At 58.8% G+C, this 57671-nt stretch carries 53 protein-coding genes and 1 tRNA gene (2 of these 54 only partly in view); 31 read left to right on the top strand and 23 right to left on the bottom strand.

Going from position 1 to position 57671, the window contains the following annotated elements:
- Positions 1-1661, top strand: the 3' portion of a protein-coding gene (gene glyS, locus VHB22_RS15615; RefSeq protein ID WP_325457910.1) for a glycine--tRNA ligase subunit beta. Its footprint begins 424 nt before the window's first position; only the last 1661 of its 2085 coding nucleotides appear in the window; the start codon falls outside the window, past its left edge; the stop codon is at positions 1659-1661.
- Between the two features lies 1 nt (position 1662).
- Here glyS and VHB22_RS15610 read toward each other — a convergent pair whose 3' ends face one another.
- The 4 genes from VHB22_RS15610 to VHB22_RS15595 form a co-directional block, all read right to left on the bottom strand.
- Complete coding sequence (locus tag VHB22_RS15610) at positions 1663-1959, bottom strand: hypothetical protein (protein ID WP_325457909.1); 297 nt, start codon at positions 1957-1959, stop codon at positions 1663-1665.
- Between the two features lie 174 nt (positions 1960-2133).
- Entirely contained in the window at positions 2134-4038 is a 1905-nt protein-coding gene (gene abc-f / locus VHB22_RS15605; RefSeq protein WP_325457908.1) for a ribosomal protection-like ABC-F family protein, read from the bottom strand.
- 52 nt (positions 4039-4090) lie between these two features.
- Positions 4091-4429, bottom strand: a complete 339-nt coding sequence (locus tag VHB22_RS15600; RefSeq protein ID WP_325457907.1) for a DUF3147 family protein — start codon at positions 4427-4429, stop codon at positions 4091-4093.
- 5 nt (positions 4430-4434) lie between these two features.
- Entirely contained in the window at positions 4435-5898 is a 1464-nt protein-coding gene (locus VHB22_RS15595; RefSeq protein ID WP_325457906.1) for a DUF4339 domain-containing protein, read from the bottom strand.
- Positions 5899-6140: 242 nt separating this feature from the next.
- On the opposite strand from VHB22_RS15595, the gene ndk reads away from it, so the two are divergent.
- Positions 6141-6563 (top strand): nucleoside-diphosphate kinase, encoded by a 423-nt coding sequence (ndk, locus tag VHB22_RS15590; RefSeq protein WP_325457905.1) that lies wholly within the window; start codon positions 6141-6143, stop codon positions 6561-6563.
- A 74-nt stretch (positions 6564-6637) separates the two neighbouring features.
- Positions 6638-7153: a DinB family protein gene (locus VHB22_RS15585; RefSeq protein WP_325457904.1), complete on the top strand. Its 516-nt coding sequence runs from the start codon at positions 6638-6640 to the stop codon at positions 7151-7153.
- Positions 7154-7226: 73 nt separating this feature from the next.
- Here the strand turns inward: VHB22_RS15585 and VHB22_RS15580 are convergent, their stop codons facing one another.
- The 5 genes from VHB22_RS15580 to VHB22_RS15560 all read right to left on the bottom strand — a co-directional run bounded on the left by VHB22_RS15580 (position 7227) and on the right by VHB22_RS15560 (position 11532).
- The gene (locus tag VHB22_RS15580) at positions 7227-7421 is read right to left on the bottom strand and encodes a hypothetical protein (RefSeq protein ID WP_325457903.1); all 195 of its coding nucleotides are present in this window, start codon (positions 7419-7421) and stop codon (positions 7227-7229) included.
- Positions 7422-7734: 313 nt separating this feature from the next.
- Positions 7735-9096 (bottom strand): cytochrome P450, encoded by a 1362-nt coding sequence (locus tag VHB22_RS15575; RefSeq protein WP_325457902.1) that lies wholly within the window; start codon positions 9094-9096, stop codon positions 7735-7737.
- 196 nt (positions 9097-9292) lie between these two features.
- Positions 9293-9949, bottom strand: coding sequence for a phosphoribosylglycinamide formyltransferase (purN, locus tag VHB22_RS15570; RefSeq protein ID WP_325457901.1), 657 nt, complete (start codon positions 9947-9949; stop codon positions 9293-9295).
- Positions 9950-10012: 63 nt separating this feature from the next.
- Positions 10013-11092, bottom strand: a complete 1080-nt coding sequence (locus VHB22_RS15565) for a glycosyltransferase family 1 protein (RefSeq protein WP_325457900.1) — start codon at positions 11090-11092, stop codon at positions 10013-10015.
- 191 nt (positions 11093-11283) lie between these two features.
- A complete protein-coding gene (locus VHB22_RS15560) occupies positions 11284-11532 on the bottom strand; it encodes a hypothetical protein (RefSeq protein ID WP_325457899.1) in 249 nt (82 codons plus the stop codon).
- Between the two features lie 283 nt (positions 11533-11815).
- On the opposite strand from VHB22_RS15560, the gene VHB22_RS15555 reads away from it, so the two are divergent.
- The gene (locus VHB22_RS15555; RefSeq protein ID WP_325457898.1) at positions 11816-13633 is read left to right on the top strand and encodes a methanol/ethanol family PQQ-dependent dehydrogenase; all 1818 of its coding nucleotides are present in this window, start codon (positions 11816-11818) and stop codon (positions 13631-13633) included.
- 24 nt (positions 13634-13657) lie between these two features.
- Here the strand turns inward: VHB22_RS15555 and purM are convergent, their stop codons facing one another.
- Positions 13658-14785: a phosphoribosylformylglycinamidine cyclo-ligase gene (gene purM / locus VHB22_RS15550; protein WP_325457897.1), complete on the bottom strand. Its 1128-nt coding sequence runs from the start codon at positions 14783-14785 to the stop codon at positions 13658-13660.
- Positions 14786-14964: 179 nt separating this feature from the next.
- Between purM and VHB22_RS15545 the strand changes: the two genes are divergently transcribed.
- The 7 genes from VHB22_RS15545 (at position 14965) to VHB22_RS15515 (ending at position 23448) form a co-directional block, all read left to right on the top strand.
- Positions 14965-16107: a DUF2066 domain-containing protein gene (locus tag VHB22_RS15545; protein ID WP_325457896.1), complete on the top strand. Its 1143-nt coding sequence runs from the start codon at positions 14965-14967 to the stop codon at positions 16105-16107.
- 120 nt (positions 16108-16227) lie between these two features.
- Positions 16228-16833 (top strand): CDP-alcohol phosphatidyltransferase family protein, encoded by a 606-nt coding sequence (locus VHB22_RS15540; protein ID WP_325457895.1) that lies wholly within the window; start codon positions 16228-16230, stop codon positions 16831-16833.
- A 49-nt stretch (positions 16834-16882) separates the two neighbouring features.
- Positions 16883-17953, top strand: coding sequence for an AI-2E family transporter (locus tag VHB22_RS15535; RefSeq protein WP_325457894.1), 1071 nt, complete (start codon positions 16883-16885; stop codon positions 17951-17953).
- A 13-nt stretch (positions 17954-17966) separates the two neighbouring features.
- On the top strand, positions 17967-18641 hold the full coding sequence (locus VHB22_RS15530) for a DnaA ATPase domain-containing protein (RefSeq protein ID WP_325457893.1): 675 nt from the start codon (positions 17967-17969) through the stop codon (positions 18639-18641).
- 90 nt (positions 18642-18731) lie between these two features.
- Positions 18732-20903 carry an RNA degradosome polyphosphate kinase gene (locus VHB22_RS15525; RefSeq protein ID WP_325457892.1) on the top strand — a complete coding sequence of 724 codons (2172 nt, stop codon included), beginning with the start codon at positions 18732-18734 and terminating at the stop codon, positions 20901-20903.
- Between the two features lie 15 nt (positions 20904-20918).
- The gene (locus tag VHB22_RS15520) at positions 20919-22454 is read left to right on the top strand and encodes a Ppx/GppA family phosphatase (RefSeq protein WP_325457891.1); all 1536 of its coding nucleotides are present in this window, start codon (positions 20919-20921) and stop codon (positions 22452-22454) included.
- 79 nt (positions 22455-22533) lie between these two features.
- Positions 22534-23448, top strand: a complete 915-nt coding sequence (locus VHB22_RS15515; protein WP_325457890.1) for a J domain-containing protein — start codon at positions 22534-22536, stop codon at positions 23446-23448.
- Between the two features lie 59 nt (positions 23449-23507).
- Here the strand turns inward: VHB22_RS15515 and rnd are convergent, their stop codons facing one another.
- On the bottom strand, positions 23508-24662 hold the full coding sequence (rnd, locus tag VHB22_RS15510) for a ribonuclease D (RefSeq protein ID WP_325457889.1): 1155 nt from the start codon (positions 24660-24662) through the stop codon (positions 23508-23510).
- Positions 24663-24928: 266 nt separating this feature from the next.
- On the opposite strand from rnd, the gene aspS reads away from it, so the two are divergent.
- Positions 24929-26725 (top strand): aspartate--tRNA ligase, encoded by a 1797-nt coding sequence (aspS, locus tag VHB22_RS15505; protein ID WP_325458003.1) that lies wholly within the window; start codon positions 24929-24931, stop codon positions 26723-26725.
- Between the two features lie 134 nt (positions 26726-26859).
- On the opposite strand, the gene VHB22_RS15500 is transcribed toward aspS, so the two are convergent.
- Entirely contained in the window at positions 26860-27147 is a 288-nt protein-coding gene (locus VHB22_RS15500) for a hypothetical protein (RefSeq protein WP_325457888.1), read from the bottom strand.
- Positions 27148-27396: 249 nt separating this feature from the next.
- Here VHB22_RS15500 and panE point away from each other — a divergent pair, with 249 nt between their 5' ends.
- From panE to VHB22_RS15480, 4 genes are all read left to right on the top strand, one after another.
- Positions 27397-28311: a 2-dehydropantoate 2-reductase gene (panE, locus tag VHB22_RS15495; protein WP_325457887.1), complete on the top strand. Its 915-nt coding sequence runs from the start codon at positions 27397-27399 to the stop codon at positions 28309-28311.
- Between the two features lie 130 nt (positions 28312-28441).
- Entirely contained in the window at positions 28442-28957 is a 516-nt protein-coding gene (locus tag VHB22_RS15490; RefSeq protein WP_325457886.1) for a thioredoxin family protein, read from the top strand.
- A 94-nt stretch (positions 28958-29051) separates the two neighbouring features.
- Positions 29052-29138: transfer RNA gene (locus VHB22_RS15485), tRNA-Leu, on the top strand.
- Between the two features lie 276 nt (positions 29139-29414).
- Positions 29415-29717: a hypothetical protein gene (locus tag VHB22_RS15480; protein WP_325457885.1), complete on the top strand. Its 303-nt coding sequence runs from the start codon at positions 29415-29417 to the stop codon at positions 29715-29717.
- A 224-nt stretch (positions 29718-29941) separates the two neighbouring features.
- Here the strand turns inward: VHB22_RS15480 and VHB22_RS15475 are convergent, their stop codons facing one another.
- The 3 genes from VHB22_RS15475 to VHB22_RS15465 all read right to left on the bottom strand — a co-directional run bounded on the left by VHB22_RS15475 (position 29942) and on the right by VHB22_RS15465 (position 31394).
- Positions 29942-30133, bottom strand: coding sequence for a hypothetical protein (locus tag VHB22_RS15475; protein ID WP_325457884.1), 192 nt, complete (start codon positions 30131-30133; stop codon positions 29942-29944).
- 32 nt (positions 30134-30165) lie between these two features.
- Complete coding sequence (locus tag VHB22_RS15470) at positions 30166-31056, bottom strand: dienelactone hydrolase family protein (RefSeq protein ID WP_325457883.1); 891 nt, start codon at positions 31054-31056, stop codon at positions 30166-30168.
- A gap of 173 nt (positions 31057-31229) precedes the next feature.
- Entirely contained in the window at positions 31230-31394 is a 165-nt protein-coding gene (locus VHB22_RS15465) for a hypothetical protein (RefSeq protein WP_325457882.1), read from the bottom strand.
- 371 nt (positions 31395-31765) lie between these two features.
- On the opposite strand from VHB22_RS15465, the gene VHB22_RS15460 reads away from it, so the two are divergent.
- Positions 31766-32614, top strand: a complete 849-nt coding sequence (locus tag VHB22_RS15460; protein WP_325457881.1) for a fumarylacetoacetate hydrolase family protein — start codon at positions 31766-31768, stop codon at positions 32612-32614.
- Between the two features lie 50 nt (positions 32615-32664).
- Here VHB22_RS15460 and VHB22_RS15455 read toward each other — a convergent pair whose 3' ends face one another.
- The gene (locus VHB22_RS15455) at positions 32665-35979 is read right to left on the bottom strand and encodes a hypothetical protein (RefSeq protein WP_325457880.1); all 3315 of its coding nucleotides are present in this window, start codon (positions 35977-35979) and stop codon (positions 32665-32667) included.
- A gap of 325 nt (positions 35980-36304) precedes the next feature.
- Between VHB22_RS15455 and VHB22_RS15450 the strand changes: the two genes are divergently transcribed.
- From VHB22_RS15450 to VHB22_RS15425, 6 genes are all read left to right on the top strand, one after another.
- A complete protein-coding gene (locus VHB22_RS15450) occupies positions 36305-36796 on the top strand; it encodes a Fur family transcriptional regulator (protein WP_325457879.1) in 492 nt (163 codons plus the stop codon).
- 98 nt (positions 36797-36894) lie between these two features.
- Entirely contained in the window at positions 36895-37704 is an 810-nt protein-coding gene (locus VHB22_RS15445; RefSeq protein ID WP_325457878.1) for a metal ABC transporter ATP-binding protein, read from the top strand.
- Positions 37705-38508 carry a metal ABC transporter permease gene (locus VHB22_RS15440; RefSeq protein WP_325457877.1) on the top strand — a complete coding sequence of 268 codons (804 nt, stop codon included), beginning with the start codon at positions 37705-37707 and terminating at the stop codon, positions 38506-38508.
- A gap of 32 nt (positions 38509-38540) precedes the next feature.
- Positions 38541-39806 (top strand): flavodoxin-dependent (E)-4-hydroxy-3-methylbut-2-enyl-diphosphate synthase, encoded by a 1266-nt coding sequence (gene ispG / locus VHB22_RS15435; RefSeq protein WP_325457876.1) that lies wholly within the window; start codon positions 38541-38543, stop codon positions 39804-39806.
- Between the two features lie 216 nt (positions 39807-40022).
- Complete coding sequence (locus tag VHB22_RS15430; protein WP_325457875.1) at positions 40023-41345, top strand: NAD(P)/FAD-dependent oxidoreductase; 1323 nt, start codon at positions 40023-40025, stop codon at positions 41343-41345.
- A 182-nt stretch (positions 41346-41527) separates the two neighbouring features.
- Positions 41528-42205, top strand: coding sequence for an outer membrane protein (locus VHB22_RS15425; RefSeq protein WP_325457874.1), 678 nt, complete (start codon positions 41528-41530; stop codon positions 42203-42205).
- A gap of 30 nt (positions 42206-42235) precedes the next feature.
- Here VHB22_RS15425 and VHB22_RS15420 read toward each other — a convergent pair whose 3' ends face one another.
- Positions 42236-43141 (bottom strand): farnesyl diphosphate synthase, encoded by a 906-nt coding sequence (locus VHB22_RS15420; protein ID WP_325457873.1) that lies wholly within the window; start codon positions 43139-43141, stop codon positions 42236-42238.
- A 114-nt stretch (positions 43142-43255) separates the two neighbouring features.
- Between VHB22_RS15420 and mtgA the strand changes: the two genes are divergently transcribed.
- The 4 genes from mtgA (at position 43256) to VHB22_RS15400 (ending at position 47463) form a co-directional block, all read left to right on the top strand.
- Positions 43256-44560, top strand: a complete 1305-nt coding sequence (gene mtgA / locus VHB22_RS15415; RefSeq protein WP_325457872.1) for a monofunctional biosynthetic peptidoglycan transglycosylase — start codon at positions 43256-43258, stop codon at positions 44558-44560.
- 213 nt (positions 44561-44773) lie between these two features.
- Positions 44774-44959 carry a 50S ribosomal protein L32 gene (gene rpmF, locus VHB22_RS15410; RefSeq protein WP_325457871.1) on the top strand — a complete coding sequence of 62 codons (186 nt, stop codon included), beginning with the start codon at positions 44774-44776 and terminating at the stop codon, positions 44957-44959.
- Between the two features lie 152 nt (positions 44960-45111).
- Positions 45112-45516 carry a hypothetical protein gene (locus VHB22_RS15405; RefSeq protein WP_325457870.1) on the top strand — a complete coding sequence of 135 codons (405 nt, stop codon included), beginning with the start codon at positions 45112-45114 and terminating at the stop codon, positions 45514-45516.
- A gap of 174 nt (positions 45517-45690) precedes the next feature.
- A complete protein-coding gene (locus VHB22_RS15400; RefSeq protein ID WP_325457869.1) occupies positions 45691-47463 on the top strand; it encodes a GGDEF and EAL domain-containing protein in 1773 nt (590 codons plus the stop codon).
- A 61-nt stretch (positions 47464-47524) separates the two neighbouring features.
- On the opposite strand, the gene phaR is transcribed toward VHB22_RS15400, so the two are convergent.
- The gene (gene phaR / locus VHB22_RS15395) at positions 47525-48172 is read right to left on the bottom strand and encodes a polyhydroxyalkanoate synthesis repressor PhaR (RefSeq protein WP_325457868.1); all 648 of its coding nucleotides are present in this window, start codon (positions 48170-48172) and stop codon (positions 47525-47527) included.
- Between the two features lie 269 nt (positions 48173-48441).
- Between phaR and VHB22_RS15390 the strand changes: the two genes are divergently transcribed.
- Positions 48442-49632: an acetyl-CoA C-acetyltransferase gene (locus VHB22_RS15390; protein ID WP_325457867.1), complete on the top strand. Its 1191-nt coding sequence runs from the start codon at positions 48442-48444 to the stop codon at positions 49630-49632.
- An 89-nt stretch (positions 49633-49721) separates the two neighbouring features.
- Complete coding sequence (phbB, locus tag VHB22_RS15385; protein WP_325457866.1) at positions 49722-50450, top strand: acetoacetyl-CoA reductase; 729 nt, start codon at positions 49722-49724, stop codon at positions 50448-50450.
- 112 nt (positions 50451-50562) lie between these two features.
- Here phbB and VHB22_RS15380 read toward each other — a convergent pair whose 3' ends face one another.
- From VHB22_RS15380 to gloB, 3 genes are all read right to left on the bottom strand, one after another.
- A complete protein-coding gene (locus VHB22_RS15380; protein ID WP_325457865.1) occupies positions 50563-52521 on the bottom strand; it encodes an NYN domain-containing protein in 1959 nt (652 codons plus the stop codon).
- Positions 52522-52730: 209 nt separating this feature from the next.
- Positions 52731-53165 (bottom strand): cupin domain-containing protein, encoded by a 435-nt coding sequence (locus VHB22_RS15375; RefSeq protein WP_325457864.1) that lies wholly within the window; start codon positions 53163-53165, stop codon positions 52731-52733.
- Between the two features lie 22 nt (positions 53166-53187).
- Positions 53188-53958, bottom strand: coding sequence for a hydroxyacylglutathione hydrolase (gene gloB, locus VHB22_RS15370; protein ID WP_325457863.1), 771 nt, complete (start codon positions 53956-53958; stop codon positions 53188-53190).
- Between the two features lie 155 nt (positions 53959-54113).
- On the opposite strand from gloB, the gene VHB22_RS15365 reads away from it, so the two are divergent.
- Entirely contained in the window at positions 54114-54851 is a 738-nt protein-coding gene (locus VHB22_RS15365) for a class I SAM-dependent methyltransferase (RefSeq protein WP_325457862.1), read from the top strand.
- Positions 54852-54855: 4 nt separating this feature from the next.
- Here VHB22_RS15365 and metW read toward each other — a convergent pair whose 3' ends face one another.
- Complete coding sequence (gene metW, locus VHB22_RS15360) at positions 54856-55509, bottom strand: methionine biosynthesis protein MetW (RefSeq protein WP_325457861.1); 654 nt, start codon at positions 55507-55509, stop codon at positions 54856-54858.
- Complete coding sequence (gene metX / locus VHB22_RS15355) at positions 55506-56711, bottom strand: homoserine O-acetyltransferase MetX (RefSeq protein ID WP_325457860.1); 1206 nt, start codon at positions 56709-56711, stop codon at positions 55506-55508. Before metX ends, metW begins: the two co-directional genes overlap by 4 nt.
- A 148-nt stretch (positions 56712-56859) precedes the next feature.
- On the opposite strand from metX, the gene hisC reads away from it, so the two are divergent.
- Positions 56860-57671 carry the 5' portion of a histidinol-phosphate transaminase gene (hisC, locus tag VHB22_RS15350; protein ID WP_325457859.1) on the top strand. 292 nt of this gene lie beyond the right edge of the window, so 812 of the gene's 1104 nt are visible here — the first part of the coding sequence; the start codon lies at positions 56860-56862; its stop codon lies off the right edge, out of view.

Genomic DNA, 57671 nt, shown 5'->3' with positions numbered 1-57671 from the left:
ACTGGGGCTCGTCGCCCTTTCAATGGGTGCGCCCGTTGCAATCGATCTTGTGTTTGCTCGACGGCAAGATCGTGCCCTTCGAGATCGCCGGAATTGACGCAGGCAATGAAACTCGGGGCCATCGGTTCCTCGGGCCCGGCCCCTTCAAGGTCAAGAATTTCGCCGATTACGAAGCAAAGCTTGCCGCGCATCATGTGATGCTCGATCCCGAAAAGCGCAAAGCCGCCATTTCCGAGCAGGCCCATGCGCTCGCCAAGGAAGCAAAGCTGGAACTGATCGAGGACGACGCGCTGCTGGCCGAGAACGCGGGCCTTACCGAATGGCCCGTCGTTCTGATGGGATCGTTCGACAAGGCATTTCTAAACGTCCCCGCCGAAGTTCTAACCACCTCGATGAAGACGCATCAGAAGTGCTTCTCGTTGCGTGAGCCGAGATCGAAAAAACTCGCCAACAAATTCCTGATGGTTTCGAACCTCGTCGCCAAGGATGGCGGCGCCGAGATCGTCGCGGGCAACGAAAAAGTCATTCGCGCACGGCTATCCGACGCCAAGTTCTTCTGGGAACAGGATCTGAAACATCCGCTCGGGGAGATGGCGGGTAAGCTCGCTGGCATCACCTTCCACGAGAAGCTTGGCTCGCAAAAAGATCGCGTCGAACGCATCGAACAATTGGCGTTCGAATTGGCGGGCGCGTGCGACGCTGTGCCGGAGGACGCACGCCGCGCCGCCGGATTGGCAAAAGCCGATCTGGTTTCCGAGATGGTCGGCGAGTTCCCGGAGCTTCAAGGCTTGATGGGGCGCTACTATGCCGAGTACGTTGGGACGAAGCCTGAAATCGCTCGTGCCATCGAGCTGCACTATAAGCCCAAAGGTCCGACCGATACCGTTCCGCGCGAAGACCAGGGCGACGCCGTCGCTGTCGCCGTCGCCCTCGCAGACAAGCTCGACACATTAGTCGGCTTCTGGGCCATTGGAGAAAAGCCGACAGGTTCCGGCGATCCCTACCAGCTCCGCCGCGCCGCTCTCGGTGTGATCCGCATCGTTCTGGAGAACGATCTGCGCGTTCCCTTGGGCAAGCACATAAGAGAAGCTCTTGCTCTCCAAAACGGGAAAGTAAAATCGCCGGAAGACATAGTGGGGGACCTCCTCTCCTTCTTCGCCGACCGCCTGAAAGTCTTCCTTCGTGATCAAGGCAAGCGCCATGATCTGATCGACGCCGTGTTCGCGCTCGGCGGACAGGACGATCTCGCACTCATCGTCAAGCGCGTTGAAGCACTCGATACATTCCTCAAAACCGACGATGGCGCCAACCTGCTCGCAGGCGTCAAACGCGCCGCAAACATTCTTTCCATCGAGGAAAAGAAGGACAAGAAGTCCTACGCCGGTCCTTACGATCTCAAGCTCATCGTAGAAAAAGAAGAAACCGCGCTCGCAGCCGCGATCGAAGCGACCAAGCAAGATACCATCGCGGCAATCGCCGTCGAAAATTTCGCAGGTGCAATGCGCGCGCTGTCAGAGCTGCGCGCGCCGGTCGATCAATTCTTTGAAAAGATTCTCGTCAACGCCGACGATGCAAAAATCCGCGAGAACCGCCTGCGCTTACTCTCCGAAATTCGCGCCGCGACCCAAACCGTCGCAGACTTCTCGAAAATCAGCGGCTAGCTCAATCGGCCTTTTTGAAATGAACAGGAGCGGAGAGCATCGCCAGCGTCGCAGGCTGCGACGCGACCGACTGCGACTGAGCTAAGAAGCTCGGCTTGACCACGGCGTCGAGCCACTTCACCGTCATGTTTGCCGTATAGGCAAACGTGATAAGCGCCACGACGACTGCGAGCGACAACATCGCAACGTAGGCAACGTATTCCTTCACGGCGACCGTGGGGTCGGCAGCGACAGCGCGTGCCTGGCGGGAGCGGGGAGTGCCGCCCGCCAATGCGTGATAGACGAATTCCTGTTTCATGGCTGATACCCGTTGCGCAGGTAAGCGGGGGTGCACTGATCCTGCGCCTCAATAACGTCACGCAATTGAAATGGGTTCCGGAAACCATTTCGTCCAGATGTGGATATTGCGGCGATTTTACGTGCTACGGACAGCCCGGGTCCGATCTAAAAATTCCCTATCAAAATCAATAGCTTATGCGTCAACTCCTGCCGCCGCAACTTCATAAGTTTCGGTCGCCGCCAGCCAGTTTTCCTCTGCATCGGCAAGCGCTTTTGCGAGTTGGCCGCGTTGCTGCGCTGCCGACTGCGCCCGCCGGGCGTCTTTCACGTAGAGTTCGGGATCCGCCAGCAGGGCATCGAGAGCCGCAATCTCTTTTGAAAGCTTTTCAATATGCTTCTCTGCCGAGAGCATCGCTTTTTTGAGTGGCGCAAGTTCCGCACGGCGCTCCGCTGCCGCGCGGCGTTGATCCGTTCGCGTTGTTTTCGCATCGCCGCTGTTGCGCCCATTGCGCATATCCGAGCCCCGAGAACCGCGCTCTTCAAGTAGCAACTGACGATAGCTCTCCATATCGCCATCGTAGGGCTTTACCGTGCCACCGCGAACGAGCCAAAGCCTGTCGGCCGTGGCTTCGATCAAATGCCGGTCGTGGCTAATGAGAATGACGGCACCATTGTATTCCATCAGCGCATGCACGAGTGCCTCGCGGCTATCGACGTCGAGATGGTTCGTCGGCTCATCTAGAATCAGGACGTGCGGCCCGTGGAACGCCGTCAACGCCAGTAGCAACCGCGCCTTCTCGCCGCCTGACAGCTTGCCGCACTGAGTGTCCGCTTTATCGGCGCTGAAGCCGAATGTGCCAAGCTTCGTCCGCCGCTGAGCCTCCGTCGCGTCCGGCATCAGCTTCAACATGTAGTCGTATGGCGTCGCATTTGGATTAAGATCATCGAGCTGGTGTTGCGCGAAATAGCCAACCTCGATTTTCTGAGCGCCGAAAACAGTGCCCGAAAGAGGCGATAATTTTCCGGCGATCAGTTTGGCGAGCGTAGATTTCCCGTTACCGTTCTGCCCGAGCAAGGCAATGCGGTCGTCGTTGTCGATCCTGAGATCGATCCCCGACAGCACGGGTTGTGCCGGATCATATCCGGCGCTTGCCTTTTCGATCCGCAGCAGCGGACTTGCGATCACCTTCTGCGGATCAGGAAAACGGAAAGGTACGACCCGGTCATCGACCTGTGCCGCAATCGGCTGCATCTTCGCGAGCGCCTTGACCCGGCTTTGCGCCTGCGCTGCCTTGCTTGCCTTGGCTTTGAAGCGGTCGACGAACGCTTGCAGATGTCGGCGCTGCTCGTCCTGCTTTTTCTTCAGTTTCATTTCGAGGCGTTGCTTTTCCCGCCGCGTTTCCTCGAAATCGTCGTAACCGCCCGCGTAAAGCGTGAGCTTCCCCCTATCGAGATGCAGGATAGATCCGACGGCGCGATTGAGCAGGTCGCGATCGTGGCTCACGATCAGCACGGTATGCGGATAAGTCTTGAGGTGATTTTCAAGCCAGAGCGTACCTTCGAGGTCGAGATAATTCGTCGGTTCGTCGAGGAGCAGGATGTCAGGCTTTAAAAATAAAATCGCGCCGAGTGCGACGCGCATGCGCCAGCCGCCGGAAAACTCGCGGCACGCGCGCCGTTGGGCTTCGTCGTCAAAGCCAAGTCCCGATAGAATGCGCGCGGCCCGTGCGGGGGCTGAATGAGCGTCGATATCCGTTAACCGCATCTGAATTTCGGCGATGCGCTGCGGCTCGGTCGCATGCTCCGCCTCGGCAAGCAGATGGGCGCGTTCGGTATCGGCAGATAAAACCCAATCGATCAGGCTGTCGTCGCCGCCCGGTGCTTCCTGCGCGACGTGTCCGAGCCGGGCGTTTCGTGGAATCGAAATCGATCCGTCGTCCGGCGCGATCTCGCCTTTCAGCAGGCGCAGCAACGTCGTTTTGCCCGCGCCGTTGCGCCCGACAAGGCCGACTTTGTGGCCGGACGGAATTGCAATCGTCGCCTGTTCGAGGATCGGGCGGCCCTCGATCCGATAAGTCAGATCATTGATATGCAGCATGGAAACAGCGGATAGCGCGGACTGTCCCGGCTGTCACGTATCGGAGCGCGCTTCAAGAGCGGGAAAGTATGGCAGTCATCACGCAATAGGCGCCGAACGTTGCGGTGGAAGCGCCTAACAAACTCGGCCAGAATCCTATGCCGCGCCCAAGCAAAATCGGTAAAACAACGAAGAGAACGAGAGACGGTAGCGTAAACCAGAGGATGCTCGAAGAAAGGGCGGCCACCTTGCTCACATCACCCGTCTCCCCGTAAAGCCAGACGAACGCCAGCAGTGACGTTAAGGGAAGAGATGCGATGACGCCTCCAACGGCGCTCGATCGCTTAGCCACTTCTGAAATGGCGATCACTAATACCGCCGTCAGCAAAACCTTGATGGCGGTATGAAGCACAGGCGTCAGCCCGAGACGACGGGCTTGAGGGTTTCGTAGAGCAGCCGGTCGCGAACGGCCTTATCCTGGACGGCAAGGTGGGCGACGAACCATTCCTGCACCATCTTGCAAACCTGTTCGGGCTCGCGTTTCGCGAGCAGCTTCGGGTTAGAGAACACCTGTAGGTCTTCTTCCTTCCAGCCAAGTTTGCCGAGTTCCTTGATCAGCACATCGTAATCGCTCTTGACCGCCGAGTCGTGCTTGACCGGATGTTTCCCGCCCTCCGAGATCGCTTCGAAAATAGCGTCGGCTTGCGCATTAAGCGCTGTCGCTGTCTCGGGGTGCTCCATCATCTGCACCACCGCCGGGCTTGTCTCGCCCTTCGAAATGAAACCGAAGCAGGCGCTGACGCTCTGTGCTCGAAGCGCTTTCAGATGTTGAAGGAACGCCTCCGCTATGGCTTGAAGTTTTTCTGAACTTGCGGCGAGAGCTTTATCGGCGTTTTGCCGTCTGAGATTGACAAGGCCCTGCGCCAGCAGCATCGCGACCTCGTTGTCCGGCTTTTTCTCGGCGACCATTTTATCGGCCTCCGAGATTTGCGACGTGTACCAGTCGGGATACTCTTTCTTGATGAGTTCCCAGACGGGAATTTTTTGCAGTTTGGCATCGAGCGGAGAGCCATCGATTGACGGCGGTTGAGGCGGCGCAGGTGGTTGCGGCTCGACGGCTGCGACTTGCGTATCTTTGGACGCCTCAGGAGCGGTCTGAGGCGCGGCAGCCGGAGAAACCGAAGCAGTTGTCGTTAGCTGCGATTCGGCCGTCGGCGTCTGAGCTTCGGGCTGTGCCTGCGGTGGCGGAGATGGCGGGATGACGTCTGTCCCAGCCGGCGCGGGAGAAGCATCGCTCGTGCTCGAAGCCGAAGCCGTTGCGGGAGCTTGTGCGGCATCCGGCTGTGCCGGAGCAGGGTCCGTTTGGGTAACAGGGTCGGCGTCAGCGACCTTGGTATCGGCTGGCGCTGTAACGACCGGCGCATGATCGGACGCGACGTCTGTCAGCGAACCACGGTACGTGGCGAGAGCGAATGCTCCGCCGCCGATCACTGTCAGCGCCAGGCTTGCAATCGCAAGCCGCTTGATGAGATTGCGCTCGGGGTGTTCTGGGGCATCGAAATCCGAACTTTGGACGGCCCGTTGCGCCACAGCGTTCGAATGTTGGGCAGCATACGGCGTGGGCGCAGGTCGGGCAGCGAAGCCGGTTTGCGCGCCAGGCCCGGCGGAAGCAGCGGGCTGAGCGTCACCCTGGCCCTGGAAAGCTGCCGGAAACACTGTGGGGGCCGCTTGCCACTCGGCCATGCCGGGGCGCCAAATGAGATCGGTTTGACGGAGATAGCTGTGAGCGACGAACGTCCGCAGTTCGATATCGGTCAGCGGACCGTGCTGTTTGCCATCCCGTGCAATATACCACTGAATGTCGTTGGCTTGTCCGGTCATGCTCTTTGTCTTCGCACCCCGCGGGTCCCGCAACCCGCTCCCCACACCGAGCGCCTTCGCGTCGGCCACACTGTTCATATGCAATTGCACGCGTCAATCGGGCGATTATACGGTGAACACGTGGAATTTCGTGCGACGTGCAACCGACTGCTTCAACTCGACCATCGTGCCGCGCTTGCCGGTATAGACCCTCGCAGCTATAAGCCCGCCAACTCTCAGGAAACGCAAAGCGAGGCAGACTTATGGCCGTCGAACGCACGTTCTCAATCATTAAGCCCGACGCAACCCGCCGCAATCTCACCGGCAAGATCAACGCCGTCATCGAAGATGCAGGCTTGCGCATTGTGGCCCAAAAGCGCGTGCGCTGGACCCGCGCTCAAGCCGAGAAGTTCTATGAAGAACACAAGGCACGGCCTTTTTACGGCGAACTCGTGGATTTCATGACATCCGGCCCGATCGTGCTCCAAGTTTTGGAGGGCGAGAATGCCATTGCGAAGTATCGCGAGGTCATGGGTGCAACAGACCCGAAGGAGGCAGCGGACGGTACGATTCGCAAGCTATTCGCGGAATCCAAGGGCGCGAACTCGACCCATGGTTCCGACAGCCCAGCGGCCGCAGATCGCGAGATCGCCTTGAACTTCCGGCTAGACGAGATCGTTGGCTGACGAACATCTCGTCTGGACAGGAGCGGCGCCTCGCGCGCCCTCTCTCTTCAGAGCTTCATTGCCAAGAGCGTACAATGATTTCTGTCTCCTATGTTCAGACAATGTCGCGCTACAATTCCTGGCAGAACCGCAACATTTATGATGCGTCGGCGCGCCTCAGCGATGCCCAGCGTAAGGAAGATCGCGGCGCCTTCTTCAGGTCGATCCATGCCACGCTGAACCATCTTCTCTGGGCGGATCAGATGTGGCTGATGCGATTTGGCGCGGCGCCGCAACCCGCCGCACGATCCATCACCGAAGGTTTAGCTCAGTTCGAAGATTGGAGTGCGCTCACAGCCGAGCGGACGCGCTTTGATGCTCACATAGAAAGCTGGGCCGATAAGCTTGAACCCGAGAAGCTTCAAGGCGATTTGGTGTGGTTCTCGGGCGCGATGGGACGTGAAATGAGCACGCCCAAGGCTTTAGTGATTACACATATCTTCAATCACCAGACCCACCACCGCGGACAAGTTCACGCGCTGCTGACAGGTTTCGGGGTCAAGCCAGACATAACGGATCTCCCATTCGGTCCGCCGCTTTTTGCAGGCTGATTAGCGAATTGGAATTCAACCGGTTATGCCGTGCGTGCGCCGCCTGCGCTCGTAGCGATTAAAGAGCCGTCGCTTAAGCGGAGGCGACCCAACTTCCGGCCACGAACCCGAAAGCCACGGCATCGGGGTTACGGCGAGCAGTCTCAATGAGCTTTTCAGGAGCTTCGACTTCGGGAGGTCTCTCTTGCGAGCCCTTCTTTTTGCGCGGTTTCGTGCCCGTTAAAAGAAAGACGGACTTTCCGAGGACTACGGTTTTCACGGACTCCATGGTCGGGGGGTCTCCTGGAGTGGGAACGCACGCAGGTATTTACAATCCGAATGACGCTCTAGATTTCCTATTAAATCCCTAACGTACGGCCACTATGACAGGATTAACTATCCATGGGTACCCGACCTGTTCGCAGGTGCGAGCCCTCTACAACCTAGATTGCATTTAGCTGAGCATTTCAGCAGCCGATGAGAATGGTGCACCGCGAAATTGGCTGTGGAAAACATTCATCGGAAAGCAGCGAGCGCCAATATCCAGCCGCTCACGTTTGCGTGAGCAGCTGTCGACCCCTTCTCTCCTGATAAACGCCTCTCTAGCTGAGCTCGCGAATGCGGAACGGCAGTCCGCCTTTCGGTGTAAGCGTAACCGTTGCATTGAGCCGCGCGGGATCAGCTCCGACATACTCGGGGCGGAAGCGGCGTAGGAGCAGCGAGAGAGCCAACGTATTTTCCACTTGGCTCATCGCCCCCCCGATGCACGACCGCTTTCCAGCGCCGAACGGAAGGTAGCTGTACTTCACCTGTTTTTTGGCATTGCCGGCCATCCACCGCTCCGGCTGGAATTCTTCCGGATTTGGCCAGAACTTCGGATTGTGATGCGCACCATAGGCGAACAGCGTGACGCGATCGCCCGGATTTATTTTGACACCGCCGATCTCATCTTCAGCCGCCGCAACTCGAATCAAACCCCAGATCGGCGGATAGATCCGCATCGTTTCCTGGATGACGGCGCGCGTATAGGCGAGACCCGAATAATCGGCGGCGGTCGGCGGACGATCGCCGTAGACGGTTTCGCCTTCGCGCCGGATGCGTTCAACCGCTTCCGGACGCCGAGACGTCTCATAGAGCGCCCAGGCGAGCGTCAGCGCGGTCGTTTCCGTCCCCGCCCACAAATACTGCTTCAATTCATCGATCGCCTGCTGTGGATCGAATTCGGGAACGGCCGGATCGGCCACTGCAGCCTGGATCATTTTCAACAGCGTGCGTTCACGCGCTTCGCGCGGATCGGACGCAATGACGGCGGGTGGCACGCTGGCCCAGACCTCCATGGCCTTCGCCGCATCCTCGTCAGTCATCTCGAAAACTTCGCCAGCCTGTTTGCGCAGGCGAATATCGCGATGATTCATCACGTCGGTATAGGTCTTCACGCATTTGAACACGACGTGCGGGTTAAACGGCATGTCGCGATCGAAGAGCGCTTTGCAGATCATATCGGCGGCAAGCGTCCAGGTCTGCTCGACCATTTCGATCGTCTCGCCGGTCTTCGCGAGGTCGCCCCATCGCTCCATCTTCGCGTCGATAGCCTTGAGGAAGTAGGGGATGTATTCTGCGAACATGTCCGGATGGAAAGCCGGTTGCTGCGGCATGCGGATCTTCTGCCAGAGCGCACCGTCATTCGTGATCATAGACTTGCCGAAAATCGGTTTTAGACCATCGAAATATTTGTGGTAGGTGTCGGCTTTCGTCACCAGCACGTGCTTGAAGTATTCGGGCTCTGAAATGAGCACGACACGTTGGTTCGCCATGTTGACTGGTAAAACCGGACCATAGCGCTCCATCATCTGCATCAGGATGCGCATCGGGTTTTCGGGGTCACCACGCAGCAGCGGAGTGAGCTTGAACCAGATGCTCGACTCATCGCCGAGCCCCAGGGTGTGGCTGGGTGTTGTTTCCATTACGGTGCCTCCATTCGGAGCAACGGCCCGTGCGTGGGAGCGCAGCCTTCAGGCGCGCTCAAACAGCCGGCGATTCTCGGGTCGATACTTCACTTCACCGGATATCCCTCTCCGGAAGTCAAAGAAATACCACGCTTTGGGGGGGCGCTGTCCATGCGACGGCCAGCGCAAGGTAACTAGACCGTGGGTTTCCGATTCATTCGCGCGGCGAATAAAGAGTCGGGGATGGATTAACATCCTGGGATATAATAACTTTCTCGCCTTCGCGCCGGGTGCGATCGGACGTCACTAGTCTTAATGCGGTGGGGTAGATGGTATGCTCCGCCTCCAGAATACGCGCCGCAAGCGAAGCTTCAGTGTCACTGCTAAGCACCGGTACGGCGGCTTGGGCGATGATCGGGCCTTCATCCATCTCCGGCCGGACGAAGTGGACGGTGCAACCCGAAATCCGCACGCCGGCTGCGATTGCCCGCGCATGCGTATGCAACCCCTTGAAGCTCGGCAAGAGGGACGGATGGATATTGATCATACGATCATGCCAACGTTTTACGAAGGTCGGCGTCATGAGCCGCATGAATCCGGCAAGAGCGACGAACTCGGTCCCGACAGCGTCGAGCCCTTCCTGTAGCGAGGCTTCGAAGGCATCCCGTGTCGCGTAGCTCGTGTGATCGAGAGCCAGCGTTTTTATACCTTGGGCTTCAGCCCAGGCGAGACCCGGCGCTTCCGGCCGGTTGGAAGCAATGAGCACGATCTCTGCCGGGTAATCCGGAGCACGCGCCGCTTCGACCAGCGCCTGCATGTTCGAGCCACGGCCCGAGATTAAAATGGCGGTACGGACTTTCTTGAGCGTCATGTGGGGCACTTAGCACGACCCGGCTGCCAAACGCGAGAGCGGTGGCCTGCCGTCACCTGGGCCCTACGCGACGGGCTTCGGGTTCGGCTTGATTGGCCGAGACTGGCTCTTGTCCGCTGCGACAGATTTAAAGGATCTTACGCCGCGTCGCGCCTCGTAAATGTTTTCAAGGAACATGCTGGCCACGCGAGACCAGTCATACCGCATCGCTTGCGCGCGAATGGCCGCTGGGTCTAGCGACAGCGCTGCCAATGCCGCCGCCTGAAGATTGTCGGACAAAATCCCCGTGACGCCCGGCATGACGACATCGACCGGACCCATCACGGGATAGGCCGCGATAGGTAGTCCTGAAGCCATCGCCTCCAGCATGACCAAACCGAATGTGTCTGTGCGGCTCGGAAAAACAAAAACGTCTGCAGCTGCATATTCTGCCGCTAACGCTTCCCCGATTTTTGCGCCCCTAAAGTCAGCGTCCCGGTAGCATTTGCGCAGCGCAGGCAGCAATGGCCCATCTCCAACGACGACTTTCCGTCCTGGTAAATCGAGATCGAGGAAAGCTTCGACATTCTTTTCGCGAGAGATGCGCCCGACATAGAGAAAGATCGGCGCTTCCCCGTTTCGTTTCTTTTCGGGTCGCGGGCAAAATTGAGCGGTATCGACTCCACGCGTCCAAAGCATGAGCCGTTCAAAACCGCACCGCGCCAACTCCGTCTTGAGCGACGGGGTCGCGACGAATGTTCCGACTGCGCTCGCGTGAAATCGCCTTTGCACGGCATAGCCGATCCGGACAGGAAGGCCGATGTACGCATGAAGGTACTCCGGAAAGCGCGTGTGAAAGGACGTCGTGAAGCGCACGCCATGGCGCAGACAAATCGATCGCGTCGCCCAACCGATCGGTCCTTCGGTTGCAATGTGAACGTGGTCGATACCGCTTTGCAGAACGTGTTCCGCAATGAAAGCCATCTTCGGAAGCGCCAAGCGAATTTCGCGATAGCCAGGACAAGGCAGCGTCGCGAAGTCGGATGGCGCGAGCACCGTCACACGGTGGCCCATCACGCCAAGACCGCGTCGAAGGTTCTCGTACGTCCTGACGACGCCGTTAACCTGTGGCTTCCACGCGTCCGTCGCAATCAGGATGTGCATCGCGCAGCTCCCTGAACGGCCACGCATGCTGTTTCGCGACGACGAAAACAATGACGGCATCGGGCAATGCGCGGGCGCATGAGCAAGGGCGGTTCCGAATCTCCTGCTAACGCTACGCTTTTGACGTCCTGACTTTTCGATTGTGTGACAATGCCCGCCCAATGCCGTTTTGTTTGGGCTTAGCCCACAAATTACGAACGGCTTGAGACGCCGTTTAAGCCCGGGATCCGGCGCCACGTCATATAGGCTCGGATGTCCGTCAATTGCCCGTCCGAAAGACGAGCCATTGGCAGCGAGTCATCGTCTTGATGAATGATTTCCGCGGCGATCCAACGATCGCTGAGGCTTTGCTCCGAACCATGTGCGCCCCATGGGCGCTGCACGCGGTACTTGATCTCGATAATCTCGCCAACGACGAGATTGGATGCATCAGAAGCCATCTGGAACCTCCGGGGGAAGGTTGTTCGATCCACATCCACTACCCGAGAATTTTTTCAGTTCGGTGGCAGAGTTGGGGCACACCGCGCATTCACTTCGCGTGGATGCAGGCGTTACGCGCTGTTGCGGCAATATGGAACAATTACGCGATTTTAAGTTGATTTATGCGGATCGCCGGAGATTTCAGGCATCGCGAAAATGCTTCGCGCCAAGATATCCTGGTACAGATCCGCATGCGCGCATTAAGAACCATGACATCCTCGCGACACGACACCGGAGACCAGCATGATTGATTGGAGAAGTTGCGCGGCACTTGTCGCGTTTGCGGCGATTTCGACGCCCGCCTTTGCCAATCAGAACGTCGTCGAGCTGTCCCGCAATCCCGCGAATTGGGCGATCCAGTCGGGTGACTATTCGGGCACGAGATATTCAAAGCTCGATCAAATCACGACCGCAAACGTCGGCGACCTCAAAGTCGCATGGACGTTTTCGACGGGCGTCTTGCGCGGACACGAAGGCGGCCCGCTGGTGATCGGTAACATCATGTATGTCCACACGCCGTTTCCAAACACCGTGATGGCGCTGGATCTCGATCATGAGCAAAAGATCATTTGGAAATACGAACCTAAGCAGGACTCGTCCGTCGTTGCGGTGATGTGCTGCGATACCGTCAACCGCGGCGTTCAATATGCCGAAGGCAAGATTCTCCTCCACACTGCTGATACATCTCTCCTTGCTCTCGATGCAAAGACCGGCAAGGAGGTCTGGAAGGCCGTAGACGGCGATCCCAAGCAGGGTGCAACCGGAACTGGCGCGCCTCTCGTCGTGAAGGACAAGGTGATCGTCGGCATTTCGGGCGGGGAGTTCGGCGTGCGCTGTTATCTCACCGCCTACGATTTGAACTCCGGTAAGAAGGTCTGGCGCGCTTATTCGATGGGTCCGGATTCCGACATTCTCGTCGACCCCGAAAAGACGATGTCGCTCGGCAAGCCGGTCGGTGAAAATTCATCGCTAAAAACCTGGAACGGCGATCAATGGAAAATCGGTGGCGGCCCGACCTGGGGCTATATGGCCTACGATCCCGATCTCAATCTCATTTACTACGGCACCGGCAATCCTTCGACGTGGAACCCGGCGCAACGCGTAGGCCCGGACGGTAAACCCATCGACCAGAAATGGGCGATGACGATATTTGCACGCGACGTCGACACCGGCATGGCCAGGTGGGCCTATCAAATGACGCCATTCGATCAGTGGGATTACGACGGCATCAACGAGCCGATCCTGGCGACACTCGATATCGGCGGCGCGAAGCGAAAGACCGTCACGCATTTCGATCGCAACGGTTACGGTTACACTTGGGACCGTGCGACGGGCGAGCTTCTTGTCGCCCGGAAATTTGATCCCCTGGTCAATTGGTCGTCCGGCATCGACATGAACAAAGCGAGCCCGACTTACGGACGTCCGAAACTCGTAAAAAAGTACGAGCCTATCAAGACTGGCACGGATGAGACCACCAAGGGCATTTGTCCGTCGTCGCTCGGCGCAAAAAATGAGCAACCCGCATCGTATTCGAAGCTCACCGGCCTGTTCTACGTCCCGACGAACCACGTCTGCATGGACTACGAACCTTTCAAAGTGAGGTACACCGCTGGCCAGCCGTACGTCGGCGCCACCCTGACGATGTACCCGGCGCCTGATACGCCCAACCTCGGCAGCTTCATCGCGTGGGATGGTGCGAAGGGCAAAATCGTCTGGTCGAAGCCGGAGCGATTCTCCGTATGGTCGGGCGCGTTGACGACCGCCGGCGGCATCGCGTTCTACGGCACGCTTGAGGGCTATTTTAAAGCGGTCGACCAGAGAACCGGCGAGGAATTGTTCAAGTTCAAAACGCCATCGGGGATCGTCGGCAACGCGATGACGTATATGCATGGAGGTAAGCAGTACGTCGCAGTTTATTCAGGTGTCGGAGGCTGGGCAGGAATTGGCTTAGCGGCCGGTTTGACCGATCCGGAAGACGGATCGGGCGCGGTGGGCGGCTTCGCCAGCCTCAAATCCTATACGGCGACCGGCGGCTCGCTGACTGCCTTTGCGCTGCCGTAAAACGTCTCGCGCGAACCCAGTCCATCAACCGAAGCGGAGCCTTCCGTCGTATTTGACGGCCCAGGCTTCGCCCTTGCCTTTGGCCTCGGACTTTTCGCCCGTTGGCGGAATGACGTCGCCGATAATGACTGAATCTTCGCCTGCCGCCTGAAGCGCGGCAATCACCTCGTCCGCCCGCTTGGCCTCCGCGATGACGACCATGCCGATGCCGCAGTTGAACGTGCGCAGCATTTCCGCGTCGTCGAGATGCCCCGTTTTTGCGAGCCACCCAAATACTGCGGGAGATTCAAATCTCGAAAGATCGATACGCGCCGCCGCATCCTTGGGCATGACGCGTGGCAAATTCTCCGACAAACCGCCGCCGGTAATGTGGGACAGCGCTTTGATCGCGCCGTTAGGTCCCGAGCCGCCTGTCGCGCGGATCGCAGTGAGTATCGATTTGACGTAGATCCGCGTTGGTGTCAGCAGCGTTTCACCGAACGTTTGCCCATTCGAGAAGGGTGTGGGCGCATCCCAGCCGCTCTCTGCGCGTTCCGCCAATTTACGCACTAAACTGTAGCCGTTCGAATGGACCCCCGACGACGGGAGACCGATCAGCACGTCGCCGATCGCAATGTCCGAGCGTGGTAAAATTTCGCCTCGCTCGACCGCACCGACCGCAAAACCGGCGAGATCGTAATCGCCCGCCTTATACATGCCCGGCATTTCAGCGGTTTCCCCGCCGATCAGAGCGCAGCCTGCTTGCCTGCAGCCCTCGGCAATACCTGCAACCACATCACGCGCGACCGCGGTATCGAGCTTTCCAACCGCGAAGTAATCAAGAAAGAACAGCGGCTCGGCACCCTGCACGACCAGATCGTTGACGCACATCGCGACAAGATCGATGCCGATCGTTCCATGTTGGCCGCTGTCGATCGCGATTTTGAGCTTCGTGCCAACGCCATCGTTGGCCGCTACGAGAATCGGATCGCGAAACCCCGCCCGCTGCAGGTCGAAAAGCCCGCCAAATCCTCCGAGATCGACGTCCGCACCCGGCCGGCTCGTCGCCTTGGCGAGGGGCTTGATCGCGGCGACGAGCGCATTGCCGGCGTCGATGTCAACTCCGGCGTCAGCGTAGGTTACCGGAGGCTGCGGTCTCTCTGGTGTCGACATCGATCCTCATGGATGACAGCTCAAGCCATTACGCTCGGCATCTTTGTGGGCAGTTATATGGGAACCAGCGGTTAAACTCACTTTTGCCCCATTGCCAACCCGTGATTGGGGTCGTAGCAGCCCTGAAGAACGAGGGCAACGAAGCCTCCGGAAGATAAACTATTCGGGCCGGAACCAAGATGATGGGGAACAGGGTGCGCGTGTGTCGCGACCTGACGGTGGCCGTCGCAGTTTGGGCGGCAGCCGCAACAATCGCTGGCGGACCTGCAACCGCAGTCGGGGCCGATGCGGCGTATACGGTCGGGAACTATCCAGTCGAGGCGACCGCCGCCAATGCGGTCGCGGCGAAGCAACAGGCGCTCGCCGACGGCCAGCAAGCGGCATTTCGGTCGCTGCTGAAGCGGATCGTTCCGGTCACCGCGTACAAGCAACTCACGCGCGTCTCGGATGTGAAGGCCGCAAACATCATATCGGGCGTCACCGTGCGCTCGGAGCGCAACTCCGCAACAGCCTATATCGCGAGCCTCGATTTCTCGTTTCAGCCGGACGCGGTTCGATCCATCCTTTCGCAGCAGAATATTCCGTTTGTCGATGAGCAGGCCGCGCCGATTACGGTGGTAACGACGCTGATGCAAGGAAACCCGCCGAGCGCGGTCAATGATCTCGGCATCTGGCGCCGCGCCTGGACCGGGCTCGATCTCGACCACACAATTACGCCGGTGAAAATCGCTAACCTAAAGCAGGATATCCATACCGATACGGTCAAGTCTCTGCTCGCGGGTGATGATGCCGGGCTGCGCGCCATGAACGAAGCCTACGGCACGAAGCTCATCGTCATGGCCGTCGCGGAACCGGACATGGCTTCCAAGCGACTGACTGTGACGCTGGCAGGCCGCGACAACGTTGGCACCATTCTTTTGAAGCGGATCTATCGGATTTCCGACGGCGACCTGGACTATGCCTCTCAGCTGGCTGCGGTCGTGTCACTCGGCGTGCTGGAAGGGCGTTGGAAGGCGATCAAGTCCGGCCGCAGCCAGCAAGCCGCCGCGAACGTCCCGGTTTGGGAAGCGACGACTGGAAGCGGCGAACAAGTGACGCTCGTTGCGGAATTCGCAAGTTCCGGCCAGTGGGATCAGATTCGCGCGCAATTGCTCGATACTCCCGGAGTTGACGGGCTCAATATACAGTCCGTTTCCGATCGCGATGCCGACGTCTCGTTGACCTATCCCGGCGGGGCACGGCGTTTAGCGACGGCTCTTTCGACGAGAGGTCTGAACCTCATTAGCACGCCCGAGGGCTGGGTCCTTCGCTCCAATTACTAACATCTGTCGAACTGGACAACGAAGGCGAATGGTCCGCGCGCGCTACGTTTTTGCACCGCGACGGAGGATGTTCTCGACGAAATGATCTCCAAGAGGCTAGGAAAGTTTGCGCGCTCCTGAATGAGCCGCGCACCCGCACGCGGGGCGGCCTCGAAGACAGGACTTTTTGGCGTGAGCATTCCGAATTTCATTACGCTTGGTCGAGTGATACTGGTGCCTGTCGTTTTCTGGCTGCTGCTGACCGGAGAATTGCAAGCCGCCTTTCTCGCCTTTGTGGTGGCCGGTATCTCGGATGCTGTCGACGGCTTTCTCGCCAAGCGTTTTGGCTGGGAGACCGAGCTTGGCGCCTATCTCGACCCGATCGCCGACAAGTTGCTGATCGTTTGCATATTCATCGCACTTGGAGTCACCGCCCGCTTGCCGTCTTGGCTCGTGATCCTTGTCGTATCGCGCGATGTGCTCATCGTCATTGCTGTGGTCTTATCGTGGCTGCTTGATCATCCGACGCCGATGAAACCTCTTACAGTCAGCAAAATGAACACAGTCGTACAAATCGTCCTTGCTGGCGCAGTCCTTGCTGACGAGGCGTTCACGCTGAATCTGCGAGGGCCGGTCCAGTTGCTGATCTTGCTGACGGCCGCGACCACGGTCGCCTCACTTGCCGCTTATCTCAGAATCTGGCTCCGGCATATGACGCTTTCCGAAACGACAAGCTCCAAGACATGAAGCGGAAGCTCATGCTATTAACCCGTTCGCGAAAGGGGATGAGGGATCGATGCAAATAGAGCGGCACGCGTTTTTCTGGACGGTGGCCGCCTTTCTATTTGCCTATCTCGTGCAGTTGCTCGCTCCGGTCTTGCTGCCCTTTGTGATCGGCTTGCTTCTGGCTTATTTCTTCGATCCAGTGGTCAATACCTTGCGCCGTATCGGCTTACCGCGATGGGCGTCGTCCATTTTGCTCCTGACTCTCTTGATTTTCCTCGTCGTCCTCGGACTGATTTTCCTTGTTCCCATTCTCGTCCAGCAGGCTGCAGGGCTCGTGGAAGCGGCGCCCCGGCAAATCGACCGCCTCAAAGTGATGATCGAAGCTGGAGCCCGTGATTATCTCGGCCCACGCTACCCCCAGGCCGAAGGCATGTTGCGCAGCGCGCTCGATTCCTTCACTTCGTCTGCGCCCTCATTGCTTGGAGGCGTTGCAAAAAGCATTTGGAACCAAGGGGCCGCAGCTTTCAACTTTGTGTCGTTCCTGCTGATTACGCCGGTGGTTTTTTTCTATACCCTCCGGGATTGGCCGAAGATCGTAGCGAAGGTGGACTCCTGGCTGCCGCGCGACAGTGTCACTCAATTGCGCGCTCTCGCGATCGAAATTGACGAGCGCGTTTCGGCATTCATCCGAGGTCAAGGTGCCGTGTGCATCATCCTCGCGCTTTACTATGCAGCAACGCTCAGTTTCGCCGGCCTCGAGTATGGCCTGCTCGTTGGATTGTTCACCGGCTTGGCAGCCTTTATTCCGATCTTCGGTTGGTCCATCGGCGCGTTCACCGCCGTCAGCCTCGCAATCCTTCAGTTCTGGCCGGACTACTGGAGCATTCTCATTGTCGTCGCAATAATGCTCGTGGGCCAAGCGCTGGAATCGGCGGTACTTTCACCGAGTATCATCGGTTCAGAGGTCGGGCTCCATCCCGTGTGGCTGATCTTTGCGTTGCTGACGTTCAGCTATCTATTTGGATTCCTCGGCCTTCTTGTCGCCGTGCCCGTTTCCGCCGCAATCGGAGTGCTCGTACGCTTCGCGCTCAAGACATATCTTGAGTCATCGGTCTACAAGGGCGAACGCGCCGAAGTCTGATATCAAGTACAACATGTCGAATATGCCGGAGCAACTCGTCTTCGAACTTCCGCATCGCGCTGCGATGGGGGTCGAGGACTTTCTCGTCTCGGATTCAAACGCCGCCGCCGTCGCGCTTGTTGATTGCTGGCCGGATTGGCCTATCGGTGCCGCGATCCTCGTAGGGCCTAGCGGCAGCGGCAAAACGCATCTCGCCAACGTGTGGCAACTGCGGACCAATGCCACGCTGCATAACGCGGCCTCTCTCACGCGCGAAAACGTGCCCGCCATTGCGTCAGCCGGTGCTGTCATAATCGAGGACATTCAGACAGTGGGTGACCAGGCTGCGCTTTTCCATTTGCTTAATTTGGTGCGCGAGCAGCGGCTGCAAGTTCTCTTGACGACAGATAAGGCGCCGGGCGATCTTCCGATCAGCCTTCCGGACTTGCACTCAAGGCTCAAGGCTCTGCCGCTCGCTTCGATCGCGCCTCCCGACGACGCGCTGTTGCGCGCGGTTCTGGTAAAACTTTTTGCCGACAGGCAATTGAGTGTCGAGCCCCACATCATTGACTATGTACTGGTGAGGATGGAGCGTTCGATGTCCGCTGCGGAACGGTTCGTCACCGAGGCTGACCGCCGGGCATTAGTGCTTCAACATCGTGTGACGCGGCCCATCGCGGCGGCAGCCCTCGATGCGCTGGGTTATTGAATGGCTTAGCCGTTGTTTTTGTGACCGCTTCGTAATTGAGTTGTAAACTTCAGATTGAATAATCGGTCGATCCCCGGAGTTTTCCCGACCATGGCAACGGCCAAAAACAGAAGCGCCGCCAAAGCGGACGTTCAGGAGGTGCCGCAAGGTCCCGATCGCTTTTACAACCGCGAGCTATCCTGGCTGCAATTCAATCGCCGCGTGCTTGAGGAAGCATCAAACGAGCAGCATCCGCTGCTAGAGCGCCTGCGCTTTCTGTCGATCGCTGCCGCTAACCTCGATGAATTCTATATGGTTCGCGCCGCGGGCGTTTACGGACAGGTCCGAGCCGGAATCACGACGCTGTCGCAGGATGGCCTGACGCCGATGCAGCAGCTTGCGGCCATCAATAAGTTTGCCGCGAAACTCGTGGCTGATGAGCAAGCGCTGTGGCAGGCGATTAAGAAAGATCTTGCGGGGGCCGGATTATCGGTGCTGCAAGCTGACGAGCTGAACGAATCCGAGCGCAATTGGCTGGAACGGCTTTTTCTGACTCATATCTTTCCGATCCTGACACCGATTGCCGCCGATCCGGCGCATCCGTTCCCTTTCGTTCCGAACCGGGCGATGACGATCGTCGTTGAACTGGTGCGGCCCAGCGACGGGAAAGCCATGAACGGCCTCATCCCGATACCTGGCCAACTCGAACGCTTCATACGGCTCGAAGTCGATCCCGCGAAACCGAAGGACATTCGATTCGTCCGTCTCGAAAGCGCCATCGGCCTTTTCATCGGCGAATTGTTCTCCGGATTCGACATCAAGAGCCAGGGCGCGTTCCGCGTTTTGCGCGACAGCGACATCGAACTTCAGGAAGAAGCCGAAGATCTCGTTCGATCCTACGAAAGCCAGTTGAAGCGGCGTCGCCGCGGCAACGTCATTCGTCTCGAAATCGAGGCGCGCATGCCCGAGCGGCTGAGAAAGTTTGTCGTCGAAGAACTCGAAGTTCGAGACGAAAGCGTTTTCGTAAAAGACGGCATTTTGGCGCTTGCCGATACCTCGCAGCTCATTATTGCCGATCGTCCGGATCTGATGTTCAAGCCGTTTCCCATTCGGTTTCCGGAGCGTATTCGCGAGTTCAGCGGCGATTGCTTTGCGGCCGTGCGCAAGAAGGACATTGTCGTCCATCATCCCTACGAGAGTTTCGACGTCGTCGTACAATATTTGCGTCAGGCGGTCGCCGATCCGAATGTTATGGCGATCAAATGGACGCTTTATAGAACGTCACGCGACAGTCCGATCATCCAGGCGTTGAAAGAAGCGGTTGAAGCCGGCAAGTCCGTTACAGCTGTCGTCGAATTGAAGGCGCGCTTCGACGAAGCCGCTAACATTCGCTGGGCGCGCGATCTCGAAAGCGCGGGCGTGCATGTCGTCTATGGTTTCACAGAACTCAAAACGCATGCCAAGCTTGGATTGATCGTTCGCCGCGAAGGCAGCGAGCTGACGACCTACTGCCATATAGGGACTGGCAACTACCACCCGCAGACGGCGCGCGTTTATACCGACCTCTCCCTCTTCACAACTGATCCGATGATCGCGCGGGACATCACGCGCATTCTGAACTTTGTGACGGGATACGGTGAGCCGATCGAGCTCGAATGCATGGCGGCAAGCCCGCATGGTATTCGCAATCGCATTATGACGCACATTGCGGAAGAAATACGTAATGCCAAGGCGGGCAAGCCCTCCGGCATTTGGTGGAAAATGAATGCGCTCGTTGATGCGCAGATCATCTCGGCGCTTTACGATGCAAGCGCCGCGGGGGTTCCGATCGACCTTATCGTCAGGGGCGTTTGCTGTCTGAGACCCGGCATCCCCGGTCTTTCAAGCAACATCCGTGTAAAGAGTATCGTCGGTCGCTTTCTGGAGCATGCGCGCATCTATTGTTTCGCAAACGGGGAGGCCTTGCCTTCACCCAACGCTGCCGTCTACATCAGTTCCGCCGATATGATGCCACGCAATCTCGACCGCCGGGTCGAGGCAATGGCGCCGGTGAAGAACCCGACGGTGCACGAGCAGGTACTCAATCAGATCATGGTTGCGAACTTGAGGGATAATCAGCAGAGCTGGCGGATCAATTCCGACGGCAGCGCGACCCGCATTCAGCCGGGCGCCGGAGAGGAAGCCTTCAACGCTCATAAATACTTCATGACCAATCCCTCGCTTTCAGGCCGTGGACAATCTCTCAAGGAGAGTTTTCCTCTGCGCTTTCGCAAGCCGGGCTAAAGCTGAGGCCCGATCTTGACCCGCTGGAAGGAAATCTCGGGTGCCAACGAACGCACCACGGAAATGGAGCCCATCGGCGTCATCGATATTGGCTCCAACTCCGTGCGGCTTGTCGTCTACGAGGGGGCAGTTCGCGCGCTGACCCCCGTTTTCAACGAGAAGGTACTCTGCGGATTGGGACGATCCGTGGCGACGACAGGGAGCCTCGGACCAGAGTCCGTCGAGCGCGCCCTGGAGGCGCTCGCACGTTTTCGGGTTATCGCGCATATTCTAAGCGTCAAAAACATACAGGTCATCGCAACGGCAGCCGTCCGCGACGCAAAGGACGGCCAGGATTTCATCGATGAAGGCGAACGCATTCTCGGGCAGCCGATAGAGGTTCTGTCCGGAGAAAAGGAAGCCAGGCTAGCAGCCCAAGGCATCATGATGGGCTTCGTCGATGATGATGGCATCGCTGGCGATCTTGGCGGCGGCAGCCTGGAACTTGTCGACCTCGCCCGCGACCGGCTGAAGGAAGCGGCGACATTGCCGCTCGGCGGTCTTCGTCTCATCGACACGACCGGTAACAAAATCGAACGTGCGCCGGCCATCATAGATGGCGCTCTGGCAAGCCTGCCGTGGTTGAGCAATGGGTCCGGCCGGACATTCTATGCTGTCGGGGGCACGTGGCGTGCGCTTGCCAAACTCCACATGGATCAGATCCGCTATCCGTTGCATGTCATGCAAGGCTACAAACTCTCGGCACGCGAAGCTCTTGACCTGTGCGAGCAGTTCCGCAAGGCAAAGAAATTGTCGGATATCCCGAACGTAGGCAGCGTCGCACGCGCTCGGCGGGAAGTGCTTCCATTCGGTGCTTTGGTCCTTGAGCGGCTCATAAAGCAGATGCAGCCGCGGCAGATCGTGTTTTCGGTCTTCGGCATTCGCGAGGGCCTCATCTACGGGTTATTGCCGCCACACGAGCAGATGCGTGACCCGCTTCTGAGCTTCTGCGAGGATTATGCGACATTGCGTGCCCGTTCCGTCGAGCATGCCTGGGAGCTATGCCGCTGGACCGATCGGATCTTCGCCGACCCCGCACTTGAGGAGACACAGGAAGAGCGGCGCTTGCGTTACGCAGCCTGTCTTCTGTCCGATGTGGGCTGGCGCGCTCATCCCGATTATCGTGGCGAGCAAAGCGTCAATACTATTGCACATGCCGGTCTTGGGGGCGTCGACCACCAGGGCCGCATTTTTTTGGCGCTCTCTGTATTTCATCGTCACGAGACATCAGACGGCAACGGCGAGCAGCTCTCGGAACGCCTGCGCAGCCTTGTAAGTAAGCGGGTCCAGCGCCGAGCCCGAATCATAGGAGCCGCGCTACGCGCCGCGCACATGCTGTCCATCGGAATGGCCGGGATCATCGACCAGACACCATTGACGCACGAGGATGGAATGCTTGTCTTGTCCATACCTCCGCCCTATGCCGCTCTGGACGGGGAAAGGCTGCGCCGCCGATTTGCTGTCCTTGCGGAGCTTGTCGGCAAAAAACCCAAAATTAGAATTAGTGGGTAAAACGGACGGGACGCCTCGCTTGCGACGCAAGAATTTCTGATAAGGTGCAGGCGCAAGCTCGCAGGAAAAGACAGCCTCCATGGCGGAAGACCTCTACGAAATATTGGGCGTTTCACGACGCGCGACCGACGAGGAAATCCGCAGCGCATTTCGCAAATTAGCGAAGGCGAATCATCCGGACGTCAATCCCGGCAATACTGCGGCCGCCGAGCGGTTCAAGAAAATCACCGCGGCCAACGATATTCTGAGCGACCCGCAAAAGCGCCGTCAATACGATGCAGGCGAAATCGACGCCAAAGGCGACCCCCGCCGGACCTACTGGAGCCATGCCGGAGCCGGGGCGCGCCGTGGCCCGCAAGCCGCCCGAGGTGCAGCCGGAACCTTCGAGGATTTTAGTTTTTCGGATATTTTTTCCGACGTCTTCGGCGGTAGCGGCGGCGGCGGACGACGCGATGGCTATGGGTTCGCTGCGAGAGGACAGGATCTTCGATACTCGCTGGAAGTCGACTTCCTCGAAGCCGTCCTCGGCGCAAAAAAGCGTGTCACCCTGCCCGACGGCGGCGTGCTCGACCTGACGGTTCCCGAAGGGGTGACGGACGGGCAAGTGCTCCGCCTCAAGGGCAAGGGCACGCTCGGAACGTTCGGGTCAGACGCAGGCGACGCCCTTATCGAGATCAAGGTGCGCCCCCACGCCGAGTACAGGCGCGAGGGCGACGACATAATCCTCGAACTGCCCATCACCATTGACGAAGCGGTGCTCGGCGGACGCGTCGAAGTTCCGACGCCCACGGGGCGCGTGCAGCTTACGATTCCGAAAGGCACGAGTTCCGGCAAAACATTCCGCCTCAAGGGCAAGGGCGTCCGCACGAAATCGGGCACGGGCGATCAGCTCGTTACCGTCAAAATCGTTTTGCCCAACGATATCGACGAAAGCCTGTCTTACTTTTTTTCCGAGTGGCGTCAGAAGCATGGCTACGATCCGGGGCGCAAATAGCCGCGATTGGTGGCCGGCCCGCGGAACGCGATTCGCCAATCGCAATTATAAAAGCCCCTTTATCGTGCAGCTGGAACGGCTCTGACCTCGCCGCCGACGAGCGTCAAGGCAAGCTCGCCTCGCTTGAGCTTTAACGCCGCTTCTCCGAAAAGAGTTCGGCGCCAGCCCTGCAACGCAAGAATGTCTGCATCATCGGACGTCGCGAGCTGCTCTAAATCATCGCTGTCAGCGATGATACGCGGCGCGACGCCGTGCTCGGCCGCCGCAGCTTTCAAAAGGACCTTGAGAAGTTCGAGCGTCGCACTTGCTTCCGCAGACAATGCTTCGTTACGCTCGATTTTCGGCAGCGTCTTGGGGTCGCGCGCCAGCCCCGTCTTGACGGCTTCAAGAATTTCTTTGGCTCGCTGAGATCGCGCGAAGCCATCGGAAAGCGTCCGTAACTGGCCAAGAGCTTCCGTCGTCGCTGGGATTTGATTGGCGATATCATAAAGCGCGTCATCACGGAGAACGCGTCCGCGCGGAACGTCGAGCGTCTGCGCGAGCCGTTCGCGCCAGGCCGCAAGTTCGACAAGGACAGCCAAAGACTTCCGCCCTTTGACACGGAGTTTCAGGCGCTGCCAAGCATTCTCAGGGGACGTGTCGTAAGTTGCAGGGTTGGTGAGGACTGCCATCTCTTCCTGGAGCCACGGCGTACGACCCGTCTTCTCCAGCATCTGCCGCAGGTAGTCGTAGACATTCCTGAGGTAGGTCACGTCGGCGAGGGCGTAAGTGAGCTGCTTTGACGAGAGTGGCCGTCGGCTCCAATCAGTAAAGCGCGAACTCTTATCGAGATCCGTGCCCGTCGTCTTCTTGACGAGATTGACGTAGCTGATGCTATCACCGAAGCCGCAGACCATCGCCGCGACCTGCGTATCGACCACCGGCGTCGGCACAATCCCGGCTTTCAAAAAGATGATTTCGATGTCTTGCCGAGCGGCGTGAAAAACCTTGACAGTCGAGGTATCAGCCATCAGCCGGTAAAACGGCGCGAGGTCGATACCAGGTGCCAACGGGTCGACGATCGCTTCGGCCTCAGGACCGGCGAGCTGGATTAGGCACAGCAAGGGCCAGAACGTCTGCTCGCGCAGAAATTCGGTATCGACAGCCACATAGTCGCTTTTGCTGAGCGTTTCGCAAAGTGCGGTCAGCTCCGCCGTGGTGGTAATAGTCTGCATTAGGGCACGCCTATAGCGTATCGATTTTCTGTTGTCGCCATCAGCTTGGTCGCGGCTACCCTGCCCGTGATTCGTGGCCCGAGGCGAGATGGACTGACGGACGGGCAGCCGGTGCATAGAGTGGTTCTGGCCGCTGTCCGCTGGCCGCCACCGGTTCGAGCCTGCCAGCCGGCCCAACCTTGACTTTCGTCCGCCCCCATGCGCTTTTCCGCGGCGATTTCCACCCATATCGAGCAAAGGGTTTTCCGGCCATGGCCGAGGCTAAGCTGCATCGTTACCGGTCTCATACCTGTGGCGCGCTTCGCAAAAGCGATGTCGGCGCCCATGTGAGGCTTTCGGGCTGGGTGCACCGCGTTCGCGATCATGGCGGCGTGCTATTCATAGATTTACGTGACCACTACGGCGTGACCCAGGTCGTCGCCGATCCCGACAGCCCCGCTTTCAAGGCGGCCGAAACCGTCCGTTCCGAATGGGTTATAAGGATCGATGGCAAGGTCCGCGACCGTCCGGCGGGCACGGTTAACACCGATCTTCCGACCGGCGAGGTCGAGCTTTACGCCACGGAGATCGAAGTCCTCTCGGCGGCGAAAGAGCTCCCTGTTCCGGTTTTTGGCGAGCCGGAATATCCCGAAGATCTGCGTCTGCAATATCGCTTCCTCGATCTCCGCCGCGAGACGCTCCACGGCACCATCATGAAGCGGTTAGACATTACGCGCGCCATCCGCCGTCGCATGCATGAGGCAGGCTTCAATGAATTTCCAACCCCGATCCTGACCGCATCGAGCCCAGAAGGCGCTCGTGACTTCCTCGTGCCGAGCCGCATCCACGCGGGCAAGTTCTACGCGCTTCCCCAGGCGCCGCAGCAATACAAGCAATTGTTGATGGTCTCGGGCTTCGATCGCTATTTCCAGATCGCGCCATGCTTCCGCGACGAAGATCCGCGTGCGGATCGCTTGCCGGGCGAGTTCTATCAGCTCGACGTCGAAATGAGTTTCGTCGAGCAGGAAGACGTGTTCTCGACGATGGAGCCCGTCATCACGGGGCTCTTCGAGGAGTTCGCCGACGGCAAGCCCGTGACGAAGAATTGGCCGCGCATTCCCTACGACATCGCGATTGCCAAATATGGTTCGGATAAACCCGACCTACGCAACCCGATCGAAATGCAGGACGTCACCGAGCATTTCCGGGGTTCGGGCTTCAAAGTCTTCGCGGGGATGATCGAGAAAGACCCGAAGGTCCGCGTCTGGGCGATACCTGCCCCGACGGGAGGCTCGCGCGCATTCTGCGATCGCATGAACTCGTGGGCGCAGGGCGAAGGCCAGCCGGGCCTCGGCTATATCTTCTGGCGTGACGGCGAAAACGGCGGAGCAGGTCCAGTCGCAAAAAACATCGGACCGGAGCGTGCGGGCGCCATCAAATCGCAACTCGGTTTGAAAGACGGGGATGCCGTTTTCTTCACCGCAGGTAATCCAGCGAATTTTTACAAATTTGCGGGCGCAGCGCGAGACCGCGTCGGCCAGGAGCTGAAGCTGATCAAGGAAGATCAATTCGCGCTCGCCTGGATCGTCGATTTCCCATTCTATGAATGGAACGAGGACGAAAAGAAAATCGACTTCTCGCACAATCCGTTCTCGATGCCGCAAGGCGGCGGCGAAGCACTCGATGCAGCCGCGACGGATGAAGATCGGCTGAAGATCAAGGCCTACCAGTACGACATTGTCTGCAACGGCTATGAAATTGCTTCGGGCGGTATCCGCAATCACAAACCCGACGTGATGATCAAGGCATTCGGCATCGCAGGCTTAGGGCCGGAAGTCGTCGAGCAACGCTTCGGCGGCTTATTCCGAGCGTTCCAGTACGGCGCACCGCCGCACGGTGGCATGGCGGCTGGCATCGAGCGCATCGTAATGCTGCTGACGGGTGGAACGACAGTGCGCGAAGTTGCGCTGTTCCCGATGAATCAGCAGGCTGCCGATTTGTTGATGGGTGCACCAAGCGAAGTTTCGCCAAAACAATTACGTGAGCTATCGATCCGTGTTGTCGCACCCGATAAGAAAGCGTAAACGGCGCCGACGACAAGCATCGCAAGACCCAAGTCGCTAGCCATGAAAGAAGGCGCCCCTCAACAAGGGCGCCAAGTTCGCGACGGTGTAACCGGCAGCGTGCGCCGCCGCCAAAATTGTCTGGACGAATCCGATCAATCGATCGCAGGCTCGCCTTGTGGTAAGAGAACAGCCACAGACATTATTTTTCCGTCCTTCATGGCTGTGCCCACCCAGCGACCTTCGGGATCGCGGGCCAACGTCGAGACGTGGGTAAAGCCATTATGCATAAGCTGCATTCGGATCTGCTGGCTCATCGCCACGCTATCCAATAGGCGGTCGAGAGCGGCATCCTTTTTAGTGCTGAACGACGTGGTAGCTGCCATCGCGGGGACGGCGAAAGCAATACTGGCAAGCGCGCCAAAAGTGAATGTGCGGATCATTTCAAACTCCATCTTATTCAGACGTGGATCACCTATCTTCCCTTTAGGTAGGTAGATAGAGCGTCCCGCGCCAAACACTTCAGCGTGCGAAAATCGGTTTGAGGTGTGAGGTGGCGTGCGCGATAAGTGAAAAGCATGACGGAATGGAAAGGCGTCGCGCGACCTATCGCGCGGCCAAATGAGACTGGCGCATGACAAACGGTCGGATTACGAACCTTTGTCCTTGGTTATTCAGTGAGACAACTGCCGATGAGACTTTTGATCCTCGGTGCCGGTGCGACGGGTGGATACTTCGGCGGCCTGCTGGCAAATGCAGGCGCGGACGTAACGTTTCTCGTCAGACCCAAGCGGCGTGATCAGCTTGTCCGAGACGGCCTTACGATCGAAAGCCGGGATCTAAGCATAGCAACACCTGTTAAAGCGATCACGCGAGAGGAGATCGCGAATCCTTACGATGCCGTTATCTTGAGTTCAAAAGCCTACGATTTGGCCGATGCGATCGACACGATCCGTCCTGCCGTCGGCGAAAAGACTCTTATCCTTCCGCTGCTCAACGGCATGCGTCATCTCGACAATCTTGATGACGCATTTGGAAAGCAACGCGTTCTGGGCGGTACCTGCCATATCAGCGTCGTTCTTGAACCTGACGGAAAAATACGCCACCTTAGCCCCTTCGCCTCATTGACTGCCGGACCGAGATTTGCACCGCAAGAGAAAGATGCAAAACGCCTTCATGGCGAGCTTGCACGCGGCGGTTTTGACGCGCGCTATTCCGAGAATATTATCGGGGCGATGTGGGAGAAATGGGTCCTGCTGGCAACGCTTGCGGGATCAACGTGTCTCATGCGTGCCTCGATTGGTGAAATTGTCCGCGCCGGTGGCGCGCAACTGATATCTGACATGCTTGATGAATGTTGCGCGATTGCAAAGGCTAGCGGATATCCGCCCACCTCAGCCGCGGACTCAGGCGCACGCACGACGCTGACCGACCCCAACTCGAATATATCCGCTTCGATGCGGCGCGATATCGAGCGGGGTAACAGGATCGAAGCCGATCACATTGTCGGCGATCTGATTAGCCGTGGCCGCGAGCTGGGTGTCCCTTCCCCTATGCTCGACGTCGCTTATTTGCATTTACAGGCATATCAAAATAGATCCCTTTAAAAATCCGGACTGCAATAATTGCGCGAACGACCGAACATTACCGGGCGTTAATCCGTATCTACGTGCCCCCGTCTTGTCTTTGACCTTCAAAAGCAGGAAAACCCGAAGCTGGATAACGGAGGCTGCAAACATGCTTCGCTCGATCATATGTGCCGTTTGCCTTTTGCTTTCCGTGCCGCTCGCGGCTTCGGCGCGGACGCCGGATCATGCTGCCGAATGGAACGGCGCCGAGATCAACTGGCGCGATGTTCGTTCTGGCATCTATGAGGCATCACAAACCGGCCGCCCTGTCATAATGGTTTTTCACGCTACCTGGTGCTCGGCTTGCAAACGGTTTCGCAAAGTCTTCAATGATCCCGCCATCGTCGCAGCATCGAGAGACTTCGTGATGATTCTCGTCGATGCAGACGCCGAGAAAGGAATAAATGGCGCCTTCTCTCCGGACGGCACCTATGTGCCGCGAACGCTTTTCATCGACTCCGACGGCGACGTATCCGACAAGCTCGTCGGCTCCGATTCGCAGTATCCCCATTCGTTAAGCGTCGATAATCCCAAAGAGCTGCTGGCGCTGATGAAGAAGGCGCACGATGTCTTCAAGATGGACCGCGTCGCGTCGCCTCCGCCGCCGGGAGAAAACCGGACCTGAATTTTTTCTTGTCGCTCATGCCACGCCAGTTGGCCGCCCTCAGCGAGCCACACCGTGTTGCGCTCGCGACTCCAACCCGGCATAAGGGCATCGCGCGGACGTGGTGGAACCGGTAGACACACAGGACTTAAAATCCTGAGACGGTAACGTCGTGAGGGTTCGAGTCCCTCCGTCCGCACCAAACGATTTGCCGAGAAGAAAACCCATTTAATCTACGGATGATCGTTATGTGCGAAAGCTCGGAGTTCGCGCGCACCTTACGATCTAAGCCAACGCCGCCGCGGACATAAGCTTATATCCCGCGTGAGCAGTCCGGAGGCAATGCGCACCGATGGTGGCAAATGCGGCACGCTTTCCAATTTTTTCGCTGTTTATCCTGCCTTGCGACGGACCGGTTCTGTCGCCGGAGGCAAACCTCATTTAATTTCCCGACCTGGATTTATATTTGGAGGGGCAAATGCGGTCCTTGAAACTCAGCTTAGCCGCGGCAGCGGTAATCTGCGCACTTTCTACGGCGGCTCAGGCTGATTGCAGAAAGGTCGCTGCGGTTGGTCAAGCTGTGACTCACGATATCGCCTACCTCTTCTCGACACACGGCCTTGCGAACGTCATCTACGGGCAGGGACGCGTGGGCAAAGGCCCGGTCCATACGAAGTGCAATGACGGCTCGGGCACGACGACGTGTCACTCCACGCAAATGGCATGCAAAGTGACGACACCTAAAACCTGCTTCGGCGCTTGGCTTTGCCTCCCCATGTGAGGCGGCCGTGTCGGATATAAGATAAGCGCGCGTCTCATTGTAGCGCGGCAGGCAGGGAATGGCTCGGCATCGTCATCGACACGCACTCTAAATCGAACTGAAGTCATCCCGCCCACGGCAACAGTCGTCGCAATCGGTGGCGAGCTTCAGGCCTCTCGCTCGAGTTTGAAACGTAACTAGCCGATGACGCGCGTGGCGCCATCGAAGACGGCTCCGCCCGCGGATCAACCTGCGAGCGCGTCGCGCTCCTTGAGCAGCGCCGCCAGTTGTGCTTCCTGCTGCGCAATCCGCTCGGACGTCAGGCTATCGTCGGCCGCGCCGGAGAAGGCGGCAGCCTGTTCGACGAGTTCACGGAGGTTGTCGCGGATCAAAGCGATCCGCTTGTCGAGTTCGATGAGATCGGCAGAGTCAGCCATGGGATGTCCTGAATGTTACGTGTGGGTAGCCGTCAGCTCAGTACGTTCCACTTCTTGAGCCAAGCCGTCGCTTCTTGCCAAGCATCCTCGGCGGCATCCTTATTATAGCTAGGGCGGTAATCGGCGTGAAAGCCGTGTCCCGCACCAGGATAAATCTTGAACTCTGCGGTCTTTCCTGCAGCCGCAAGCGCAGCTTTCATTCGAGCCACCTGAGCCGGCGTAATGCCTTGATCTTCGGCGCCATAGAGCCCGAGCACCGGTGCTTTCATCTGGGAAGCCAACTCTAGCGGACTTCTCGGCCAGATCGACTTCTGTGCTGCGGGATCGATTAACGAGCCGTAAAATGATACGCCTGCTTTGACGTCGTCGCTCGTAGCGCAATATTCCCAAACCGTACGGCCGCCGCGGCAAAATCCGATAATGCCAATTCGAGTTTTGTCCCCGCCCTGGCTCTCGGCCCAGCGGACAGTGGCATCGAGATCGGACAAGAGTTCCGCATCGGGCTTGGAGTTCACGAGGGGCATCAGTTTGCTGATTTCGCCGATCTCCGCCAAGTTGCCTTGACGAAAATAATAGTCTGGAGCGACAGCGAGCGCGCCGAGCTTGGCAATTCTTCGCGCAACATCCTTGATGTATTCGTGCAGCCCGAAAATTTCCATCGCGACCAATACGATCGGTGGGTTGGGGGCGTCGGTGGGACGAGCGAAATATGCGGGCATCTCGCCGCCTGAAACCTTGATCTGCGTGCTTCCCGCGTCAAGACCTGAAGTGTCGGTTTTGATTGCCCCCGCGCGTACCGGTCCGGCAGCCAGCGTATATCCGGCAGCGGCCGCCGCGGAAGCGCTCATGAACCCGCGTCGGGAGAGGGGCGGCGTCTTGGTCAGCCCGGAGATATCGGGCGCAATCCGGGGAGAGGTGCTCATGTCTTTGCTTCCCTTCCTTCCACGCGGCGGCGGGCAAGCGCTGTTCTGGAACGCCGGGAGACGTTAGCGCAGCGAACAGGACATGTCAGTGACGGAATGAGTTCCAATCGCGAATAGAAAAAGGCGGCAGATCTTCCGATCGACCGCCTGGACAAATCGAAATTCCCACGTTCCTATTTTTTCACGCAGCTTTTCGTTTTCTTGTCCCACTTCATGTCTTTTGCTTTTTTGCAAGCGGCTTTGGTCTTGGGAGCGTCGGCAGCGTAAGCAACCATCGGAGCCGAGACGGCGAACAAGACGCCGGTGAGAATTACGCCGCGCACGATCTTCGAAATCATCTGAATTTCTCCTTCACGTATCCCCGGCATGAAATTCCCAGGGGCTCCGCTAAATACCGTGCGACCATCGTGAGTTTCTTACGGCGCCCATACTTTTCGGTAAGGTGGCTTTCGCATGGGAAGAATTTTGAAATGCCGAAATTCAGCAAATCCGTGCACGCGAAATGCTCAGCAGGCAGAGCGGTTATGGCCACAGCGGAGTGACACATTTGAATCTGAGGGATTTATGCGCGCATAAGTCCCTCGATGGGCGCGCCGTCGGGTGCGTGGGGACGATTGTTGCGTCGGGAAGCTTCGTCTAAGAGATTGATTTTGAAGCGCCGGACCGTTTCCAGCTCCGGAATCTGTAAACTAGGGGAACAATAAGCAAAATGAAGCTCGTTCGATTTGGTGCGCCCGGCACCGAGAGGCCCGGCATCCTGGACCGGGACGGAAATATTCGCGATCTTTCGGAACATATCCCGGACCTGTCGGGTGAGCATTTGGCGCCTGCGGCATTGGCTAAGCTTGCAGCAACCGATCCCGCATCGTTGCCCAAGGCGCCCGCCAACGTTCGTTTAGGCCCGCCCGTTGCCGATACGCACAACTTCATCGCCATCGGCCTCAACTATGCTGATCATGCCAAAGAAACGGGTCAGGAAATTCCGACCGAACCCATCCTCTTCAACAAAGCGACGACCTCGATTTGCGGCCCCAATGACGACGTAATGATCCCGAGAAATTCGCGACATACCGATTGGGAATGCGAGATCGCGTTCGTGATCGGCGCTCGTGCGCGTTACGTCGAAGCAAAGGATTGGGCGAAATACATCGCGGGCTACTGCATCTGTAACGATGTTTCCGAACGCAGCTTTCAAAGCAAGCGCGGCGGACAATGGGTAAAAGGCAAATCGGCGGAGACGTTCGGTCCGATAGGTCCCTGGCTCGTGACGCCGGACGAAATCGCGGACGTTGATAATCTGGCGATGTCGCTCGACGTCAACGGCGTGCGTAAGCAGACCGGATCGACCTCAACGATGATCTTCAAGATTCCCGATCTGCTCGCTTATGTAACCGAATTTATGGTTCTAGAACCGGGCGACATCATCACGACTGGAACGCCGCCTGGCGTTGGCACGGCGCGCAAGCCGAAGGAGTTTCTCAATCCTGGCGACGTGATGGAGCTCAAAATCGAAGGTCTTGGGACGCAGCGTCAAAAGGTCGTCGCATTCACTCCGTGAGAGGGCGATATCGCGCGGCTCCTCCATGCCGTGCGCAGCGCCCTCACCCATTAATCGTCATTCGGAAACCCGTCGCGAGGGCGGTTAGGAGGCGTATCCCGTCCGGTGTGCGCCATCAGCCGCAACCGGATCTCGTCCCAGGAGCGCGGATTGGAGAGGTTGAGTTCACCCAGCCCCTGGCGCACATGCTTGAGTTGATCGCGAAGCTCTTGCTCACCCATTTGCAACCCATCGTCCGCTTGCGCCGCGCTCTCTATCTCGTCGATGAGATAATCGATAAGATGCATCTCCGGGAAGAGCATCAAGAGTGCAAGATCGTTTCGGATCTCGTCTATCGCGAGATCGAGCAATTGCAATTTAGCGGTGTCGCCGCCGATTTGATCCTGAATGACCCGATGTGAACGCTCTAACTTGGCGTCTTGCTCTTCATGAAAATGACGAAGCAGCTTGTCGAGCAGTTCATTGTTTTTTCGTTGTGAAACGAGAGCGCGCCAAGCTTCGCGCACGCCATGCCGAGAATCTTCCGACGAAAGCCTCTGCTGCACGAGTTCGTTCGAGAGACTGATTGCGTACAGCAATTCATCCTTGAAGTGCGATTTCCACTTTCGTTGTTCGTCCTCTGTCATGCCCTGGTACTGCGGAAGCGCCGGCGCCGGCTTCTCCAATTCGCGGGGCCGAGGGTCGAGAGCCAATTCCGGCTGCGCGGTGCGCAGTCTTCCGCCGTCAAGCGCTGGGCGTTCTGGCACGCCTTCGACGCGAGCACGGTCATAGCCGTAAGACGAAGACTCCGGCGCAGTCGCGCGGATCGTCAAAAGAGTCTCGTAAAGTGTCGGCCGAATGTAATAGCGGTCTGTGATCTTCAGATCCGGAGTCACCGCTTTGACGGCCGAGCCCGCATTCATCACGCGACGCACGACACGCGAGTCATATTCGCTGGCGATATCGGTCAAAGTCACCATTGAGGTGAAGCCTTCCGTCTCGCGGATCGGTTCCAGTGTATTGAGCACGATTTCCGAATGCTCGCGCGGATGCGGTGCCAATGCCGCCGAAACGAGCTGATCGAGCCGCGCCCGATCCTTCGCCGACGCATCTGTCTTGAACTGTCTATCGACGACGCTTGAAAGGTATTCTCGTAGCTCGCTGCGAACGCGGTAACGCTCTGGATTGTGGCTGACCGTCTCAACCGCGCCGAGGTCGGCACCAGCCGTCAGAACCATGCGCACGCGATCGGCTTGCGAGCGCTCCATGTTGCTAAAATCCGCTAGCGCCGAGAAACCGTCCTGATTGGTTATCGGCCGGAAAGCCGTCAGCGTCAGCCACGCCGTCTCATAGGGATGCGCCCCGAGCGCCGCGTTGATCGTCGCTTCGAGTTGCGAGCCGGATCTCGACCGGTATGTCGGAATATCGGAAAGCGGCGACCGCACCGCGTTGGCGCCGAACAATCCGGACATGAAGATCAGGCCGTCAAGGCCGATCGCAATGGCTAATGCGAGATACGCGAGGCGGTTGCCGTCCTGAAACGCATTTAGCGTCACCACGAATCGATGCGCTTTGTCATCGCGCGAAAGTTCCATGCTATTGATCTTCGAGCGAAGTACAGCCGTGTCCTTGCTCGGCAATGCACTGTCCGAGAGACAACGCCGCGCAAAGGCGAACAAATCGTCTGTCGATTTGTTTTCGACGAGCTTGTCGCCGCCGACGCATGTGTCCTGGAAAATCTTCGTTCCCGATTGCAGCGCGAAAAGATTGGACGCAGCATCGGAGACGGCCTTCGGATCACAGTCGATGCCTTTAAGAAGACCCTTCGTCTCCGGAGTCGCCGAAAGCGCGCCATAGATGTCGTTGCACATTCTTTGAATGCCCGCGAGACGCGTCGCGGTGGGCGCAGCACGAAAATCCGATTTTGCGCGATCGAAAGCCGGGATGATCTTCCCCGGGTCAATCTTGGGACCGTCTTCGTCCTTCACATCGCCCGCGAGATTGATGCGCTGTTTGGCAGTCTCGGCTTCGCCTTTATACTTGGCGAGATCGCCATCGAGCGTCGCCAGCTCCGTGTCGATTGCGGTCAGTCGCGATTCGACCGTGTTTAAGCGTTTTTGCGCATCCCGCATGCGTTCGGCCGCGACTTGCGCCGCCCCCTGCAGAAGCGCCAGTTCACTCATGCGCTGGCGATAGATCGGACCGCGGCCTGCTTTCAGCGTGCCTTCGACGCCCTTGTCTTCCGCGAGCGCCTCCACGCGCTTCGCATCGACCTGTTTCATCTTATCGTCATAATCGGCTTTCTTCGTTGCATAGTCGGCGGCCAGCTCAGGCCGCTCAGCAGCAAGCCGCGACTTTTCGTCGATCAGCGACGTCTTACGTCCGGCAAGCCCTGCCTGACCGGCTTCGGCCGACGCGATGCGCTCCTGCTGCTCTTTCACGGCACGGCTGCGCGCTTCGATCTGCGCATTCACGTAGCGTTCGATCGCACCTTGCGATTGCGTCGCCACCTGAGTGATGGCGTTGAGTTGGTGCTCGTAATCTTTCCAGGCGTTGGTCGTAAAAATCTCTTCCGCGAGGCTCGCGCGGCGAGCCGCAAGTGCCTGCTCGATATCCGAAACGACACCCGAAACCTGGTTTTGAGCCCGAAGCTCTGCGGCTCGGGCGCGCTCGGACGGTGGAAAGATCGCCGTGAAGAAACTGTCGAACGAAAAGAAGACGCTTGTCGCCATGCATGCGAGAAACATCAGCCACAGCATTGAATTGCGGATGATCACACGCACGACCTGCACGTACGGCCGAACGAGGTCGTTGGCGGCATAGAGTACAAATAGCGCGACCAGCAGGAGGCCGCCGCCCAGCATCAGAAACTTATCGCCCGCTCTCGCCCAGCCGAGATCCTCGACATTGGCGTGCTTGACGTCGGTCTGGCCCGTCCACTGCAGAAACAGCACGAACCCAATGACGAACAGCAATAGCCCGATGAAGCTGCCGAGCCAGGGCTGTGCCGCGGCGCTGACAAGGGACGATTCTCCAGGGCGGGCCCGGACATTCATGCCGGTCGCGAAGCTTTCGCCGATCAGCCATGCGACGATCAGCATGATGCCCTGGATGCCGAATGTCACCATGCCGGAAAGCAGAGCTTCGCCGGTGAAATTATACATGCCCTCCCAGGTGCGCCATCCGGCGGCAGCGGAGAGGACGATGCCGGTCGTGCCAAGAAGCGCCAGCCGCCAATTCGTGAAGACCGTTTCTTCGATTGTTTCGCGAAGTCGGCGCGCGACGCGCGTTCGGAGCAGAAGGGTAAAAATGCCGATCAGAAAGATTGCGGTGCCAATCGGCCGAGCATTTTCGACGAGTTTATCGATCAGAAACTTGACGTCCATCCGGGGCGGTTTCCCAGCTATCGCTATGGCGAATCTCGCGAATCATAGCCCGTCAAACCCAAGTAGAGGACGGGCCGCATTGGCGGCAAGATTAAGATCAATTTGCTCCCCACATCAAAATACTTGGAAAATTCTTGCCGGCTGGGGAGTGCTCAGAGGCAGCATGTGGGCCAGTTTGCGATAAGATCAAGATATGGCGCATATAATAATCTGCCCCGGCGACTTGAACGGAATAGCCGTCGATCACGACATGTTATATTGTCCGCGCGCGCCCGAAACAGCCATTGTGGCCAGATTGGATGAGGCGGCGGTCCAGAGGACGCTCATGACGGCAAACGCAAGCGAAGATCAGCGCGTCCGGGAACGGGTAAAATCGTCCGTTGACCGCGCTACCGTTATTTTCGCAGAGAAAAACATTCGCTTCACGGATCTTCGCCGCAAGGTGTTCGAGGAAATCGCGTCAACGCAGGCAAGCGTCGGTGCCTACGAGGTGCTCGATCGCTTGGCCAAGAAGGGGACGCGGTTGGCTCCGATTTCGATCTATCGCGCTCTCGATGCGCTCCTCGAAGCCGGTGTGGTCCACCGCCTAGAGAGCAAGAATGCCTATTTCGCCTGCCGCCAGCTCCATAAGCCTCGGACTGGAAAACGCCCGATGTTCCTCAGCTGCGAAAAATGCGGTTCGGTCCAGGAAGTTGACGGCGACGAGATTTTCCGCGCCATAGATGCGGCTGCCCACGGCGCACATTTCGAGCCGCGCGTCCGCTTCGCCGAGGTCTCCGGCACGTGCCAGGAATGCGCGACGCGGCGCAAAGACTGACCAGGCTCACAGTGGAGATGTCACTTTTGTCGTCAGGTCACGCTGCGCATGCTCGACCGGTCCCGGCCATCTCAAGCGCGCAGCCGGCATGCGATCACGTGCACGATCACGAACGCCCGCCCGCGGCCGATGCGCTGATCTCGGCGCGCGATCTATGGTTCCGTCGCGGCGGTCGCGACGTGATCGCAGGCGTCAACCTGGATGTCCGCCCGGGCGAGATCGTGACGCTCATCGGCCCGAACGGAGCGGGTAAGACGACGCTGGTCAGGCTCGTCCTCGGGATCGAGAAACCCGATCGGGGGGGCATCGTCCGGCCACCGTCCACGCGCATCGGCTATGTCCCGCAGCGGTTCGACGTCGATCGTGCTATCCCGATGACCGTCGAGGGATTTTTGGCACTTGGCGGCACCCCTTCGAAGGATGAGATCGAAAGCGCCCTTGCGGAGGTCGGCGCGCTCCGCACTATGCACCAGCAGTTATCGCGGTTGTCGGGCGGTGAGACGCAGCGCGTTCTGATCGCGCGCGCATTGCTGCGCCAGCCCAACCTGTTGATCCTCGACGAGCCCGCCCGCGGAGTCGATTTCGCGGGAGAAGCGGAATTCTACGAATTGGTCGGAAAATTGCGCGACCAGCGTCACCTCGGGATCTTACTCGTCTCGCACGATCTTCATGTTGTGATGGCCAAGAGCGACCGCGTCATTTGCCTCAACGGCCACGTCTGCTGTTCAGGAAAGCCCGAACACGTCTCCCAGCATGCAGAATACGCGCGCATCTTTGGTCCGAAGGGTGCGGCCGCGCTTGGCGTCTATCGCCATCACCACGATCACGCGCACGACCTGACCGGCGAACCGATGTCACTCGGCGAGGGGCATCCGGATGATGCGGAATCCGAAGGGCGAGGGGCTTAAGTGTTTTCCTGGCCTGAGCCTTTCATTTGGCGCGCGCTTTTTGCGGCTGTCGGCCTCGCAATCATTGCGGCGCCGCTTGGCTGTATCGTCGTCTGGCGGCGCATGTCGTACGTGGGCGAAACCTTGGCACAAGCCGGTCTTTTGGGCGTGGCGTTGGGGCTCGCCTTAAATATTGACCTGACGCTTGCCGTCGTTATCGCGGCCATTGTGGCGGCCGGTATTCTGACTGTTCTTGGCCGCCAGCAGCTCGTTCCGCTCGATTCCGCCCTGGGCTTAACCCACCACGCGACGCTGGCGCTCGGCATCGTCGCGATCGCGCTCGCGAAAGGGCCGGGCATCGATCTGATGAGCTATCTGTTTGGCGACGTATTCGCGGTGACGCGGAACGACCTCGTTTGGGTCTATGTCGGAGGTGCAGCCGTTCTCGGCGCCGTGCTGTATCTCTGGAAGCCGCTCGTGCGCTTATCCTTGCACGAAGATTTGGCGACCGCAGAAGGCGTCAATCCGAAACTGCCGCGCGCCGCTTTCGATCTTCTGCTGGCGGTGGTCATCGCCGTTGCCATGAAAATCGTCGGCATTTTGCTCGTCATGGCATTTTTGGTCGTTCCGGCTGTGGCCGCCCGGCCGCTATCGTCGACTCCCGAGCGTATGGCTGTGCTTGCCGCCGGAATCGCCGTGATGAGTACAATTTTCGGACTTTGGCTGTCGCTTTCCAGCGATTTGCCGGGCGGCCCCAGCATCGTGATTGCGATGTGCACCGTCGCGGCCATATCGCTTCTGGCGGGAAGCCGCAGACAAGGCTAGAACGTCGCCGTGGGGCATTGAGAGGTTTTCCGATGTCGCTTGGCGACAGCATCACCATGAAGCCGCGTCATAAAACGGTCGCGGTCAATGTTGGCGGCGTGACGGTCGGCGGCGGGGCGCCCGTCGTCGTTCAATCGATGACCAATACCGATACTGCCGATGTTGCTTCGACGGTGAAACAAGTTGCCGATCTGGCGCGCGCCGGTTCTGAACTCGTCCGCATCACGGTCGATCGCGACGAGGCCGCTAAGGCCGTCCCACACATTCGAGACGAGCTGAGAAAGCGCGGTGTCAACGTCCCGTTGATTGGGGATTTCCACTACATTGGCCACAAGCTGCTCGGAGAAAACCCGCCATGCGCCGAAGCGCTCGATAAGTATCGCATCAATCCTGGCAACGTCGGTTTCAAAGACAAGCGCGATCGCCAGTTTGGCGCTATCATCGAAACGGCACTACGTCACAACAAACCGGTGCGCATCGGCGTCAACTGGGGCTCTCTCGATGCCGAGCTTCTCACGCACTTGATGGACGAGAACGCCAAATCTGGCGAACCGATGCCAGCCCGCGCGGTGATGCACGAAGCAATGGTGCAGTCGGCGATACTCTCAGCCGAGCGCGCGGAGGAAATGGGCCTCGGCGCCGATAAGATTATCGTTTCCGGCAAGGTGTCGTCGGTCCAGGACCTGATTGCCGTCTACCAGATGCTGGCCCAACGCAGCCGTTACGCGCTGCACCTCGGACTCACCGAAGCGGGCATGGGATCGAAGGGCATCGTCGCGTCGTCCGCCGCAATCGGCATTTTGCTGCAGAACGGTATCGGAGACACGATCCGCTTCTCATTGACGCCCGAGCCCGGCGGCGATCGTGCTCAGGAGGTCCGTACGGCGCAGGAATTGCTGCAGACGATGGGGCTCAGATCGTTCGTTCCGGTCGTCGCCGCGTGCCCCGGTTGCGGACGAACGACATCAACCGTCTTCCAGGAACTTGCGCGCGATATACAAGACATGATCCGTGACCGCATGCCCGATTGGAAGACACGGTACCCCGGCGTCGAAACGCTGAACTTCGCCGTTATGGGCTGCATTGTGAACGGGCCGGGCGAAAGCAAGCATGCCGACGTCGGCATCTCGCTCCCAGGCACCGGCGAACAGCCCGCCGCGCCCGTCTTCATCGACGGCAAAAAGGCGATGACCCTGCGGGGCCCCAACATCGCCGCAGAGTTCAAAGCGATCGTCGAGGATTACATCGAACGACGTTTCGCGGCACCCTTGACGGCCAGCAGCGACGCCGCTGAGTAAGCGAGGCGCGAATTCCCAATTTTTGTTTACGATCTCAAGAGTTAACCGACATAAATACGACCCCGCCGGCGTTTTTGCGACGATCGTTCGCTCGCGCCGGTATCTGCCGTGCGCTAATAGTGACGGGCTTATAACCCCATCCGCGAGGGACCCAAGCGAGGGCCAGCACGTTTGCGGGGTGTCGCCAGCCGTTTGCCACGAAGGATAGCCTTCCGCATGAGCGATAGAAGCAGCACGTCCGAACGCCACCTCGTAATCGGCGCCGGCCCGGTCGGTCTGGCAATGGCCGCGGCACTGAAGCGTCGCGGGATTCCGTTCGACGTTGTGGACGCAGGTTCGGGCGTTGGCGGAAACTGGCTGCACGGCGTTTATCGCTCTGCCCATATCGTCTCATCGAAGAAGGCGACGGAATACACCGACTATCCGATGCCGGCCGATTTTCCGGATTTTCCCTCGGCTGATCAAATGCTCTCCTATCTCACAGCGTTCGCCAACGATCGCGGACTGATCCCTCACTGCGAGTTCAACAAAAGCGTTTCCGCCGCGTCACCCGAAGAGAATGGCCGTTGGACGGTGAAGTTCGTGGACGGCGAAGAGCGAATCTACAAGGGCGTTGTCGTCTGCAATGGGCATCATTGGGACAAACGCTATCCCGAATTGCGCGGGACGTTTACCGGCGAAATTTTGCATTCGAAAGATTATCGCGATGTCTCGCAGGTCGAAGGCAAGCGCGTGCTTGTCATCGGCGGCGGCAACTCCGGCGTCGATATGGCGTGCGATGCCGGACGTTTTGGCAGGAGCTGCGATATCAGCCTAAGGTCAGGCTACTGGTATTTGCCGAAAACATTTTTGGGGCGTCCACTGACGGATATCCCACTCTGGGGTCTGCCCATCTTCATCCAACGCGCGATTCTCAAGGCAATCGTAAAGCTCAGCATCGGCGATTACCGCCGCTATGGTTTGGCGTGGCCAAATCATAAGCTCTTCGATCGTCACCCGGCCTTCGGAACCGATCTTCTAAGCGCCATACGGCTAGGCCGCGTAAAACCGCGCCCAGGAATAGATCACGTTGATGGACAGACCGTGACGTTCGTCGATGGAACGACCGGCGTTTATGACATGATTATCGCCGCAACGGGCTTTCACGCATCCTTTCCATTTCTTCCTGAGGGATTGGTCCAAGTTAAAAACAACGTCGTGCAGGTCTACGGCGGTGCATTTCCGGCGGGCATTCGCGGACTTTATCTCGTCGGCTGGGCGCAAGCGCGAAACGGTTTCGGGCGTCTCATAACGCCATTGTCGGATCTTTACGCCCGCATGATCGCCATGCAGGACGAATTGGAATTTCCGATCGGCACGTTGATGGAGCGGTCCTTCACGCAACGCTTGCCGACGACGCACCTCGTCGATCCGGAAAAGTCGCGGCGCGAAATTCGTCTCGCGCATTGGGTGCTTCCGCTTCTCAAAATGCGCGACAGAAGAATGGCTCGAAAAGAGGCATTTGCTGCGGAAAAGGGCCGCATCCCTCTTCGGGCTTAGTGCAGCACAATGGACAACCCGTTTTTCGGGCTCCCGCGAAATGCTCGCAACCGAGCAAACGATTTATGACATAGCTGACATCCGAATCGCGCATCGGATTTGCCGCATTGGAACCCTATATCGAGGCGACGCGTTGTTGGGGGCAACGAGCCAATGACGCTCAGTTCTTACGGGGTAAATCAATGAAAGCGCATAAAGCGAAGTGGATGCTGCTTGGCAGTGTTGCGACTTTGGCGGCTGCAAGCGGAAGCGCCATGGCCGCGGATCTCGGACCATATCAGCCTTATAACCCTCCGCCGCCTGAACCGGCACCAATCTATCAGCCCGCCATTTGGGATGGCGCTTATATCGGCGCGAACGGTGGTTATGGCTGGTCTAATGGCGGACCGACCGAGCCGGACGGCGGCTTCGGCGGTGGCCAAATCGGCTACAATTGGCAGAGGGATCGCATCGTTTTCGGCTTGGAAGGCGATATTCAGGGCGGCGACATTAGCGGCACCGCTTTTACATTCGACGGTGACACCGCCCGGTCGAATATGGATTGGTTCTCGACTGTGCGGGGCCGCCTTGGCTTTGCGAGTGGCCCGTGGCTCATCTACGCAACGGGCGGCGTCGCGTTCGCCGATATCGATAATCGCGTGAATCTTGTCGGAGCGCCTTCATTCCATGACGATAGCACGCAGACGGGTTACGCCGTCGGCGGCGGCGTCGAATGGGCTTTCGCACCGAAGTGGAGCCTCAAGGCCGAGTATTTGTACCTCGGCTTTGGCGACGACAATCTCCACAATGCCGACGGTGATACGTTTAAAGTCAACAACGATGTTCAAACCGTGCGCGTTGGCCTGAACTACCACTTCTGATCTGCATCACTTGAAAGCTTGAGCCCTTGGCTAGCTGTCGCGGCGTCCCATGTATCGCGCAGCCTCGGCCAGGGGCTCTGCTTTTGCATCGAATGAACTTAGGGCCGCGATCGCACTATTGATTGACGCATTGAGATGCGCGCGCGCTTGCTCAATCCCTAGCAAACCGACGAGCGTCGCCTTGCCCGCGGCAGCATCCTTTCCCGTCGCTTTACCGACCTCGGCAGCCGTTCCCTCAGCATCGAGTAAATCGTCGCTGATCTGAAAGGCGACGCCGAGATGCTCGCCATAGCTTTTTAAGGCCGCAGCATCTTTCGCTGAAGCTCGGCCTAATATCGCGCCCATTTCACACGCGACCGTGATGAGTTTGCCGGTCTTCATCGACTGCAGGCGGGTTACATCTGCGACGGTAGCAGTGGGCTGATCCGGAAGATTCCCGGCCTCAAGATCGAGCATCTGCCCGCCGACCATGCCGATCGGCCCGGAAGCGACTGCAAGCGCATGTACAAGTTCCGCGCGTACGGCCGCATCGCCCTGTCGATGCGCATCGCTGGCGAGTTCGAAAGCCAGCGATTGCAGCGCATCGCCCACGAGAATAGCCGTCCACTCATCGTAGGCTTTCCAAACCGTCGGCCGCCCGCGGCGAAGCTCGTCGTTGTCCATCGCCGGAAGGTCGTCATGCACGAGGGAATAGCAATGGATGCATTCGAGCGCAGCGGCGGCAGGTAGTGCCACGTCCTGCGGAACGCCGAACAGTGCGGCGCTTTGAAATACGAGAAATGGCCGGAAGCGCTTGCCCCCTGCAAGTACCGCGTGGCGCAATGCTTCCGCCAGGCGAACCGGGGTGCCAGCGGCACGCTGTTCCTCTAAAACATTCGAGAGAAAAGCCTCAACGGCTATTGCGCCATTGCCAAGCTGGGTCAGAAATTGTGACACTACCCCCTACCTTCCTCGTGTGGCCCAGCCGGTATGCGAGTCGGCACTCAACATGGCCATTGTTCGGTGCTACCGGCCGACGCGGTATCGCACTGCAATCGGCATAAGCAAAGCATGGATCGACAGCGGGACGCACCCCAGCCATCTGCCGCGCTGCCTGCCGCCGCCACACCGGCAGAGGAAGCGCCATTTGCGGCCTCTCCTGAGAACGGAACCGCTGGTAACTGTGAGGGTCTGGGCCCGTTGAGTCCGCCGCTGCCGTTGCCGCCGCTGGCCTTTCGCGAACCGGAACGGCCGGAGGTCGTCGACAGTGTACCGCCGCCGGCGCCGATGCCCCCCCGCGTCTTTCTTCGTTCCGGTCCCGCCTTTGCAAATTCCGCAACTCGGCAAGCAGACTCGCTGCATCCGCGCGTTGCAACAACCGAACCGCTTTCCGCGATAGAATCCGTTTTTTCCGAAATCGACGCCGAGGCTTCAACAAGATCCCTCACCGCCGTCGAAGCCGATACTGCCGGACCGTCGACCGTCGGCGATTTGTTGCCCAAGCGGGCAGCCCTCGCGACCGCCCCTCCCGACCTCGGGAGTCTCGTGCCCGGCGCCCCTCGATTGGAAATGCCACGTCAGCACGGGGCAAGCACCTTTAAATCTTTCGTTCCGGAGCCCCGCGTGCGCCCGGACGTGCTTCCCGTTTCGCCTGAATATCGGCTGGATCGGCAAGCCCGTTACGGTCTACTCGCGCGCCGCCTCATACGTATAGTCGCCTGGGCCTTAGTCGGATGGTTTGCCGTCGTCCTGGCTCTAATGATCGTCTATCGCTTCGTCGACCCACCTGCCTCGACGCTTATGCTGCAACGTTGGCTTGCCGGTCAGAAAGTCACGCAGATGTGGGTGCCGATCGAGCAAATGTCGCCGAACATCATTCGTGCCGTCATCGCAAGCGAGGACGGCCGGTTCTGCGAGCACCACGGCGTCGATTTCGGGGCGCTTCAGGAGGCCGTCGAGGAGGTAGGAACCAGATCGGCACGCGGCGCCAGCACGATTTCGATGCAGGTCGTCAAGAACCTGTTTCTGTGGACGTCGAAAAGCTATGTGCGCAAAGCGATCGAGCTGCCTCTGACGTTCATAATGGAGCTGATCTGGCCCAAACGGCGGATTATGGAAGTCTATCTCAACATCGCCGAGTGGGGCCCGGGCATCTTCGGAATCGAAGCCGCGTCGCAATTTCGCTTTCATAAGAGCGCCAGGACATTAAGCGCGGGCCAGGCGTCCCGTCTTGCCGTTGTCCTGCCAAATCCCATAATCCGGAACCCGGCTAGACCCGGCCCCGGTCTGCAGCGGCTGGCGCGGGTGGTCCAATTTCGTATGCGCATCACCCCCTACAGCCGGACAAGCTGCGTTCTGCCGCGCCGCCGACCCTGACCGGCCCGCGACCAAATTGTCGTCCCGGAGGCCCGAATTACAGGGGGACTGGCGTTTCTTTGGGATTTTGCGTATAAGCCGCGCCCTGGGTTCTGAGCGTCGCGCCAGCGCGGCGTTGCTTGGCCAATCCGCAATCAATATACCGTTCGGCATTTCCGCCGCGAGTTCGGCGGCTCCGTTGCATTTGCGCGGGGTCAAATCTGGAGCAAGACGATGGCAGTTCCGCGCAAGAAAACATCCCCGATGAAGCGGGGTCAGCGGCGTTCCCATGACGCGCTGAAGGCGCCGGCTTATGTCGAAGACAAGGACAGCGGCGAGCGCCGTCGGCCGCATCATATCGACTTAAAGTCGGGCAAGTATCGCGGCCGTCAAATTCTGCCGCCCGCTGCCGAAGAATAAGCGCGCACTTATGACCGCCATAAATCGGACAGGCTGGCGTCCTTGATGCTGGCCTGTTGATTTTTGGTCGCAGTCCGTTGCTTGGCAAATCATGGACACCGTGCCAAAAAGCCGGTCATGCCCCAGGCGGGGCCTAACGTCAGGAGAGCCCTATGTCAGTTAGAGCCATTCCGCTCTTGGTCCTCGCCTTTGTTCTCTACAACGCTGTCGTCATGTCGTTGGGTCTCGAAGCGCTAGGCAAGGAGATCTTTCACGTTCGGCTCCTGAGCGGCGGCGATTGGATTTTCACGTGGGGCGATTTCATTCTGCTTGTGACGCTCGTTCTTCTTTTCATCGAAATTGTGAAATCGACATTCACGACGACATCGACGCTGATCGATCATGCGCTTTCGATGGTTGTATTCATGGCCGTCGGGGCTGAGTTTCTCACCGTCCCGCAGGCGGCAACGTCGGTTTTCTTCCTGATTTTGATCGCGACGCTCATCGACGTAATCGGCGGCTATACGATCGGCATTCGCGTCGCCCGGCGCGATCTTAACATCGGCGCCGACCAATAATGGGCACAACCTTAAAGGTTGTGCATTAAGTCTGGAGAAACTGATCCGCTTGATTACAGTTTTTCAAAAAGCGTTAGTCTATAGAGACTAGCGGCCTTTATTTTCGGCACTGATAACCACACTGAACGACGTTCCGCTCACGGTGAGCGCACATACGCATTCGAGGTTCGAGCTTTGGCTTCCCCGACCAACGTCCCCGGACAAGGGCAGGAGGGAGACGAGGGAGGGCAAGCCCAGCCTGACCCGCATCGCGAGCGTGGTTCGCTGGCCGAACACGACCAATTCGATCTTGTCGGCATTCTTTCGTCAATCGAAGAGACAGCGTATGCCTGGGACCTGGTCTCTGGACGCATCGATTGGGAGAGCAACGCCGGCGCAGTGCTGGGCGTTTGCGATCTCGACAAAATCTCAACGGGTGCAGGATATCACGCTCTGATCGCGCCGGAGCACCTCAATGACAGACTCGAAGTTTTTTCCCGTGGCGTTGCAACCGACCGTGTGCGCGGCGTCGCTTTCCGTATTCAATATCGGCTGAACCCGAAGGGCGGGCGAAGTCGCAAGACGATACGCGTTGAAGATCATGGCCGTTGGTGGCCCGGGCCGGACGGTCACCCCGTGATTGCGCGGGGCGTCATAAGGGTAGTCCAGGACGAATACCTCGAACAGCAACGCTTGCTCATTCGCAACGACTTCGATGAACTCACAGGCCAGCTCAACCGCATTCGATTGACCGAGGCGCTCGGTGCTGTATTCACCCGCATTGAGCGCGATCCGCAACCGTGCGCGTTTTTGATGCTTTCCGTGAATAATCTGGCGGTCATCAACGACACGTTCGGCATCGCAGTCGGCGATGAGGCCATCGCAGAAGCGGCACGCCGAATTCGCGCCAAATTGCGTGGGGGAGATGTTCTCGGCCGCTATTCGTCGAACAAGTTCGGCATCATCATGCTGAATTGCGGGGCGGATGCCGTTCGCACAGCGGCCGAGCGTTTCCTGAAGGTCGTCCGCGATACGACGATCAAGACATCGGCGGGACAGCTGTCGATTACGGTATCGATCGGAGGCGTGGTTATCCCGGACCAGGCAAACGGCATTCAGGATGCTGTGAACTTTGCACTGCGCGCTCTGGACGCCGCACGATCGAAGCGGATCGATTGTTTCGTGCTTTATAAGTCGGTCCCGGGCCACGAAAGTCTACGAGTACGCAACCGAGCGATCGCGGACAGCGTGATCGAGGCGCTCGACGACAATCGCATGCGGCTTGTCCTGCAAGCGATGGTGTCGGCGAAAACAGGGAAACCCGAGATATACGAATGCTTGCTTCGGATGGAAAAGCCCGACGGCCAGTTTATATCTGCCGGCGAGTTTGTGCCTGTTGCCGAACAACTCGGACTTTCGCGCCTGATCGATCGCAGGACACTTGAACTGACGATCGACCTGCTGAAAAAGCATTCCGATCTTATTTTGTCGCTGAACGTGTCTGGACTGACGTGCTCGGATCGCGAATGGATCGCTGCGCTGCGGAGACTGACCGATGGCCGCAAAGATCTTCTGAACCGGCTTATTGTCGAAATTACCGAAACCGCGGCGATTGAAGACCTCAACCAGTCGATCAATTTTGTGGATACGCTGAAGGAACTCGGTTGCCGCGTTGCAATCGACGACTTTGGAGCCGGCTACACCTCCTTCAAGAACTTGAAGGTGCTCAACGTCGATATGGTCAAGATTGACGGTGTCTTCGTCAAAAACCTCGCGAACGATACGTCCGACCAGATCTTCATCAAAACGATGGTCGATCTCGCGCGCAAGATTGGTATGGAAACGGTCGCCGAATGGGTCAGCGACGAGCAGTCGGTGAAGCTGCTGACCGAGGCCGGCATCACTTATATGCAGGGCTTCTATTATGGCATGCCAATCGATGCGGAAGACTACGTGTCCGACCGCTGAACCATGGTAGATCCCAGCCGGCGCCTAGCGATGACCCCGCTGCATGCCGCAGGCGAGATAATCAGGGCCGCGACTGCGACAGCTTTTCGATTTTCTGCTGCATGGCCGAGAGTTGAGATTTGAGCTCGTTGAGCTCATCGCGGCCGCCTTCCGGCGTCGCGTTCTGCGCCGGAGCGTTCTGCTGGTCGGCCGGCATTGCGCCGCGCTGCCCACTTGCTGCAGTTCCAAACGACGCCCACATCGACATCGCTTGTTCGAACATCGCCATGTTTTGCCGCGCCTGCTGCTGATAAAATTCGAATGCCGCAGCGGGGTTCGAGAAAGCCGTCGCGAACTGCTCGCGGAACCGAACCTGCTCCTTCGCCAAATGCTCAAGGCTGAATTGAAGATAGCTTGGTACCATCCGGGCGATGCTATCGTCATAGAAGCGAATGAGCTGCCGTAGGAACGGAATAGGCAAAAGAGCCTGTCCGCCTTCGCGGCTTTCCTGCTCGACGATGATCTGCGTCAGGACCGCATGCGTGAGGTCGTCGCCGTTCTTGGCATCGTAAACGACGAAATCACGATCGCTTCGCACCATCTTCGCAAGGTCTTCAAGCGTGACGTACGTGCTGGTCTCGGTGTTATAAAGACGCCGATTCGCATATTTCTTGACAACGACGGCTTCGCGTTTCGGAGCCTGTGCCTGAGGTTCTGGGTTGCTCAACATCGCGTTCGCGTTCTCTTCCCGACGGTTAAGGGCGCCTGTTGCTGCACTGCGGCAGCGTACCACACCATATAGGCTGCCCGCCAGCCGTTTCTGTCACTCTTTTGGGCGGGGCGAGCCCAACGCAAACGGGCAGTCTAGGCAAGAGGTCGCAATTGCCGAAAATAGCCACACACTGCAAAGTGATTTACGCTTTCTGACACCGCAACGAACCGGCGTCGCGCGAGGCAAACGACAATATCTCAAAGAAAGAAGCCCAGGGAGGGGCGATAATGAGCGACGATTCTTCGACGATAGTAATCGCGAGCGCGGCACGGACACCCGTCGGCTCGTTCAACGGCTCGCTGGCGTCGCTGCCTGCCTCCAAATTGGGCGAAATCGCGATCAAGGCCGCTCTGCAGCGCGCCAACGTTCAACCGGGTGACGTATCCGAAGTTATCCTTGGACAAGTTTTGACAGCCGCGCAGGGTCAAGGTCCCGCCCGTCAAGCCTCCGTCGGCGCAGGCATCCCAGTGGATTCGCCGGCCTGGAGCGTCAACCAGATTTGCGGCTCTGGGCTTCGTGCCGTGGCCCTCGGCATGCAGCAAATCAAAACTGGCGATGCAACTATTGTCGTCGCAGGTGGCCAGGAGAGCATGAGCCGGTCGAACCACGCTGCTCATATGCGCGATGGCACCAAGATGGGCGACATGAAACTCATCGACACGATGGTCAAAGACGGCCTCTGGGACGCTTTCAACAACTATCACATGGGTACGACGGCGGAGAACGTCGCCCGTCAATGGCAGATCACGCGCGAAGAACAGGATAAATTTGCCGTCGCTTCGCAAAACAAAGCTGAAGCTGCCCGAAAGGCAGGCAAGTTCAAGGACGAGATCACGCCCGTAACCATCAAGACAAAGAAGGGCGAGACGGTCGTCGATCAGGACGAGTATATCAAGGAAGGCGTTACGCTTGAAAGCGTGGCGAAGCTCCGCCCGGCCTTCGACCCGAAGGAAGGCACGGTCACGGCGGCCAATGCATCGGGCATTAACGACGGCGCCGCCGTCGTGGTGTTGATGACGGCCGAAGAAGCCAAGAAACGCGGCATCAAGCCTCTCGCACGCATTGTCTCGTGGGCGACGACCGGCGTTGATCCATCGATCATGGGCACCGGCCCGATCTCCGCTTCCAAGAAAGCGCTCGAGAAAGCGGGTTGGTCGGTGAAAGACCTTGACCTCATCGAGGCCAATGAAGCATTCGCCGCTCAGGCGCTCGCAGTGAACAAAGGTCTCGGCTGGGACACGGACAAGGTCAACGTCAACGGTGGCGCAATTGCTATCGGCCATCCGATCGGCGCGTCGGGAGCACGCATCCTCAACACACTGCTTTTCGAAATGCAGCGCCGTGACGCCAAGAAAGGCCTTGCAACCCTTTGCATCGGCGGTGGTATGGGCGTCGCCATGTGCGTCGCCCGCGACTGACAAAAACTTTGTGCAGCCTCATGAGGCAAATGTGGCTGCACCCCTTCCACCGAATTCTCACAAAATAGAAAAGCCAGGGAGAAAACGTTATGGCACGGGTCGCCCTCGTCACCGGAGGCACGCGCGGCATTGGTCACGCGATATCGATTGCATTGAAGAACAGCGGCTATCGTGTCGTTGCGAGCTACGCCGGCAATGATGCAGCCGCGCAGCAGTTTCAGGCTGAGACTGGCATCCCCGTCTACAAATTCGATGTCGGCAATTACGAAGCGACGGAAAAAGCAATCCAGCAAATCACGAAGGACGTCGGTCCGATTGAAGTGCTCGTCAACAACGCGGGCATCACGCGCGATACCATGTTTCACAAGATGACGAAGCAGCAGTGGGACGAGGTTATTGGCACAAACCTCAACAGCCTGTTCAACGTGACCCGCCAGGTTTGGGAAGGCATGCGCGCCCGCAAATTCGGCCGCGTCATCAACATCTCATCGATCAATGGTCAGAAAGGTCAGATGGGCCAGGTCAACTATTCGGCGTCGAAAGCAGGTGACATCGGTTTTACGAAGGCATTGGCGCAGGAAGGTGCCCGCGCAGGGATCACCGTCAACGCCATCTGCCCGGGCTATATTGCGACGGAAATGGTCAAGGCTGTGCCGCAGGAAGTTATCGAAAAGAGTATTCTGCCACACATCCCCGTCGGCCGCCTTGGCGAGCCCAGCGAGATCGCGCGCTGCGTAGTCTTCCTCGCATCCGACGACGCGAGCTTCATCACCGGATCGACGCTGACGGCCAACGGCGGTCAATATCTGGCGAGCTGAGTTTTTCGCAATCGCAGAAGCCGGAAATTCAAATGGCCGCCCCGAAAGGGCGGCCATTTTTGTTTCGCGAAATTATTGGAGCGTTGGAAGCGAGACCCGCGATCCCGCTTCTTCAACCCCTGAAACGCGATCTCACGATGCGCGGAAATTCTTCTTCCGCCTGTGTTTGCGCGTAAGGGTTCGCGCCGCGTGGGTCCGTGTTGCGCTGGCCCGCAGGCTGGCGCCCCTCATCAAGGCTCCACCATTGATCGCCCGTCTGCGGCACTTGAGCGGTTTTGGAGAGTTGGGGGGCAGGAGCCGCCGCCGGTGCCTGCGCGCCCCGCCCATACGACAGCGCGCGCTGAGACCCCGTTGGCTGCGGCGCCGAGAACCACGCTTCGATCAAATCGAGTTCGTCGGCCGAAAGACTGAGGCCTTGGCTACGGCAACGCGCGACGACGAAGGTGCGGAAGCGGCTCGCAAACAGCGTTGCCGATGTGCCCTGTTCGAACCAGGGATCGCTTTCGCTGATGACATCGTAGATAAACCGAAGGTCATCACGCTTGATATCGAGCCCGTACTCGCGGGCGCGCTGCGTGATGTTCACCAGCGTCTGCGCGCCCTGGAGCCCATTCGCCGTAATCTCTTGAGACATGACGTCGAAGAGCACGCGATATTCCGCAGGCGCGAGAGCAGGCGCCTGGCAGGCCTCGTGGATGCGCGCGATAGACTGCTGAATCTGGGTCGCTTGATCGCCGTTGCGCGATTGCGGCTGCGCGGACATCGGCGGCGGTGTCGGCGAGGCTGGCGCGCGCGGCATGTCGCGCGGCTGGCTGGGTTGATAAGCGGTCTGTTGCGACGGTGGTGGCGCTATCGGACGCTGAGCCTGCATCGGTTGGCGGGGCGCTTGAGGGGCCGCAGCCGAAGTTGCCTCGCTAGGCCGCGAGGAGATCGGCGGTGCAGGTGGTAATGACCCCGCACTCGAAGGCGCATAACGCGTCTGCGGCGTCGCCGAATGGTAGGGACTCGACGGAGGCGATTGCTGCTGCAGCGGTGCGGCGGGCTGCGCCGGCTTTTGCATCTCAGATAGCGGCGAACGGCTCAGCGTCTGCGCGTCTGCCGAAAGCTCGGAGGGCAATTCGCGCGTTCGCGGCTCCGTGGCCGGGGGCGCGAGCTGCGGCGCGATCAATCCGGCAGATGAAATGTGCCGGTTGCCGTCAAACACGGTATAGGGCGCCGTATCGCTGAGATGGATGTCTTCAGGCAAATCGGCCAGTAGGAGGTCGCGGAACGATCCGTAGCCGCCCCAATTGGTGCCGATTGTCTTGTCACGCCCGATGACGCGGACGGCCCGATCCGCAAGCGTTTCGAGCGGCACCGCCTGCGGCGCGCCGCGCACGAAATCCACCACCTCGGTAAGGATCGACTTGCGCGCTGCCTCAACGTCGATGACCGGCGTGGAAGTCTGAGCCGAAATCTCGCGTGGACTTTCACCTGAGATCGCGCGTGTATTTGTCAGCATCGCGATCAGGTTGGACTCGCGAATTTCGCCGTCGCTGATTGCGGTATAGGGCTGCGCCGTGTGATCGTTCGCAAAAACGATCGTACGCCGGGCATGGGCCCGAAGCCGATGCAACAAAGGGGTGAAATCGGCATCGCCGGATAGGATGATGAACTCATCAAAGTGGGTGTCATGATTGAGAATGTCGCGAACGTCCATCACGATGCGGATGTCCGCCGAGTTCTTCAACTGAGCCGTCAATGGCGGGCAATCGATCACCTCGAAGCCAGCGCGCAGGAAGTGATGCCGGATGAACGGGAATGAGTTCATATCCGTCGAATTATCGTGCGCATTGCGGCGCGGGACGGGATTGCCATAGCAGCGGTTCATCGCGATCCGCCGTTCCGACGCAGCAAGAAACGGCGATGTCGACGTGATCAGTTCACCCGAGACGATGCCCTGCAGCCAGATGCTGCTGTCTTTTGCGAAGCGCTTCGCGGCGTCTTCGTTTTTGCGCTTCAGCGAAAGATAGATGTTGTCGTAGTCGACAAACACCGTGGTTAGGACGGGTCCTGAGGACTCGCGTTTCATGGACTGCAACCCCCGTGTGAATCGGAACTTGATTCGGGGTCAATGTTGACGAGTCTGAGGCCGCCAGCAAGCAGAGCCAGCTAAGCCGATATGCAAAGAGACAAATAAGCCGTGGATGGAAGGCGGATGCGCCACGCTTGCCGAAATCGAGTCTGGGGACAGCGTGTGGATGACAGCCGAAAGGTTTTGAGCTGTTGCAGCTTCGCCGCTTAATCGGCGGGCGAGAAACCGGGAGGCGCAAGCGTAAATCCGGCAAACGAAAAGCCGGGAGCAACGGTACACCCGACAAGCGTCCACGGGCCCAGACTGCGTGCCCGTTGCCAATGTCCCTTGGGAACGACGGCTTGCGGACGCTCGCCTCCGGGCAAGTCCGGCCCGAGTCGAATGGCCGTGATCGGCCCCCCGCTCGGCGCGATTTCGAGCCTCAAGGGCGCACCGGCATAATAATGCCAGCCCTCCACGGCATCGACCGCATGCCAATGGGACTGCTCGTCGGCTTTCAACAGAAAGTAGATGGCGGTGGAAGCCGCGCGCTCGCCGTCGGCGGCGTTATCGCGGAACGTCTCCCGAAAATGCCCGCCTTCAGGATGCGGTGCTAATTCCAGAAGCGCGATGATGTCGTCGGCAGAAAGATCGGACGTCACGTCGCACCCATTGCTCAGTCGATCACGCCTTGTTTTTCAGTTGCCTGAGATGCGCGAACACTTCCCAGTCCGGAGCGCCGTCAAGGCCGAGCCTGGCGCGAATTCTACGTGACTGCGGTCGCAGGAAAGGATTCGCGGCTTTCTCTGCTTCGATCGTCGTCGGAAGTGTCGGCTTGCCGGCGGCGCGGAGCGCTTCGATTTCGGCGACGCGTGCTTTCAGCGCCTCGTTTTCTGGCTCAACGTTCGTCGCAAAACGAGCATTGCTGAGCGTATACTCGTGCCCGCAGTAAATGCGGGTATCGTCAGGCAAAGCCGCAATTTTCGACAGCGAATCCCACATCATCTGCGGATCGCCTTCGAAAATCCTGCCGCATCCCAGTGAGAAAAGCGTGTCGCCCGTAAACGCAACGCTGTCTTGGGGCAGATGATAAGTTACGTGGCCGAGCGTATGTCCCGGCGTCTCGATCACTTCGATTGGGTGGCCGGCAAAATCGAGCCGTGTCGATGCCGTAACGCCCCGTGTCAGCCCCGGAATCCGGTCGGCCTCGGCTTCGGGACCCGTCACGCTCGCACCGAAATGCCCCTTAAGCTCGGGAATACCGGCCGTATGGTCTGTATGGTGGTGCGTGACAAAGATATGGTTGAGTCGCCAGTTTCGCGCGTTCAGTGCAGTTTTGATGGTACCGGCATGCGGCGCGTCGACGATAGCGGTCTGACCCGACTCCGGCTCGTGCAGAAGCACGCAGTAATTGTCGGCCAGACACGGTAAAAGAACGATTTCAAGGGATCCCATGGGGCGACTCTGGTAGCGGTCGGCGTCGATGTCAAATGGTAGGATAGGCTGCACGGCTGACTTGCGACGCATGCTGCCATTACCGCCCGAGGGCTAGACCGCCGCGGCGTGTCTGGGCAAGATGGGATAAGCTCCGGCTATCAAGTTTTATGCCGATGGACGCGAAAAATCTGCGAGAGTTCTACCGTACGTCGCTTGGCCGGCTGGCGCGTCGTCACCTCTCAGCCGCGATTCGGCAGCGGTGGAAGAATGTCAGCGGCCTGGCGATTGCAGGCTCTGGCTTCGCTTCACCATTTCTTGGACCTTTCCGCACGGAAGCAAAGCGTCTCGCCTGTCTGATGCCAGCGCGGCAAGGTGCACTCGTTTGGCCGTCCACAGGGCAATGCCATACGGTGCTCGTCGGGGAGACGCAGTGGCCGCTGCCCGACAATTCGATCGACCGTCTGCTCGCCGTCCATTGCCTTGAGCAAGCCGAGCGAGCTGGACCGTTACTCCGCGAGATGTGGCGGGTTTTGAGGCCCGACGGCCGTATCCTGATCGTCGTGCCGAACCGGCGTGGACTTTGGTCGCGCATCGATGCGACGCCGTTCGGCTACGGTCTGCCGTTCAGCCGCCGCCAGCTTGAAATGCAGCTGACGGATGCCTTGTTCACGCCGGACGAATGGGGCGAGGCGCTCTATTTCCCGCCCCTGAACAACCGGCTTCTTCTGCGCGTGGCGCCGACGCTCGAACGCTTTGGGACGAGCATGTCTATAGGCGTTTCTGGGGTCATTCTCGTGGAGGCGCACAAGGAGGTCATGGCGCCTATCCCCGCGGGCCGGAAAGTTGCAGCATCGCAAGCGAAACTAACAACGGCCGACACGACCGGCACCGCCGGTGCGAGCCGGCGTTGAAAATTCACGGTTGCTTCGAATTTCGAAGCAGGAACACAGCCTTCTCGCCGAAAAGGTTTTGCATCGAGAGCGACCATTTGATCGGCAGTTGCCGTTCGTAGTCGTTAAACGCGACCGCGCGTTCCACGGTGGCATCGACCTTGGCGCAAAGATCGGCGAAATCACGGATCGTGCAGAGATGCGCGTTGGGAGTCAGAAACCAGACATCCGGAAGGTTGGTTGTCATTGGCATGCGCCCGCCGAACAGAAGTCCCGCGCGAATGCGCCAATGACCGAAATTCGGAAACGACACGATGGCATGACGGCCAATACGCAGAAGATTCTCAAGCACCGTCTTCGGCTGCCGCGTCGCCTGGATTGTCAGAGAAAGGATGGCGTAATCGAAAGCTTGGTCGGGATAATTGTCGAGGTCGCGGTCCGCGTCTCCCTGAATCACGGAAAGTCCACGCGCCACGCAGGCGTTGACCTTTTCACGTTGAAGCTCAACACCTCGGCCGTCCACACCGCGCCGCTCCGAAAGAAGCTGCAACAACTCGCCATCGCCGCAACCGACATCGAGCACCCGCGAGCCTGCCTCCACCATATCGGCGATCAACAGATGATCGACGCGGTGCGTCTTCTTTTCCGCGACAGGTGCCGACAAGTCGGGAGCGTTCATGGCTGCTTCTCCGTCTCGCCGCCAAGCCCACGTTTGATCGCGGCGGCATTGAGGAAGCCGCGCACGGTCGCGTGGAACGTCGGCTCGTCGAGCAGAAACGCGTCGTGGCCCTTATCGCTTTCGATTTCGACGAATGAAACGTTGGCCGCCACTGCGTTAAGAGCTTGGACGATGCGGCGGCTCTCGCGCGTAGGGTAGAGCCAGTCGGATGTGAACGACACGACGCAGAAACGAGTCTTGGTCCCGCGAAATGCGTTCGCGAGCACGCCATCGCGGCCTTCGCGCATGTCGAAATAATCGAGCGCCCGCGTGATGTAGAGATAGCTGTTGGCATCGAAGCGGTCGACGAAAGTCGATCCTTGATGGCGCAGATAGCTCTCGACCTGGAAATCGGCGCTGAAGGAAAATGTTTTCTCCGAACGGTCCTGCAGGCTTCGGCCGAACTTCCGATGCAGAGCTTCTTCCGACAGATAGGTGATGTGTGCGGCCATGCGCGCCACGGCCAGACCGTTCCGCGGCACCTTCCCGGCAGCATAGTAGTTGCCGCCCGCCCACTCGGGGTCGGCCATGACGGCCTGCCGCCCGACCTCATGAAACGCGATGTTCTGCGACGAATGCCAAGCCGCGGTCGCGATCGGCACAGCAGCAAACACGCGATCCTTGAATCGCGATGACCATTCGAGCACCTGCATGCCGCCCATTGACCCGCCGATGACCGCGAAAAGCTGGTCGATTCCGAGATGGTCCATCAGCCGCGCCTGGGCTTCAACCATGTCACCGAGCGTGATGACGGGAAAATCAAGCCCGTACGGAGCACCTGTCTTTGGATTGATCGATGCCGGGCCGGTCGACCCCATGCAGCCGCCCAGCACATTGGAGCAGACGACGAAAAACCGGCTGGTGTCGATCGGCTTGCCAGGCCCGACCATATTGTCCCACCAGCCCGGCTTGCCTGTGATCGGGTGGCGGCTTGCGACATACTGGTCGGCCGTCAAGGCATGACAGATCAGGATGGCGTTGGATTTCGCGGCATTCAGCGTGCCATAGGTCTCATAGGCAATGGAAAAGGGTGCGAGATCCTGCTGGCAAGCCAGGCGCAACGGCGCACTTTCATCGAAATGGACGACGGGGCTCGACGGGGCATGAATCTCCGACTGTCGCCTTGCGACAGAGGCGATTACGTCAGGCGATGCGGCGGTCATCGTGGCGGCCGGTTGATTGCGTTTAATGGGCGTATCGGCTTGCTAGGCCTGTGGTCAATAAAGTCAACTTTAAACTTTGATTTCAACGGGTGAAGCCCCTATCAATGCGCCCGCTAACGGCAATTCTACTCAGTGGCTCGGGACAAATATGGTAACGACGGCGCCAATTGCACGCCCAGGCATTCTCGACATCGAAGCCTACGTGCCCGGTGAGAGCAAGGCAGTGGGCAATATCAGGCCGGCAAAGCTGTCGTCGAACGAAACGCCGCTTGGGCCAAGCCCGAAGGCGATTGCGGCCTTCCAGGCCGCGGCATCGGAACTCGAACGCTATCCGGACGGCCAGGCGACCCTCCTGCGAAACGGGATCGCGCGCCGCTACGGACTGGACGCCGCCCGCATCGTCTGCGGCTCGGGCTCCGATGAGCTTCTCGGATTACTGGCGCGGGCGTATCTCGGCCCAGGCGATGAGGCGATTTACACCGAACACGGGTTTCTCGTTTATCGGATCGCGATCCTGACCAACGGCGCGACACCTATCGTTGCTCCCGAACGCGACCTCAAGACCGACGTCGATGCCATCCTCGCCCGCATCACGCCGAGAACGCGCGTCGTCTTCATCGCCAACCCGAACAATCCGACTGGAACCTACATTCCGATCGAGGAGGTACGTCGCCTCCGCGCGGGCCTTAGAGACGACATCCTGCTCGTGCTTGACGCCGCCTACGCCGAATACGTCAGCCGCAATGACTACGAGGCCGGTCTCGAACTGGTCGCGACCACGTCCAACACGGTGATGACGCGCACGTTCTCGAAGATTCACGGCCTCGCGGCGCTGCGCATCGGCTGGGTGTATTGCCCCGAAAATGTTGCCGACGTCCTGAACCGCATCCGTGGCCCGTTCAATTTGTCGGCTCCCGCAATCGCAAGCGGTGCCGCCGCGATCGACGATATCGAGCACAT

Source organism: Hyphomicrobium sp. (genome assembly GCF_035548195.1).
Classification (GTDB): domain Bacteria; phylum Pseudomonadota; class Alphaproteobacteria; order Rhizobiales; family Hyphomicrobiaceae; genus Hyphomicrobium_B.
This window is presented reverse-complemented; position numbering and strand designations above follow the sequence as displayed.

Coding starts and splice junctions, on each gene's coding strand:
- abc-f (WP_325457908.1), bottom strand. CDS start 4,038: ATGCTGCATATCAATGATCTGACTTATCGGATCGAGGGCCGCCCGATC.
- VHB22_RS15425 (WP_325457874.1), top strand. CDS start 41,528: ATGAAAGCGCATAAAGCGAAGTGGATGCTGCTTGGCAGTGTTGCGACT.
- VHB22_RS15595 (WP_325457906.1), bottom strand. CDS start 5,898: ATGACCGGACAAGCCAACGACATTCAGTGGTATATTGCACGGGATGGC.
- VHB22_RS15480 (WP_325457885.1), top strand. CDS start 29,415: ATGCGGTCCTTGAAACTCAGCTTAGCCGCGGCAGCGGTAATCTGCGCA.
- phaR (WP_325457868.1), bottom strand. CDS start 48,172: ATGTTGAGCAACCCAGAACCTCAGGCACAGGCTCCGAAACGCGAAGCC.
- gloB (WP_325457863.1), bottom strand. CDS start 53,958: ATGGGATCCCTTGAAATCGTTCTTTTACCGTGTCTGGCCGACAATTAC.
- VHB22_RS15460 (WP_325457881.1), top strand. CDS start 31,766: ATGAAGCTCGTTCGATTTGGTGCGCCCGGCACCGAGAGGCCCGGCATC.
- VHB22_RS15365 (WP_325457862.1), top strand. CDS start 54,114: ATGGACGCGAAAAATCTGCGAGAGTTCTACCGTACGTCGCTTGGCCGG.
- VHB22_RS15455 (WP_325457880.1), bottom strand. CDS start 35,979: ATGGACGTCAAGTTTCTGATCGATAAACTCGTCGAAAATGCTCGGCCG.
- ispG (WP_325457876.1), top strand. CDS start 38,541: ATGTCGCTTGGCGACAGCATCACCATGAAGCCGCGTCATAAAACGGTC.
- VHB22_RS15525 (WP_325457892.1), top strand. CDS start 18,732: ATGGCAACGGCCAAAAACAGAAGCGCCGCCAAAGCGGACGTTCAGGAG.
- phbB (WP_325457866.1), top strand. CDS start 49,722: ATGGCACGGGTCGCCCTCGTCACCGGAGGCACGCGCGGCATTGGTCAC.
- VHB22_RS15465 (WP_325457882.1), bottom strand. CDS start 31,394: ATGATTTCGAAGATCGTGCGCGGCGTAATTCTCACCGGCGTCTTGTTC.
- purM (WP_325457897.1), bottom strand. CDS start 14,785: ATGTCGACACCAGAGAGACCGCAGCCTCCGGTAACCTACGCTGACGCC.
- VHB22_RS15380 (WP_325457865.1), bottom strand. CDS start 52,521: ATGAAACGCGAGTCCTCAGGACCCGTCCTAACCACGGTGTTTGTCGAC.
- mtgA (WP_325457872.1), top strand. CDS start 43,256: ATGGATCGACAGCGGGACGCACCCCAGCCATCTGCCGCGCTGCCTGCC.
- VHB22_RS15580 (WP_325457903.1), bottom strand. CDS start 7,421: ATGGAGTCCGTGAAAACCGTAGTCCTCGGAAAGTCCGTCTTTCTTTTA.
- VHB22_RS15475 (WP_325457884.1), bottom strand. CDS start 30,133: ATGGCTGACTCTGCCGATCTCATCGAACTCGACAAGCGGATCGCTTTG.
- metX (WP_325457860.1), bottom strand. CDS start 56,711: ATGACCGCCGCATCGCCTGACGTAATCGCCTCTGTCGCAAGGCGACAG.
- rpmF (WP_325457871.1), top strand. CDS start 44,774: ATGGCAGTTCCGCGCAAGAAAACATCCCCGATGAAGCGGGGTCAGCGG.
- ndk (WP_325457905.1), top strand. CDS start 6,141: ATGGCCGTCGAACGCACGTTCTCAATCATTAAGCCCGACGCAACCCGC.
- VHB22_RS15610 (WP_325457909.1), bottom strand. CDS start 1,959: ATGAAACAGGAATTCGTCTATCACGCATTGGCGGGCGGCACTCCCCGC.
- VHB22_RS15405 (WP_325457870.1), top strand. CDS start 45,112: ATGTCAGTTAGAGCCATTCCGCTCTTGGTCCTCGCCTTTGTTCTCTAC.
- VHB22_RS15430 (WP_325457875.1), top strand. CDS start 40,023: ATGAGCGATAGAAGCAGCACGTCCGAACGCCACCTCGTAATCGGCGCC.
- VHB22_RS15530 (WP_325457893.1), top strand. CDS start 17,967: ATGTCGAATATGCCGGAGCAACTCGTCTTCGAACTTCCGCATCGCGCT.
- VHB22_RS15565 (WP_325457900.1), bottom strand. CDS start 11,092: ATGCACATCCTGATTGCGACGGACGCGTGGAAGCCACAGGTTAACGGC.
- VHB22_RS15545 (WP_325457896.1), top strand. CDS start 14,965: ATGATGGGGAACAGGGTGCGCGTGTGTCGCGACCTGACGGTGGCCGTC.
- VHB22_RS15450 (WP_325457879.1), top strand. CDS start 36,305: ATGACGGCAAACGCAAGCGAAGATCAGCGCGTCCGGGAACGGGTAAAA.
- rnd (WP_325457889.1), bottom strand. CDS start 24,662: ATGCAGACTATTACCACCACGGCGGAGCTGACCGCACTTTGCGAAACG.
- VHB22_RS15585 (WP_325457904.1), top strand. CDS start 6,638: ATGATTTCTGTCTCCTATGTTCAGACAATGTCGCGCTACAATTCCTGG.
- VHB22_RS15470 (WP_325457883.1), bottom strand. CDS start 31,056: ATGAGCACCTCTCCCCGGATTGCGCCCGATATCTCCGGGCTGACCAAG.
- VHB22_RS15490 (WP_325457886.1), top strand. CDS start 28,442: ATGCTTCGCTCGATCATATGTGCCGTTTGCCTTTTGCTTTCCGTGCCG.
- panE (WP_325457887.1), top strand. CDS start 27,397: ATGAGACTTTTGATCCTCGGTGCCGGTGCGACGGGTGGATACTTCGGC.
- VHB22_RS15540 (WP_325457895.1), top strand. CDS start 16,228: ATGAGCCGCGCACCCGCACGCGGGGCGGCCTCGAAGACAGGACTTTTT.
- VHB22_RS15515 (WP_325457890.1), top strand. CDS start 22,534: ATGGCGGAAGACCTCTACGAAATATTGGGCGTTTCACGACGCGCGACC.
- purN (WP_325457901.1), bottom strand. CDS start 9,949: ATGACGCTCAAGAAAGTCCGTACCGCCATTTTAATCTCGGGCCGTGGC.
- VHB22_RS15390 (WP_325457867.1), top strand. CDS start 48,442: ATGAGCGACGATTCTTCGACGATAGTAATCGCGAGCGCGGCACGGACA.
- VHB22_RS15575 (WP_325457902.1), bottom strand. CDS start 9,096: ATGGAAACAACACCCAGCCACACCCTGGGGCTCGGCGATGAGTCGAGC.
- VHB22_RS15560 (WP_325457899.1), bottom strand. CDS start 11,532: ATGGCTTCTGATGCATCCAATCTCGTCGTTGGCGAGATTATCGAGATC.
- metW (WP_325457861.1), bottom strand. CDS start 55,509: ATGAACGCTCCCGACTTGTCGGCACCTGTCGCGGAAAAGAAGACGCAC.
- VHB22_RS15555 (WP_325457898.1), top strand. CDS start 11,816: ATGATTGATTGGAGAAGTTGCGCGGCACTTGTCGCGTTTGCGGCGATT.
- VHB22_RS15500 (WP_325457888.1), bottom strand. CDS start 27,147: ATGATCCGCACATTCACTTTTGGCGCGCTTGCCAGTATTGCTTTCGCC.
- VHB22_RS15535 (WP_325457894.1), top strand. CDS start 16,883: ATGCAAATAGAGCGGCACGCGTTTTTCTGGACGGTGGCCGCCTTTCTA.